A 57,671-nucleotide genomic window follows, 5' to 3' on the forward strand; every position below is an offset into this window, starting at 1 on the left:
AAAAAGTATGATGATGAAAAAGTATGATGATGGTCATCACTTCGCTCATCGTCATACGGCCAGGGCGTTGACGCTTGCGTGTACCATCGGTTAACAGCGTTTTTTCCCATTCTGGAATGAAAACAGCGCAAAAATCATCGACATCGCAAAACACTTCCACTAATTTATGCATAGGCCCTCCGGTGTGATGGGGTTTCTCTTGGTCGAAAGATCCGATCACTTGGAGGGCTATTAGTTCAACATTTCTTATCCCGAGTTCAGGTTACCTAACAAATTAATAAATTAGCTATTTAATATCCCTTCCTCACGACAACGGATTTTCCTCAAGGCTAAATGACTATGTGTCGTAAAGAGTGGATAAGCCAGAGGCCCGAGCACAAAACCCAGCAGCACCCAATGCTTAACAGTAAAACCTGCGGTAAATGCAGCTAAGCCGAAGTACCAAGCCGAGATTAATGCGATAAACATAACCAGCAAAACCACAAACCACCTCTTTAAAAACAACTAAATAAATCATAAAGGTAGAGAAATTAATTCCTCATCAAAATGCGGATGCTACTCGCGTAATCTTGGTGATTGATGCACATGTTAAATACGTCGTTTTAACAGCAGGATAAAAAGTTCTCCGCACTATGCATAAACGAGCAACACTCATTCATCGCTACGCTCTCAGTACAGAACACGTAACACCGAACTCTCGATAAAGGGCTCGGGTTATACAAGATCCACATCCCCAACATGAACATTTTTTAGGCAAAAACATGCCTTGTGGCAATAAAAAAGCGGCAACAAACTGCCGCTTTTTTGTTCAATTTTGATTAACTAAGACCTAGATTAACGATGACTTAGATTCACTGAAACTTAGAAAAAGTTCGCGTTTTCTTGAGCCATGGTTTTTAAGCGCTCACAAGGTTCGAATCTGTTACCGAATTGACTTTGATAACCTTCAAGGATCTTCACTAAGTTCGCGGCGCCTAAAGTGTCAATATAATGGAATGGGCCACCGAGGAATGGCGGGAAGCCAATACCAAAAATGGCGCCAATATCACCGTCTCTTGGCGATGCAATAATACCATCATCTAAACAACGCACCGCTTCATTGAGCATTTGTACGACACAACGCTCGGCAACCGCTTTTGCGTCTTTATTGGTGCCAGGCTTAATGCCTAACACGCCATAAACACTTTCATCGACGGCTTTAGCTTTCTTGCTCGATGCGCCGTATTGATAGAAACCTTTGCCATTTTTACGGCCTTTACGATCGTCACCTAAAAGCTTGTCAAATGCCGCTGGCGCTTTAAAACGTTCACCCAATTCTTTCTCAAGGATCGGTGAAATTTTTGCGCCCACGTCGATACCCACTTCGTCGAGTAAAGTAATCGGTCCCACAGGGAAACCAAACTTCACTAAGGCTTTATCCAGATGTTCAACACTTTGGCCTTCAAGTAATAATTGCGCAGCCTCGTTCATATACAGCGCCAGAATACGGTTCACGTAGAAACCCGCACCATCCTGCACCACTATCGGTGTTTTACCTTGCTTACGGGCAAATGCGACCGTGGTCGCAATGGTTTCTGGTGACGTTTTAGCATGGGCAATCACTTCCACCAGCGGCATTTTCTCTACTGGCGAGAAATAATGCAGACCAATCACGTTCTCGGGACGCGTTGCCGCCTCGGCGATTTGGCTAATAGGCAAAGATGAAGTATTTGACGCAAAAATAGTGTGCTCACCACACTCACGCTCTATGTCTTTCACCATTTGATGCTTAAGTGCTAAATCTTCAAATACCGCTTCCACAACGATATCGGCATCGTTAACGCCTTTATACTCAGTGGTTGTCGTCATCAGCGCCATTAAATTGTCACGGGCAGCAGGCGTCATATGGCGGCGCTTTACCCCTTTATCCAACAACTTATAAGCGTAGGCTAATGCATTGCTTAAACCTTTTTCGCTGATGTCTTTGACGCGAACGGGGATTTTAGCCTTAGTGGTAGTCACAGAGGCAATGCCTCCGCCCATTAAACCGCCACCTAAGATCACCGCTTTCTTCACTTTACGCGGCGTAGCACCCTCAGCGCCGGTTTCTTTCTTCATTTCTGTGGTGGCGAAGAAAATACTGCGCAGCGCTTCAGATTCTTTTGATACCACTAATTCGGCAAAGTGACTCGCTTCGACTTCTAGCCCTTTTTGCATCCCCTTCGCAATCCCTTGACGCACGCAGTCAATAATTTTGGCTGGTGCTGGATAATTACCTTGGGTTTTCTTTTCGACTTGTTTAGTCGCTTGATCGAAAATAATGTTACGGCCAAAGCTCGTGCCTTCAAGCACTTGATTAACGAGTGACTTTTTAACAGGTTTCGGTGCACGTTTACCAGCAAGCGCCATCTCAACTGCGGTTTGCAGCAAAATGGTCTGCGGTACAACATCATTCACTAAGCCCATTTTCAAGGCTTGTTTAGGACGGATTTGTTTACCTGTCAACATCATGTCTAAGGCGGTGGTAATGCCGACTAAACGAGGCAAACGTTGAGTCCCACCGCCGCCAGGTAATAAGCCAAGTTGAACTTCCGGTACGCCGAGCATGGTTTTACCATCGTCGCTACATACCCTTTGATGGCAGGCTAAGGCTAACTCTAAACCACCACCTAAACAGGCACCATGGATTGCCGCTACTACAGGAATTTTTAAGGCTTCTAACTCATTAAAAACCACATGCCCTTGCTGGGATAAGGCTTTGGCATCGCCCGCCGTTTTACAGGCATCGAGCATAGAAATGTCCGCGCCCGCGACGAAAGAATCTTTCTTGCCCGAGATCAGCACGAGCCCACGAATATGAGGATCGCTTTTAATCTCAGCCAGAATCTCACTGATTTCAGGGCCAAACTGTGCTTTTAGGGTGTTCATGGTTTCGCCAGGAACATCCATAGTCAAAATGGCAATGCCGTCGTCGCGGCGGGTTAAATTAAAGGTCTTTTCCATGCCGATTACTCCACTTCCACTATCATAGCCACACCCAAACCACCGGCCGCACAAGCCGTCGTTAAGCCAGTTCCACCACCACGGCGCTTAAGCTCACGACACACTTGGGTGATTAAACGGGTTCCCGTTGCCGCAAAAGGATGACCATAAGCGAGCGAGCCACCGAGCACGTTAAACTTGCTCATGTCGATTTCGCCAATCGCGCGGTTGCGGCCGAGTTTTTCTTCGGCAAATTTTTTCGAAGCAAACATCTGCATGTTCGCTAATGTCTGCGCAGCAAAGGCTTCGTGCATTTCAATCAGGGTAAGATCTTCTAATTCCATTCCAGCACGTTTTAACGCCAGTGGCGTCGCGTAGGATGGCCCCATCAGCATATCTTGCCACACATCAATGGCGCTAAAGGCGTAACTCTTAATGTAACCAATCGGTTGATAACCTAAGGCTTTGGCTCGACCTTCACTCATCAGGATAATCGCTGAGGCACCGTCCGTCAGTGGCGTACTATTGGCCGCCGTCACAGTACCGTGTTGTTTGTCGAATGCAGGGCGCAACTTAGCATATGACTCCAATACTGAGTTTTCGCGGATATTGTTATCGCGATCGATAAACTGCTTATACGGCGGTATATGCGCGACCATAACTTCGTCACGCAAATGGCCCGAAGCCCAAGTTTCGCTCGCTAAGGTATGTGAGCGGTGCGCTAAGGCATCTTGATCGGCACGACTAATATTGTAGGTTTTTGCCATCTGCTCGGCGGTTTGTCCCATAGACAAGCCCGTTGAGTACTCTGCCACAGCAGGCGGCACAGGTAATAAATCCTTTATGCCTAAACGGCGGAAAATTTGTAATTTTTGTCCAAAGCTACGGGCTTTATTCAAATCGACTAACGCATGGGCTAATTTTTTCGATACACCGATAGGCAATACAGAGGAAGAGTCGGCGCCGCCCGCAATACCGATTTCGATATTACCCGTCATGATAGATTCAGCCACGTTGACGGCAGATTGAAAGCTAGTTGCACAGGCGCGAGTGACACTATAGGCATCGGTCGACACATTCATGCCAGTACCGAGTACGATTTCACGGGCAATGTTAGGTGCAGCCGGCATTTGCACGACTTGTCCATACACTAATTGCTCAATCAGCTTAGGATCGAGTTCAGAGCGCGCCAATAATTCATTGACCACCATTTTGCCCATATCGAGCGCCGATACGCCGTGGAATGCCGTGGCTTGCTTTGCAAATGGCGTTCTTAAACCCGCTACAATGGCGATACGTTCACCCTTGGCGTTCGTAACCTGTTGTCTATCACTCATTTGTCACCCTCTTTATGTGCGCAATCGCTGAGAGATTTCAGGCGGCGCTAGCTATTTCCGTGTTTGACCCATTGTTTTACGGCGAAAAACGCCCAATAACAGGTCTGACCATTAAAGTGTGATCTGATTCTAACTTCTTGTCAGCAAGTTTTAAACACCTGTTTGTTTTTTTAACACTAGCCAAACCCTAAGGGAATTCTTTACCATAGCTGTTGTCTATAGCCCACACACGTATTTTCAACATAATAAAACGAGTAGCATCATGCCTTTGAGTCGCTTCCACGCATTACGCACTTACCTAAATAAGGTTGTTTTAGGGCAGCCAGTATTGACCGAAAATCTGCTCATTGCCTTAATTGCCAATGGCCACTTATTAGTTGAAGGACCTCCGGGACTGGCAAAGACCCGTGCCGTGAAAGCCTTATGTGACGGGGTTGAGGGCGATTTTCACCGCATTCAATTTACCCCAGATCTGCTGCCCGCCGACTTAACTGGCACAGATATCTATCGCTCGCAAACTGGCACCTTCGAATTTGAAGCCGGACCGATTTTCCACAATTTAATCCTGGCGGACGAAATTAACCGCGCCCCAGCCAAAGTACAATCGGCCTTATTAGAAGCCATGGCCGAAGGTCAAGTCACAGTTGGTAAGCACAGCTATAAGCTACCGCCGCTGTTTTTAGTGATGGCCACCCAAAATCCATTAGAGAACGAAGGCACTTACCCGCTGCCCGAAGCACAGCTTGACCGTTTTCTGATGCACTTAAACCTTGATTACCCGAGCGGCGAGACTGAAATCGAAATTCTGCGTCAATCCCGCAAAGAAGCGCTGACCCACGAATTGCCAACCACTGAGCCGATTGCACAAGCAGATGTGTTTGCCGCCCGTGACGAAGCCATGGAAATCTATCTCGCCGAACCGCTCGAAAAGTACATAGTCGAAATCGTGATGGCGACCCGTGAGCCTTTACGTTACAGCGAAGACTTAGCTAAGTGGCTTGAGTACGGCGTCAGCCCGCGCGCAACTATTTCATTAGAACGCTGCGCCCGCGCCCGTGCTTGGCTGCACGAGCGAGACTTTGTTTCACCGGAAGACATTCAAGCCGTCGCGCCAAATGTATTACGCCATAGACTCCTACTCAGCTACCAAGCACAGGCCGAAGGTGTCAGCCGCGATCACGTGATCAACCACATCTTAAGTCAAGTTGCAGTACCTTAACGGTGAAGATAAAGGTGAAATAAGATGAGTGACATAGCGCGACTCTCAGCCTCAGTCGATGGCTTGCCGCTTTTTGCCGATGGCTTGCATTTAACCGAGCAAGAGCTGCTGGCATGCCAAAATATCGCCCGAGCTATGCCAGAGCGTTATAGCCGTGCCCGCGCTAACTTAGCGGGCCATCGCAGCAGCTTAATCAAAGGCCGCGGAATGGAGTTTGCCGAGGTGCGCCACTACCAACAGGGCGACGATGTGCGCACCATTGATTGGCGCGTTACCGCTCGTACAGGCACAACTCACACTAAGTTATTTGTCGAAGAACGTGAGCGCCCTATTTTATTGTTAATCGACTTGAGCCAAAGCCTCTATTTTGGTTCGAGTTTATTGCTGCAATCGGTGCAAGCAGGACACCTTGCGACCACCTTAGGTTGGAATGCGATTAACCATGGCGATCGGCTCGGCGCCTTGATCGCATGCGAGTCTGAGCATTTAGAGCTCAAACCCCGCAGCCGTCGTCAGGGCATATTGCAATTGATCTCAGGCCTGCGCCGTGTGCACGAAAATCAGCTCAATCATGTTGGCACTGGCCAGCGCGATCCTGACCATATCCTGCGTGCCTGTCAGCGATTACAACGTATCGCCAAACCCGGCTCCTTAGTTTGGATAGTGACAGATGGCAGCCATTTTAGTCCCCAATGTATCGCGCCTCTCACCGAGCTTAAGCGTCATTGCGATGTGGGTGCCTATCTTATTACCGATCCACTGCGTCAAGGCACACTGCCGTTACCGCACAACTTTAATTTGCCGGTACGGGATGGGGATGAGGACTTAGTGCTTACCCGCCACAGTTATCAGGCTTGGCTCGACATTCAGTTGCGTCAACAAAACAACTTTATCGCCATGATGCAGCAACTGCGCGTACGTACCCAGCTCATAGATGCGGGTGCTCCCCTAGCCCATCAATTGGAATTATTGCGTTAACTATGGATCCAGCAACAGTGAATTCAGAAATAGCAAATCCACAGGCAACAGTACCTATGCCTTCTACGGCGTCAAACCCAGCCCTTGCACAACTGCAGGATATTATTCATCCCGATCCGATCGGCGCTTGGCCTTGGGCAATCGGTTATTGGCTGGTTTTAGCACTTGTGATTGCCCTCATCACACTCTTAGTTATCTGGCTAAGAAAACGCGCCCGTGACTTAGCGCCAAAAAAAGCCGCTAAACAGTTACTCAATCAGCTCGATAGACAAGCGACTTCCTATGCCTCTGACGTCAACAGCCTATTAAAGCGCACCGCCATGACTTACCTCAGCAGAGAAGCAATAGCCTCCTTAGATGGCGAAGCTTGGGCGGCTTGGTTAGACAGCTATTTACCCGAGCATAAACGCCAACATATCGGCCCTTTGCTAGCCAAACGCCATCAGGCTACGCCATTGACCTTAGCTGAAGCCAATGAATTGCATCAACTCACACAGGCTTGGTTGGCATCGAAAGCAAAACTGAGTGCGCCTGAGCCGACTCTTGTTTTAGCTAAGGGCTACGTTCAAGCTAGTGGCGACGCTCAAGCTAAAAGCCAAGCGCCAATCCAGCCAGCTGACACCAAACAACCGGAGGCACAATGTTAACAATTGCATGGCCTTGGCTATTGATATTACTGCCTTTACCTTTGATTTTTTGGCGCCAACACACAGTACAAGTGGATGGTGGCCGGCTGCAATTACCCGGAATAAGCCAAACAGGTAAACAAAGCTTAGCGGCCAACACGCGCCAGAGCCGCAAACGCTACTGGCTGATGTGGTGCCTGTTAGTGCTCGCTATTGCTCGTCCTCAATGGCTTGGTGAACCTATCGAACTGCCAAGCCAAGGCCGTGATTTGATGATGGCGGTGGATTTATCCGGCAGTATGCAGATTGAAGACATGGTAGTGAATGGCAAAACCGTCGACCGTTTTACCTTGATCCAACACGTGGTCAGTGACTTTATCGAGCGCCGCAAAGGCGACCGTATCGGTTTAATTCTCTTCGCCGATCACGCCTATTTACAGGCACCCCTCACCCAAGATAGACGTTCAGTGGCGCAATTTTTAAAAGAAGCACAAATTGGCTTAGTCGGTAAGCAAACCGCCATAGGTGAAGCTATCGCTCTAGCGGTAAAACGCTTCGATAAAATGGACGAGAGTAATAGAGTGTTGATTTTATTGACCGACGGCTCTAACAACGCTGGCAATATCGAACCAGAGCAAGCAGCGCAAATTGCCGCTAATCGTAAAGTTACTATTTATACGGTTGGTGTGGGCGCAGATGTAATGGAGCGCCGTACACTCTTTGGCCGCGAGCGGGTTAATCCTTCGATGGATCTGGATGAAAACCAACTTAAGCATATCGCCGACGTCACCCACGGCCGTTATTTTCGCGCCCGTAACAGCCAAGAGTTAGACCAGATTTACCAAGAAATCGATAAACTCGAACCCGTGAGTCGCGATCAATTAAGCTATCGTCCGCAGGCAGATCTGTTCTACTGGCCGCTGGCACTGGCATTACTGACGAGTCTGTGGATTGCCTTAGGTCAATTGCCACTCTTTGCAGCACGCCGCATTAAACCCTCTGTCGCAACCACTTCACAGGGGAACATCAAATAATGAGCCTACATTTTATTCGTCCCGAATGGCTACTCGCCCTAGTGCCGCTAGCCTTAGCCTTGTTGAGTTTATGGCGGCAACACGAGAGCCACAGCGCTTGGAATCGTTATATTGCGCCGCACTTAGCCAAGATATTGGTCACCCAAGGCAATAAGAAATCCCGCCGTCCGTTGCATTTATTAGCCTTAACTTGGTTGATTGCGACCTTGGCACTCGCCGGACCTGCCGTGAATAAACAATCCTTACCTGTGTTTGCCGCAGAGCAAGGCCGCGTACTGGTGATGGACATGTCCGTATCTATGTTCGCCACCGATCTTGCGCCGAATCGGTTAACCCAAGCCAAATTTAGGGCAACGGATCTCCTGCGTAATCTTAAAGAAGGTGAAACAGGTTTAGTCGCCTTTGCAGGCGATGCCTTTACTATCAGCCCATTAACCCGTGATACCGGCACATTACTCAATTTACTGCCGACTTTAAGTCCTGAGATTATGCCCGTTCGTGGTTCAAACTTAGCGGCAGGCTTGACCCAAGCCAAAACGCTACTGGCTCAGGGTGGCCATATTCGCGGTGATATTATCCTGATGACAGATGGCATCACAACAGCCCAGTTTGATGAGGCTAACTCGGCATTAAATGGCACGCAATATCGCCTCGCCGTCGTCACTTTTGGCACCAGCCAAGGCGCGCCAATCCGTCTACCCGATGGACAATTACAACGCGACAGCAGCAACGAAGTCGTTGTGGCCAGCACTGATTTCGCTCTGCTGCAAAAACTGGCCGCGAATAACAAAGGCGTTCTGATCCAGAATCGCACCGACGGTAATGATCTCGCCCAATTACAGCAATGGTTAAGCGATGCTGGCGATGCGAAAGCCACAGATCTTGATGGTGAAACTTGGCAGGATCTCGGTCCTTACCTCGCCTTATTATTACTGCTACCCGCCCTTTTCAGCTTTAGACAAGGAATCGTGGCCAGTGTTGGATTTGTCACTCTTGCTGGCAGCTTACTGCTCGCGGCTGTGCCTCAGCCAGCCCATGCCAGTGTGTGGGACAATGTGTGGAAAACCACAGATCAACAAGCGATGCAGGCCTATCAATCCCAAGATTACGCAAACGCCGCTAAGCAGTTTGAGTCGCCCCAATGGCGAGGCAGCGCCCAATACAAAGCCGGTGATTACCAGCAAGCACTAAAAACCTTCGAGCAAGATAGCTCAGCCCAAGGCCTCTACAATCAAGGCAATGCATTGATGCAACTCGGTAAACCCGATAAGGCCAAGGAGCGCTATCAAGCCGCACTTAGAAAACAAGCCGATTTCCCTGCGGCGAAGGCCAACCTTGAACTGGCTGAAAAGTTATTGCAAGAACAGCAACAACAGCAAGGTAAAAACGAGCAACAGGATAAGAACCAAGATCAACAAGGCGATCAGCAGTCTGGCGACCAACAATCCGGTGACCAAAAATCGCAGGATAAACAGCAATCTGACCAAGATAGCGCTCAGAAAGATAAGCAAGATCAAGCCGGACAAAAGTCTCAGGATCAACAGGACGATGCCGGCGCGGATCAAAGCCCTGAACAGCAAAAAACGGATGATCAACAGTCTGAGCAAGATAAGCAAAATGGCAATGCTCAGGACAAGCAGAATGAAGCTCAGCAGGAAAATGAGCCTGTAGACAATTCACCTGCAGACAATGAAGCTAAGATGCAAGCGCAGGCTAAAGCCGATGCTGAAGAGCAAAAGTCAGCTGAGCAAGAAAAGCAAAGCGTTGCCGCCAAAGAAGCTCCTGAGCAAAATGCGCAAGATAAACAAGAGGCTGCTATGAGTGAATCGGTAGAGGCACCGCCAACCAATAGCGAGCCACTGCCCGCAGAAATGCAGCGAGCACTGAGGGGCGTGAGTGAAGACCCGCAAGTGTTACTGCGCAACAAGATGCAGTTGGAATATCAAAAACGCCGTCAAAATGGCCAAATATCAAAGGATAACGAACAGTGGTGACGAGACAATTTTTTATCCTGCTACTCCTTGCCATCGGAGTGGCCCATCCCGCCTTTGCACTTAGCAAAATTGAGGCCTCGGTCGATCGCAACCCTGTGATGGAGGGCGAATACTTTGTGCTCAACATCAGTGTCGATGACGAAGTCGACACCGGAAAGCTTGACACATCCGCACTACTGAAAGATTTTATTGTCGGCCGTACTAGCGTGAGTCGCAGCACGCAAATCATGAACTTCGATGCGGTCAAAGAAACCCGCTGGCAAGTACTGCTCGCGCCAAAACAACAAGGCCAGTTAACCATTCCAGCCTTTAGTATTGACGGCGTCAGCTCATCGCCTATTCCACTCAAAGTGGTCGAAACTGGTAGCCAGCCCGCGCAAATGAACAATCTGTTCATTGACGCCAAAGTCTCGACCGACGAAGCCTATGTTGGGCAGCTCATTACCTACAAGGTGAAGCTCTATCTGGCGGTGGAATTACAAAGGGGCGTATTGAGTGCACCTGTGATAGAAGGCGCACAGATCAAACAAATCGGTGAAGATAGGGATGGTTCAGAGATAGTCGATGGCCGACGTTACCGCGTGATTGAACGCACCTATGGCATCATTCCCGATTTGCCCGGCCAAGTGAATATTAAAGGTGCAACCTTTGCTGGCGATGTGCTGGTAGAATCCCAACGCCGCGGCGGCATGTTTGGCTTTAATGAAAGCCGCCCAATGCAAGCAGGCGCGCCCTCACTGACAGTTCAAGTGAATCCCGCACCAACAAGCTTCCAAGGCCAATGGCTGGTTGCCGATTTAGTAGCGCTAAAAGAAAACTTCCCTGAGGATATTAAAAAGTTTACCGTCGGTAGCCCTATCACCCGCACTATTACACTGTTGGCTTCCAATGCCGATGAAAATAGTCTGCCTGATATAGTGCAAACTCTGCCCGATGAACTCAAGTCATACCCAGAAAAACCCCTGCGGCAGACCTTTGTGCGCGATGCACAAATTGTTTCGCAGTACAGTATTACTTCGGCAATCGTTCCCAGCAAAGCGGGCACCTTTACCTTGCCCGAAATCAAAGTGCCTTGGTGGAATCCGCGCCTTAAACGTCAAGAAACTGCAACGCTGCCCGCACGTACCATAATCGTTGAAGGTGGTGCTGTCAGTGATACGCCAGCTCAACCAACATGGGAAACCAACTCCGCGGCCGATAAGGGCTGGTCTTGGCTAACCACTGTTTTTGCTGCGCTATGGCTGGTCACTCTAGTCGCTTGGATTATCACCTTAGTCGCTTGGCGCCGCGCCTTAAAAAATCAAACGGCCGCCCCAATTGCAGTAAACTCTTCAATCAGTTCAGCACAATCAGTGACTGCCTCCGGCTTGAAAGGATTAGAGCAAGCCTGCGCCAGTGGCGATGTAAGCCGAATTATGTTGCAATTGCAGCGATCTTTCAGTGAGTTACAGCAAACGCCTATGACATTAGATAAGATTGCTGAGCAGTCACCACAACTGGCAGCAGCGATACAGCAACTGCAAATCAAAGCCTACAGTGCGAAGGCCGATAAGAGCCACCATACTGACAGTGCTAATACGAGCAGTGCGAATTCTAACAATACAAATAGCCACTTAAGCGCCGAATGTACCGCCTTACTTAACGCGGTTAAGGCCTGTGAGCATAAACATTCAAACCCAAAATCAGCGCCATTAAGCCCACTGAATCCTAAATAAATGATGGGGTTAATGACAAAGAAGCGAGTGCTACTATGCTAAATATTCCGCCAAAAAGCCCAAAGATAAAAAATGTTTGCTAACTGGCGCAAGAAATCCGTCGAGCCCGCGGTCTCTTCTGACATGCTAAGCAAACAACGACGATACAACAGCCTAGTCAAGGCGCTACATGCAGACATTTTCCGCTACGCCTATTGGTTATGCGGCGATAAGCACGTGGCTGAAGACATTACCCAAGAAACCTTCTTGCGGGCGTGGCGCTCTTTGGATTCCCTCAAGGATGATAAAGCGGCGAAAGCTTGGCTGATCACGATTCTTAGGCGTGAAAATGCGCGGCGTTTCGAGCGTAAACAGTTCGATTATTCCGACGTTGAGCAAGATACCTTAGAGGACAATATCTCCAATAGCAGTGAAGAGCAGACCGAGCAATATCTGATCCGTCGACAAATTGGCAAGCTGGATATCGAATACCGCGAACCACTCTTACTCCAGCTCATTGGTGGCTTTAGCGGTGATGAAATCGCCGAGCTGATGGAGCTCAATCGCAACACCGTAATGACGCGTTTATTTCGGGCGAGGAGCCAATTGAAAGAATTACTTGAGAAGAATGATGTGAGAGGTCAATCCAATGGATGAGCTTAAATTTAGACGTCAAGCTTATGAAGATCCTCATAATCAAGATGCTGACTTTCTGGCGCAGATCAATGCAAAGCCAGAAAACCAAGCCCTAATCAATGAGCTTAAAAACCTTGATGCCAAACTGAGCAACGCATTGAAAGTAGATGTGGCTGAGGATCTCGCCGACAAACTCATTTTGCGTCAGCAGTTACAACAGCACCATAAACAGCGCCGGCAAACGTTTTTTTTAGTGGCCATGGCAGCCTCGGTTGCGTTTGTGGTAGGGATCAGCTTCAGCCTATTACGCTTAGGGCCTATTGATTTGGCTGAACATGCACTGGCCCATGTCTACCATGAAGATATTGCCTTGCATGTCGATCAAAATGTCAATTTTAGTCAAGTCAATGCCCAGCTTGCGTCGATAAAAGACTTTGGCAATGCCAAATTTACCCAACAACCGGGCAAAGTGTATTACACCTCTTATTGCGATTTTCAAGGGGTAAAAAGCCTGCACTTAGTACTTCAGGGCGAACAAAGTAAGGTGACACTCTTTATCGTGCCACTCGAGAAACGTATGGTGTTGGATAAAACCTTCGCCGACGGTAAATATCAAGGAATGGGCTTTGAAACGCCCGATGCATTTATTTTGCTCATAGGTGAGGATCAAGCTGACCTTAGCTATATAAAAGACGAAATCAAGAATATATTTATTTAAGCTATTGTTATAACTTGCATTTAAAAATCAATCTCCGATATTTTCATGTTATCGGAGGTTAGATTTCAATCACACTTACATCTGCTAATGGGCGCACGTTCAAACATCTGGTAGCATGCTTGCCACTTTTAATAATAAAAAGATGGGAAAAGGCAAGATGACGATTGAAACCCCGATTTTAATCACATTTGTTGGTTACTTAGTATTGATGATGGGCATAGGTTTTTGGGCTTACCGTGCTACCGATACTGTTGATGATTATATTTTAGGCGGCCGCAAAATGGGCCCCGCAGTAACCGCGCTCAGCGTGGGTGCATCTGACATGTCAGGTTGGCTGTTACTGGGGTTACCCGGCGCAGTTTACTTAAGCGGCTTAGGTGCAGCCTGGATTGGCGTAGGATTAATTATTGGTGCTTGGCTAAACTGGTTATTTGTTGCCAAACGACTGCGCATTTATACCCAACTCGCCGATAACGCCCTCACTTTACCGGATTTTTTCGAGAAACGTTTCCACGATACCCAAGGCTATCTCAAACTGGTTTCCGCAATCACTATTCTGGTGTTTTTTACTTTCTATGCCTCCTCTGGCATGGTCGGTGGCGCGATTTTGTTTGAGAAGGTCTTTGGGCTTGATTACACCGCAGCCCTCGTGATTGGCTCGGCCATCATAGTCGGTTACACCTTTATTGGCGGTTTCTTTGCAGTGTGTTGGACTGACTTTTTCCAAGGCAGTTTAATGCTCATCGCCCTATTGATTGTCCCTTTCGCCGTTTTCGCTCACCCCGAAAGCCATGCAGGTATTGAAACGATCGATCCCGCGATGTTGGCATTGGTCAATGACAAAACCACTGCCATCGGCATGTTATCTTTGCTCGCATGGGGCCTAGGTTATTTTGGTCAGCCACATATTTTGTCGCGTTTTATGGCGATAGGCAGTGCCGATGCCCTGCCCTTGTCACGCCGTATTGCCATGAGCTGGATGGTGTTATCTCTCATTGGCGCATTAGCCACAGGTATCGCAGGCTCGCTCTATTTCGCCAAAGAGCCATTAGCCAATTCTGAAACAGTGTTTATCCATTTAGCTCAAGCGGCGTTTAACCCATGGATTGGTGGGCTATTAATCGCCGCTATTTTATCGGCAATCATGAGTACTATCGACTCACAACTCTTAGTCTGCTCAAGTGTCATTACCGAAGATTTCTACCGTAAATGGTTGCGCCCAAAGGCCGATGATCGCGAGCTAATGATGGTAGGTCGTTTAGGTGTACTCGCTATCGCTGTGATTGCAGGTGTGATAGCACTCAATCCTGAAAGTAGCGTACTCAGCCTAGTGAGTTATGCTTGGGCAGGCTTTGGTGCGGCCTTTGGTCCCGTAGTCTTGTTATCCCTGTTTTGGAAGCAATATAGCCGTAATGGCGCTATTGCCACTATTATTGTCGGTGCATTAACCGTGGTGATTTGGAAGCAACTCACTGGTGGCATTTTTGAAGTATACGAAATCCTTCCTGGGTTTATATTCGCGACTATTGCGGGTATTTTAGTCAGTAAATTCTCTGCTCCAAGTGAAAAAATAACGACAGAGTTCGAACAATTTAAGTCTGCACTCTAATCTAGATATGCTTCCATATGTTTAAAAGCGCACAAGTGTGCGCTTTTTACATTTTGTATCCTTTTAAATACCCTACACACCATTACAAACCGTTAACTTCAATTGAAACCCATAGCAGCACCCAAAGCCCTTCATATCAAGCATCTGGCCAGACCATTCAAGCATACTAAAGTATCACTCTTGTTTTAAAGACTTTTAATTAACTGAAAATTAACATACGTCACTTCTGGTCGGACTTGTTGAGGATACATTGAATCCATAAGATGCCGGAGACTAATAAATGGATTTAAATACTTTCGGCGGACTAGGACCGAATAAAAATCCAATACTTATAAAAAATAGAGAGAATAATAATGAAAACATTCAACAAGACACTCATTGCCGTTTCTGTCGCATTAGCAAGCACACAAACCTTAGCTTCAGGTTTTCAACTAAACAGCCAATCAGCAACGGGTATGGGCCGTGCATTTGCGGGTGATGCGGTTATTGCCGATAACGCTTCTGTGTTATCACGTAACCCTGCTGCTATGGCATTATTCGATAAAGATGCGATCTCCTTCGGCTTAACTTATGCCGATATTACTGTTGATGTTAAAGACGTTAACTTTGCCGGTGGTGCCGTTGACTTAGGCAGCATCGATGACGCGGGTAGCTCTAAAATTATCCCTAATATTTTCTACATCCACCCCATCGACGATAAGTTCGCCGTAGGTTTTGCCGCTTTCTCTAACTTTGGTACCGGTACCGATGCCAGCTCACTTTCAAAGAGTTTACCAGCAGGCTCACCAGCACCTTATGATCTGCTTGGCGAAACAGAAGTAACAACGGTTAATTTTAACACCAGCCTTTCATACCGTATTAATGACATGTTCAGTATCGGTGCTGGTATTGATGCCATTTACGGTGAAGGTCGTTTAACCCGTAACATGGGCGCGACACCTCTGGTTGACGTCGACGCTGACGGTTGGGCGTTTGGTGGTATTGTGGGTGCCACAATTGAGTTAGATAAAGACAATCGTTTCGGTATCAGCTACCGTTTCAGCCCAACAGTGAATGTTAAAGGTGATGTTAATACCATTACATCAACCAATATACCAAATGTTGGACAAGTGGCTGTTGCCACCAGTTTTGATAGTTTAGATGTACCGCTAGCGGATATCTTCCAAGTTGCAGGTTTTCATCAAATCACCCCTAAGTTTGCTCTGCACTATACAGCGCAGCACACCCAATGGGGTAATTTTGAACAAATCACAGCTAAAGATGGTGTTGCAACCATTCCTGCTGTTGGAGTGACTCAAGCCGTAGGTGATGTTGCGCTGAAAGAATACCAATGGAAAGATTCATGGTTATTCAGCCTAGGTGGTACTTATACTATCAACGAACAATTCACCGTTCGTGCAGGTTATATGCATGACCAAGGCGTTGTGGACGAAATTAGCTCTATTTCATTCCCAGACTCTGACCGTAACTGGTACACAGCGGGTATGAGCTACCATATCAACCTACAAAACACGGTTGACTTTGGTATCGCTTATATTAAAGGTGAAGAAGTTCACCTGATCGAAAACAGCGCAATCGCTGGCCCTGTTAATGCGATTACTGAATCGAGTGGTATGTACTACTCAGTTCAATACAGCTACCAGTTCTAAGATAAATTCCTAACACCAAAAGCCGCATTTTTTGCGGCTTTTTTGTATCTTAAGCATTTATTGCCTAAAGTTAATTCATACTCCTGTAAATGCAGCTACGGCTATGGCTAAAGTCATTGGACTCGGTGGAATTTTCTTTAAAAGTGTCGATCCCGTTGCCTTGGCAACTTGGTACAAAACCCATCTTCAAGTCCCTATTGAAAACTGGGGAGGCGCCGCGTTTTATCACACAGATAAATCAACTCTTGGCTACCATGTTTGGACTCCTTTCGCCCATAACACGGACTATTTCGCCCCCTCAGATAAAGGGTTTATGTTCAACTTTGTCGTTGACGATCTAGAGCAAGCCCTAGTACAAGTAGAGCAAGGTGGCGGTCAACCGATTGGTGGTATTGAAGATTCTGAATTTGGCCGCTTTGGCTGGTTTATTGACCCTGACGGCAATAAAGTCGAATTATGGCAGCCAAGCGCCATCCCTCCTGAAAAATAAAATGCTTTAAACAGATATTTCAAAACTCATCTCTCAACATAATCTCCTCTGCCTTAAGCGGCATCTATTCCGAATAAACCCAGTGCATGACTGAGGTTTATTCGGTATCGTAGACTGAGTTTATCTAATCAAGAGATTCTTTTTATGGAAAAAAGTAACATCCTTCCTGCCCTGCTGTTAGGTGGTTTCCTTTGCGCTGGACTTGTTTATGTAGGCCAGACAGCAAGCTCAGCACTATTGCAAATGAAAGCCATGGAACGCACGGTCACGGTAAAGGGCTTAGCGGAAAAAGAAGTCAAAGCCAATGTGGCAATTTGGCCAATCAATTTCACTGAGGTCGATAACAATCTGCCTAAACTCTACGAGACGGTTCAGCAAAAAACCGATCGTGTTGTGGCGTTTTTAAAGGAACAAGGCTTTAGCGACAGCGAAATTACTGTCTCTTTGCCTTCAATTGAAGATCGCCAAGCCCAAGGTTATGTCGATCCCAACGTCAGATACCGTTACTCGGCAAAAGTGAACCTATCAGTTTATACCCCACAAATTGATCTCATGCTGAACACCCGTAAGCAAATGATTAACTTAGTAAAAGAAGGTATAGCGATCGCTAGCCAAGATTATGATAATCGCACTGAGTTTCTGTTTACCGATCTCAACTCAGTCAAACCTGTCATGGTGCAAGAAGCGACTCAAAATGCCCGCGAAGTGGCTGAAAAATTTGCTAAGGATTCGGATTCTCGCCTCGGAAAAATTAAAAGTGCGAGTCAAGGCCAGTTCACCATTTCAGACCGCGACAGCAGCACGCCTTACATTAAACAAATTCGCATCGTTTCCACACTAACCTATTATTTAAATGACTAAATTTTAGGCTTAATTTGAAGATCTGAAGCACGAGGAATAAGGCGCTATAGGCCTTATTCCTTATTCCTAAATTAGGTAAAAACACTACATTAAATTTTTCTAATAAATATTGATTGCCTATTGAAAACAACTCCATTAGAATTTTCTCATAAATTACATCTGGGGTGATATAAGTTATGACATCAATTTCTCGTGCTTTTTTCTTACTGCTGGCACTTTCCAGTACGCAAGCTCAGGCAGCCTCAGTCGAAACCATCGAAGTCTTAAATAAACCCTATCCGAATTGGGTCACCTTAGACGCCACCATTGAAGCAGTAAAAGCAGCGACGGTATCGGCGCAAACCTCTGGTCGTATTGTCAAACTCAACTACGATGTTAACGATGTCGTCCCCGAAGGAGCCGCCCTACTGGAAATTACCAGTAAAGAGCAAGGCGCTGAACTGGCAAGCTTTGAGGCTGATCTAGCCAAAGCGAAGGCTTTAAATGTCGAAGCTCAGGCACAATACAAACGTTATAAAGAGCTATTTCCCCAAGGCGCGATTTCTAAGGGCGCGATGGATGAAGCCACCGCCAATGCTAAAGCAACAGAACAAGCCGTCAGTGCAGCACAAGCCCGTGTCATCAAAGCCAACGAACCCTTAAAATACACTGTCGTTTCAGCGCCTTTTAGTGGCATAGTCACTGAGCGTTTTGTCGAACTTGGCGAAACCGTAAGCCCAGGACAAGCACTACTTTCAGGGTTTTCCGCGAGTCAAATGCGCGCCATTACTCAAGTGCCACAGCGTTACATTAACCAACTTAAAAATTCCCCCGAATTTCTCGTCCGTTTAAGTGATGGGCGCGAGTTCACCTCAACCGACCTCACGATTTTCAGTTTCGCCGATCCCGTCAGCCACAGTTATCAAGTGCGAATTAATCTGCCAGAAAATGAAGCCAATCTTCAACCCGGTACTTGGGCAAAAGCTTCCTTTAAAAATGGCGATCGGGAAAAAATCCAACTGCCCACCTCTGCACTGCTCACAATGAACGAACTGAGCAGTGTTTACCTTAAACAAGGCGAAGCCTTTGTACTGACCCAAGTCCGTGTCACTGAGCCCTTAGATGGCGAAGTAGAAGTGCTTGCGGGCCTTAAGTCGGGTGACAAGGTGGCCGTTGATGCCTACCAAGTGTTGCTCAGCAAGAAGCAATAAATTCCCTAGCGACTTAAGCTTTGTCGAGGTTGTTTTATGAAACATGCTCCAGTACCACAAACCACACTTGGGATTTCCGGACGAATTGCCGCTGCCTTTCAAAATAGCGCCATCACGCCGCTATTAGCACTTCTCGGGCTCTTACTTGGCTTATTCGCCATTTTGGTGACACCAAAAGAAGAAGAGCCACAAATTGATGTCACCTTTGCCGATGTGTTTATCCCTTTTCCCGGTGCGACACCCACGGAAGTTGAAAACTTAGTCACCCTGCCAGCGGAACAAGTGATCTCCGAAATCAAAGGCATAGATACTCTGTACTCGTTCTCCCAACCCGATGGCGCGCTGATCATCGTCATCTTTAAGGTCGGCGTTGCGCGCAATGATGCCATCGTCAGCCTATACAACCAGATTTATTCCAATATGGATAAATTGCCAAGGGGCGCTGGCGTGGGCGATCCGCTAATTAAACCCCGCGGCATCGATGATGTGCCCATTGTCAGTTTGACCTTATGGTCAAAGGACAGGCAAGTGTCTGCTGAGCAGCTAACCCATGTCGCCCTTGGATTAGAAACCGAAATTAAGCGTATTCACGGCACTCGCGAAATCGATACCGTTGGCCAGCACGATATGGTGGCCAACATACGTATCGATCCCGCCAAGATGAACAGCTTTAATCTGACCTACGATAAGTTAAGACAAAGCCTGAATGACAATAATATGGTCTCTATGCCTGCATCCTTAGTGCAAGGCAATCAAGAGATAAAGGTCCAAGCTGGGCAGTTTTTACAATCCATCGACGATCTCAAGCAATTAGTCGTCAGTGTCTATCAAGATAAACAAGGCAAAAATATTCCGATTTATTTGGCGGATATTGCTGAAATCAGCTTAAAAAGTGATATCCCGAAACAGAGCGTTTGGCACGCAGATAAAACCGACATTTATCCCGCTGTCACAATCGCAATTGGTAAACAAGCAGGCCAAAATGCCGTCGATATCGCCGACAGTGTGATTGAGCGGATAGCTAAGGTCGACAATGTGTTGATCCCGGCAAATGTCGAAGTCACAGTGTCACGTAACTATGGCGAAACCGCGGCGGATAAATCTAATACCCTTATTTTAAAACTGATTTTTGCCACCAGCGCCGTAGTTGTACTGGTCTTTTTAACCATGGGCGCCCGCGAATCCTTAGTCGTGGGTGTGGCCATTATTATCACGCTAGCGATCACCCTTTTCGCCTCTTGGGCATGGGGATTTACCTTAAACCGCGTGTCCTTGTTCGCGTTAATCTTTTCCATCGGCATCTTGGTCGACGATGCCATAGTCGTAGTAGAAAACATCCACCGGCATATGGCGCTCGGCAAAAAGTCCTTTAGTGAGCTTATCCCAGTGGCGGTCGATGAAGTCGGCGGCCCGACGATTCTGGCGACATTTACAGTTATCGCTGCCTTGCTGCCGATGGCTTTTGTATCGGGCTTAATGGGGCCTTACATGAGCCCGATCCCCATCAACGCCAGTATGGGCATGTTAATTTCCCTCGTTGTGGCATTTGTGGTCACTCCTTGGCTCAGTCGTAAACTGCTGAAACATAATGACCAACACGATACTGCCCAAGCCTCGCACGAGGATGAAGCTGAAACTAAGATGGTGTGCCTCTTTACTCACTTAATTGGTCCTTTCCTGCTGGGTAAAAATGCCCGTAAGGCAAGAGTGGGACTGGCTGCTGGCGTATTTGTGTTGATCGGTATCGCTGTCGCGCTCCCCGTGGGTCAGCTCGTGGTACTGAAAATGCTGCCCTTCGATAATAAGTCCGAGTTTCAAGTGATGGTGGACATGCCAGAAGGCACTCCCGTAGAGCAAACACAAAGAGTATTGCAGGATTTGAGTCGCTACCTAACAACCGTCCCTGAAGTCGAGCATCTGCAATTGTATGCGGGCACTAACGCGCCAATGAACTTTAACGGCTTAGTGCGCCACTATTTCCTGCGTCACAGCCAAGAGCTTGGCGACATCCAAGTGAATCTAGTGGATAAGAAACACCGCAAGCGCGACAGCCACAGCATAGCGGTATCGGTGCGAGACGAACTGCAGCAAATTGGCGAGCAATATCAAGCCAATATCAAAGTGGTTGAAGTTCCACCTGGACCACCAGTGTGGTCGCCGCTGGTTGCAGAAGTGTATGGCCCAAGTCCCGCTATTCGCGAGCAAGCCGCATATGAGATGCAGGCGCTGTTCCATGAAACCAAAGATGTGGTCGATATCGATATTTTCTTGCCCGCCGCCCAGCAAAAATGGCAAGTGATGATCGACCGCAGTAAAGCCAGCCTGATGGCCGTGCCCTACAGCAATATTGTCGACTTGATTGCCACCTCAGTTGGCGGCAAAGATGTGAGCTATTTACATCAAGCCCAGCAAAAACAACCGATACCGATCCGCCTGCAATTAAACGAAGGCGCGAAAGTCGATTTAGAGCAAGTGCTGAATATGAAGTTACTGAGCCAAACGGGGCAATCTGTGCCTGTCTCTGAGCTGGTGACCATCAAACGCGGCAAAATCGATGCACCAATTATCCATAAGAATATGATCCCTATGATCATGGTCGTCGCCGATATGTCGGGACCACTGGACAGCCCGCTCTACGGTATGTTCGATATGGCGGGCAAAATTGATGGCACCGATGGCTTAGGGTTTGATCAGCATTATATTCACCAACCCACAGGGTTAGACTCAGTCGCCGTGCTCTGGGATGGCGAATGGAAGATCACCTACGAAACCTTTAGAGACATGGGTATCGCCTATGCGGTCGGTATGATTGCGATTTATTTATTGGTGGTCGCGCAGTTTAGATCGTATCTGGTGCCGCTTATCATCATGGCGCCAATTCCACTGACTGTGATTGGCGTAATGCCTGGACATGCCCTGCTCGGAGCGCAATTCACCGCGACGTCCATGATAGGCATGATAGCGCTGGCGGGGATTATTGTGCGTAACTCGATATTATTGGTCGATTTTATTAATCAAGAAACCGCATCCGGCGTGCCCTTTGAGCGGGCAGTGATCCACTCTGGCGCCGTGCGAGCTAAACCTATCATGCTGACTGCATTTGCAGCCATGATAGGGGCATTGTTTATTCTTGATGATCCGATTTTCAATGGCTTAGCGATCAGTCTGATCTTTGGTATTTTTATCTCGACCATACTGACGTTAGTTGTCATCCCTGTGCTGTACTACACGGCCATGAAAAACCGTATGAATACTGTTCAGATACAAACACAAAATTAACCACAACAAAGGCCATCACCAAGATGGCTTCAAGGAGTAAGGTATGTCATTAGAACGCAGTATTATGGCTTTTGCCGGATTTATGGTGTTACTGTCACTGGTGTTAACCGCCTATGTGCACCACAACTTTCTGTGGTTAACCGCATTTGTTGGCGCTAACCTATTCCAAAGTGCTTTTACCGGTTTTTGTCCTGCCGCCATGGTTTTACGCAAATTGGGTGTAAAATCAGAGGCTGAAATTGCTAAACAAAGCTAAGCCACATACAGTCACTACTTAAGAGTTAAGATAAGAGATAAGAGATAAGAGATAAGAGTTAGGTGAGCAAGTACACGCTTGGCTAATACAAGCGTGCCAAAAAGCCGTCAAGGAGAGATAAAGTGACCCACAACCTCGTAACCCGTGGCCAAAGCCTAATGCGCTTAGCCCTATTAAGCATTCAATCACTGGTTCTCATGCCACTGCTGCTAATGCCCATGATAGCCAGCGCCGCCGACCAAGATCCTGCAATCGCATGGGATAAAATTGCCGCAGGCGCTATGGTGCTCGATGTTAGAACGCCTGAAGAATTTGCCGAAGGTCATTTAGCGAATGCGGTCAATATTCCCTTTGAGCAAGTGACAGAGGAGTTTGCTAAGCGTGGCATCGCCAAAGATGCTCCCGTCGTCTTGTATTGCCGCAGCGGTCGTCGTAGCAGTATTGCGACCGAAGCCTTAGTCGCTGCCGGATACACCCAAACCTATAATGGTGGCGGCTATTCCACCTTAGTTGAAGCGCAAAAACGCCCGCTAAGTAATTAACAACCATCAAATTGGCTCTAGTGTGGGGAAGTAAGAATAAATCACTTTAGTACTCTCACCTCGCTCTAGCCATTCAAGGCTTAACGGCTAAAAGCGCCCTAGGGCGCTTTTTTATTGTCTAAGTAAAATATCGAAATTAAGCAGGGGGTGGATTAATAGGTTCTTACCAGATTCATTGTGGACGAAAGAACACAGGATTTTTTAGTAGTTCTATAAAATAAGTAACACCCGTATTCCCAAAAGCCTAAGTAAAGTCAATCCATTGGCAACTGCCACCCTATTGACAGCCTTTTGCAACAATTTCGCATAATCAATCACTTGAGAAAATATTATCATTATGATGAAAACTTAAAGTTTGTTTTTATTATTTTTAATTACAAAAAAATATATATATAAATTTCAATGCATTGATAACGGTAAAATCAATCAAAAACCCGTATATGAAGTCGTAAATTCGTATTCACTTATTCACGTTTATCACATAAAAAAACAAATATTTTAATAAAATTTGGTTACAAATCGTTACAACTTGAATTTATATGCACTATAAATGACTATTAAATCCAAACACTTACCAACCGCCATACCGTTAACAATTGATTTACAAATGACGTGGTCGCAGATAAATTCACTAACCGAGTAGCATCTGAGTCGTAGTTATTCTTATGAAACATAAAATAATAATGATTAACACTAAATTGACCATGGAAGAAGAACATGACAATCAACAGAACCACTAAAATAGCGTTAAGCCTTTCAAGCTTAGCTATTGCGATCTCAGCTGGTGTACAAGCAGCACCACAAGCCCCAGGTTTTGCCGTAGCATTACAAGCACAAACCTCCCCACTGCCAAAGCGTTACATTGTGAAGTTTAAAAACACTGATGCCGCGGCCATCATGTCAGCCAATAGTGTGCAATCAACGAGTGATCTGCAGTCACTCAATGACGCGACAACAGATACGCTACCAACCACAATGAATTATCAGCCACAAATGGCTGAAATCAGTGCCCAACATACCACATTAAATAAAGTACAAGCGAAGGAAATGAAGCGTATCGGCCGCAGTAACAGCTACTCGGTGAAACTCGATGCCAAAGGGATCAATGCATTAAAAACCCGTGCTGATGTGGAATATGTCGAAGAAGATATGCCACGCCGCTTTCTAAGTGAAAGTACGCCTTGGGGCCAAACTTTTGTGGGAGCAACCCAGCTAAGCGATAGCCAAGCGGGCAACCGCACTATTTGTATTATCGACTCAGGCTACGACCGTAGTCACAGCGACTTAGGTGGCAACAATGTCACAGGGACCAATAACTCAGGCACGGGTAACTGGTTTGAGCCGGGCAATAATAACGCCCACGGTACCCACGTTGCGGGGACGATTGCGGCGATTGCCAACAATGATGGCGTGATCGGCGTTATGCCAAATCAAAATGCCAATATTCATGTGATCAAAGTGTTTAATGAATCTGGCTGGGGCTACTCTTCATCCTTAGTCGCTGCCGTAGACACTTGTGTCACCAACGGCGCCAATGTTGTCACTATGAGTTTAGGTGGTTCAGGTTCTAGCACCACTGAGCGTAACGCTCTGGCCGCCCACTATAATAATGGTGTTCTCCTGATTGCTGCTGCGGGTAACGATGGGAATAGCACTCACAGCTACCCAGCATCCTACGATGGCGTCATGTCTGTCGCCTCTGTGGATAGCCATAAAGACCACTCAGCATTCTCCCAATACACCAACCAAGTGGAAATATCTGGCCCTGGTGAAGCCGTTCTATCGACTGTTACCCGTGGCGAAGGCCGTTTAGCCGATATCACTATCGGCAATCAGTCTTACTTTGACTCAGGTGTCGTACCGCACAATCGCCTGATACCTTCTGGTAGCAGCTATGTCCCCGCACCATTTAACGGTACCAGCACTGCAACTTTGGCAGAATGTACCGTTAGCGGCACAAGCTTCAACTGCGGCAACATGACCAATAAGATTTGTTTAGTGGAACGTGTTGGTAATCAAGGCACTAGCTACCCTGAAATTAACGCAGCTAAAGCCTGTAAGAATGCAGGTGCCAGTGCGACGATTGTTTACAGTAACGCGGCATTACCCGGCTTACAAAACCCCTTCCTTGTCGATGCTAACAACGAAATCAATATGGTTTCTGTATCTGTTGATCGTGCAACAGGTTTAGCACTGCGCAATCAACTGGGCGCGACAGTCACTGTCAGCAACCAAGGCAATAAAGATTACGAGTACTACAATGGTACATCAATGGCGACACCGCATGTGTCAGGTGTTGCGACCTTAGTGTGGAGCTACCACCCAGAATGTAGTGCGGCGCAAGTCCGTAACGCATTGAAAATGACTGCAGAAGATCTTGGTACTGCAGGTCGTGACAACTACTATGGCTATGGTTTAGTTAATGCAGTTGCAGCAAAAGCCTTCCTAGACGCATCTTGTACTGGTCCAACGGATCCTGTCGATCCAACCGAACCGGGCGATAGTGTTCTGGTGAACGGTGTGGCGAAAACAGGTTTAGCAGGCGCAACAGGTGAAGAATTACATTTTTCATTTGAGGTTCCAGCAGGTGCAACTAACCTAGGCTTTGTGATGAACGGTGGCACAGGTGATGCGGACTTGTATGTGCAATATGGCGCGGCGCCAACCACCACTAATTACGATTGCCGTCCGTATAAAAGTGGCAATAGTGAGTCTTGTCCAATCACCAACGTACAATCAGGCACTTACTATGCTATGGTGAAAGGCGATTCGGCTTTCACTGGTGTGTCGTTAACGGCGAACTACACAGCGTCTAATGGCGGCGGTACGCCAACGAGCTATACCAATGCTGATAACTATAATATTCCTGATAACAAAGCGGCGGGGATCACTAGCCCAATCACGGTTACTCGCACAGGTGATTCAGGTACTGTGACTGCAGTCGTGAACATAGTCCACCCTTACATTGGTGACTTAAAAGTGCAGCTGATCAGCCCTTCAGGAAAAACGGTTACCCTGCATAACAACACAGGTCTTGGTGCAGACAATATCAACAAGAGCTATACCGCAGATATGACAGGTGCGAATTCGAACGGCGTATGGAAGTTAAAAGCCGTAGACAGTGGCCGTGGTGATGCTGGCTATATCGATAGCTGGGAACTGAGCTTCAAATAAATCAAAATCGATACTCTTACTGATACTTAAAAGTGATAAACGGAAAGAGCCTGCAATTGCAGGCTCTTTTTTTACAAAACATGTTATTCAATATCTTTGAGAATTTCAGGCTCAATCAACACGCTGGTTTCATTATCCGATAACCAAATTTGGCCTTCACTAATCGAAACTTGCAATGCCATATTACGCCCAACAAAGGCTTCCATCGCCGTGACGGACTCTTCGGCAATATTCCACACTTTTAAATTCTGATAACGCTCTAACGCTTGCTGATTCTGTTTCCACCAAATCGGTACACTGCGACCACCATAGGTAAAGAGCTGCACGACTTTGGCACGGCCGCTGGCCTTTCGCAGCCATTTTTCATCGGCCTGACCAAACTCAACCCACAGATCAATTTCACCGGATAGGGTTTTGTCCCATAGCTCTGGCTCGTCATCGACGCACAGACCTTTACTAAAACTTAAGGTTTCGCTGGCATTCACAATAAACGCGAGTAAACGCACCATCATGCGGCCATCGGTTTCGGAAGGATGCTGTGCAAGCGTCAATTGATGGTCTTGGTAATAATTCCGATCCATATCGGCTATCTGTAAATTGACTTTAAACACGGTCGCCTTGAGGGCCATAGTCATCCTAAATGCAGAGTGAAATCCTGAAACAGCGAAATCCTAAAATAAGGCTGCCGAGTCTACCTGAGACTCGGCATTAGCTCAAACGAACAATAGAATACGCCCATGAAATCGAACATAAAGTGCAATCGAACAAAAGGTTAAATCGAACCCAAGGCTGAATCGGTAAGAAATTAAATCGCACCGGGTCGCAGATGTTTAGCCATGGGGAAATGGGCTTTCAACAAGCTGATTTTTTGCGTATCCGCTACCAGTAGCATGCGCGTACCCAGCTCATACTGTTGACTCAACTCACTGAAAGCGGGTAAAAAACCGCGATCTGCGTCGCGGCGAACAAGTTCAGCGAGTTCAACGCTTAAATCACCTTGGCTGTATATACAATCGAGGCGCTGCAATAGCGGCATGGCGGCGAGCGGCAGTAAGTCCACAGAGGTTGCATCATCCAACAAAAGGATTTCGCCGCGGCAGACTAAGTTATTAAACGCATTATGGTAATGCTCAGTGGTACGACTATCGAAACGGTCGCCATTGGTATCGAAAAAACGCTCCCAAAATAAGCGGCGTTTCGAGGTTGAATCGAGTTTATCTTGTACTTCGACGCGTCTATCGGCGACAAAATCGAATAACGGTTTGAGTGACTGCGGTAGGCTAGATTCTAAACGCGAGCGAATCGTGCGTGCAAATACTGGTGCAGCGCCCGCAGTGCTGATCGCGACCACTAAACGACCTCTATCCACAATAGAAGGAGTGATAAAGCGGCAAAAGGCGGGATTATCAACAGCATTAACCCAGATACCACGCGCAGTAGCTAAGGTCGCTAACTCGGCATTAAGACTGTCGTTTGCCGTAGCTAAATACACTAAATCATAATTTTGAATGTCGGCATGGACAACTTCACGCTGGGATAACAAAATGCGGCCAGCATCTGCATAACGTTGCACTTCAGGGTTCACCTCTGGCGCTACCACGTGGATATTGGCTTCAGTACGTGTCAGCAGTGCTAACTTACGGCTCGCCACATCGCCCGCCCCCACCAGTAGAACATTCAAATTAACCGTATCGACAAACAAGGGAAAATATTGCATTAGATGAGATCCTGAACGCTTAGTCCTGCACGACTGGCAGTTGACGCTGTACCCAGCCCTTATAGCCACCAATCATAGATGCAACGTGGGTGTAACCCATAAGTTGCAGATTATGGGCAGCCAAGGCGGAGCGCGCACCACCCGCGCAGTAGAGTAATATGGGTGTATTTTTATCGGGGAAACGCGCTTCGATATCACGCTCTAAAATACCCCGGCTTAAATGTTTCGCTTGGGGTAAATGATCTTGCAGCCACTCACGATCCTCACGCACATCAACAAGGTGCCAGCGGTCATCGGCCTGATAAGCTTCGATTGTCACTTCGGTGATATTAGGCAGAATAGCGTCAACAAGGGCGGAAAATGCATTGGGATGCTGCATCACTAACTCCTAGATAAGATATTGAATGACATGATGAATGTCCGCTTATCAGCAAAGTGTAATCTTCTCATCCTGCAGACGCAATCTTTCAGCCTCACCGCAAAGCTGAGAAGGTTGCCAGTGAAAGGCTAGTTGTGGCTTTCGCTGCGCTCTGAGCTACATTGCCAGCAAAGCTCAAAACTGCCTTCATTAGTCTCATGGCATTGCACACACTGCCATTGCGGACTTTCAACATCCAACGCATTCAATTGAACTTGTGCCGACGCGTATTGGGACTCACCTACCCATAACTCGACGTTTTGCATCCCAGTAGGGAGTTCACCAATGCCGCCTAATAACGCTTCACCTCTGAGTTCAACATGAATGCCACAGGCCTCCAATAAACCTTTCCATGTGTGGGCCTGCAATAAATTACCACCAGCAACTAACACTTTACGTTCTTCCATGCGACATCCTACGGCTACAACTCTCTAGAATATGGGTTGCCGACATCCTACTGCTAAATAGCCGAGGCTGTCGAGCGCTGATTTTTACATCAGTTGTTAAATAAATTAACATTCACCTTTTACAGCATAACTGACTATAACTTTGTGAGTTTGCTAGCAGAATGTCAGATATGCCTCAAAATTGATGCAAAAAAAAGCCACCTCATAGGTGGCTTTTTAACTCGAAATTAACCTTTAAGGCATCATAGGAGGTTGGTCTGCGCCTTCTTTCTCAATCTCAACTGGCATCATGTGTTCACGATTGATACCCAGTTTAACGGCCAAGAAGCTCGCCACATAGATAGAGGAATAAGTACCCACAAAAATCCCCAACAGCAATGCAGTCGCAAAGCCATGGATCATAGTGCCGCCCTTAAGGAACAAGGCCACAACAGTCACCAAAGTCGTGCCCGTTGTAATAATGGTACGGCTCATCGTTTGAGTGATTGAAATGTTAACTATTTCTTCAGGATCGCTCTTACGCATCTTAAGGAAGTTCTCACGGATACGGTCAAATACCACAATAGTATCGTTAAGTGAGTAACCCACCACCGTCAACAAGCCCGCCAATACGGTCAAGTCAAATTCCAATTGGAATAACGAAAACACCCCTAAGGTCACGATGACATCGTGCGCCAGTGCTGCTACAGAACCAAACGCTAAGCGCCATTCGAAACGAAACGACACATAGATCATGATACAAATCAGCGCAACTAATACCGCCAATGCACCTTGCTCTGCCAGTTCTTTACCCACTTGTGGGCCAACAAACTCAACACGCTTCTGCTGCACTTGTGGGTCAACTTTCTGCGCGGCTTCCATGACAGACTTAACCTGCACATCGCTCTTAACGCCTTCTTTCACCTGTAAACGTACAAGTACGTCACGGCTAGAACCGAAGTTTTGCACGATCGCACCTTCGGAATCTGGCGTCGTCAGTTGCACACGCAGCGCATTCAAATCAACCGGCTGAGTAAACTCCATTTCAACAACAGTACCGCCAGTGAAATCAAGACCCCAGTTAACACCATTAGTTGCGAGCGATACCAGCGAGCACAGCACTAACACTGCCGACATAATGCTAATAGGCAGTGCATGGCGGAGGAAGTTTACTGTATGTTTTAAGGATAAAACTTCAATCATTGTCACTTCCCCTTAGATAGACAGAGTCTTCACGCGCTTACCACCCCAAATCGCGTTAACGATTGAGCGAGTACCCACGATGGCGGTAAACATAGAAGTCGCAATACCTATCATTAAGGTCACAGCGAAGCCTTTAATCGCACCAGTACCTACGGCAAACAAAATGAGCGCAGTGATGAAGGTGGTGATGTTCGCATCGGCGATAGTTGAGAAAGCATTACCATAACCTTCATGGATTGCCTGCTGTACGCTACGTCCTGCACGAAGCTCTTCACGAATACGCTCATAAATCAGCACGTTGCCGTCAACCGCCATACCGACCGTCAACACCATACCGGCAATACCGGGTAGGGTTAACACAGCGCCAGGGATCATAGACATCACGCCCACAACCATGACTAAGTTTGCAGTTAAAGCCAGGTTAGCAATAAGCCCAAAGCTACGGTAGTAAACCAACATAAAGAGTAAGACAACTGCCATACCCCATACCATAGCTTGCACACCGCTTTGAATGTTTTCAGCACCTAAGCTTGGACCAATGGTACGTTCTTCAACAATTGATACAGGAGCAATCAAGGCACCCGCACGCAGTAATAGCGCAAGGTTTTGTGCTTCACCATGACTTAAGCCAGTGATCACAAAGTTACGGCCTAAACGGGCTTGAATAGTAGCAACCGAAATTACTTCTTCAATTTTCAGCATCTTAACGCTGCCATCGGCATTGCGATCACCACTGTCTTTATACTCGATGAACAAAGTCGCCATAGGCTTGCCTATGTTGTCTTTGGTCACGTCAGAGAAAATGGTACCACCTTTAGCGTCGAGGTTGATACTGACCTGAGGACGACTGTACTGGTCAAAGCTAGGTTGTGCGCCAGTGATATGATCACCCGTCAACATCACTTCTTTCTTCAATATCACAGTGCCACCTTCGCGGCGCTGATACACTTCAGAACCCGCAGGTACACGACCTGATTGCGCAGCATTCGGATCGGCTTTGTCATCCACCATGTGAAATTCAATTGATGCGGTTGCACCTAAGATTTCCTTAGCACGAGCCGTATCTTGCACACCTGGCAACTCAACGATAATGCGCTCGGCGCCTTGACGTTGTACTACAGGCTCAGCCACACCTAACTCATTAACACGGTTACGAATTGTGGTAATGTTTTGTTGCAGTGCTTCTTCTTTAATCTGCTTTAGATAAGCTTCACTCATCACAGCTTGCAGCGCGAAATCTTCGCCACGGCTAGCGTCGGTGAACACCATATCTTGATTGCGAGTCTTAAGAAAACGCTCGGCAGTCGCTAAGTTTTCAGCATCACGGAACTTGATTTCAATTCCAGTGGCATTAACACGAATACCAGCATAACGAATGGTTTCTTCACGTAATTGTGAACGGAAATCAGCGACTTTAGCTTCTTCCATCTTACGAATCGCTTCGCCCATGTCCACTTCCATGAGGAAATGCACACCACCGCGAAGGTCAAGACCAAGCTTCATTGGGCTACCACCCATGGACTCAAGCCACTTAGGCGTCGCAGGCGCTAAGTTAAGTGCCACAGTAAACTTGTCACCTAAACTGTCAGCAATGATTTCTTTCGCCAGTAGCTGTTGATCCGCATTTTGCAAACGGACTAACAACTGACCTTTTTCAAGCTCAGAGCGCTTTACCGCAATGCTCTTACTGGCTAACAGCTCGTTCACACTGGCTTGGGTAGATGCTGTTACTTCAGCACCTCGAGTCGCCACCACTTGCACCGCGTGATCTTCACCAAAAAGGTTAGGTACGGCATAGAAACAACCTATGGCGATGACGAGCATCACCATAATGTTTTTCCACATTGGGTATTTATTTAACACGCCTGAGCCCTCTTGGCTTACAACGACTGGATAGAGCCCTTAGGCAATACAGCTGCAATATAGTCTTTTTTGATCGTGATTTGTGTTGTGTCGTTCAAGCTCAGTAACACGTAATCGCTTTCGTCGCTGATTTTTGCAATCTTGCCTAAAATCCCACCACTGGTTAACACTTCATCGCCTTTGCCTAATGAAGACATCAGATTTTTGTGCTCTTTAACGCGTTTTGATTGCGGACGGAAAATCATGAAATAGAAAATCAGGCCGAAAATCGCCAGCATGAAAATCAGTTCCATCGTGCCGCCACCTTGTGGTGCGCCGGCAGCGCTTGCATATGCATTTGAAATAAACATAGTTTTTCTCTTCTTATTAGCAAAAAATCAATCGACTAACTCTGGTACTTCGCGACCTTGACTGGTATAGAAGTCCGCCACAAAGGCGTCTAATGTACCCGTCTCAATCGCACCGCGCAAACCTTCCATTAACATTTGATAGTATCTCAAGTTGTGAATGGTGTTTAAACGCGCACCCAGAATCTCATTACAACGATCTAAGTGGTAAAGATACGCCCGTGAATAATTTTTACAGGTATAACAATCACACTTAGTATCAAGTGGTGACGTGTCATCTCTATGACGCGCATTGCGTATTTTGATCACACCTTCACTCGTAAACAGATGACCGTTGCGGGCATTACGGGTTGGCATCACACAGTCAAACATGTCAACACCACGACGTACACCTTCAACTAAATCTTCTGGTTTACCGACCCCCATCAGATAGCGAGGTTTGTCTGCAGGAATTTGCGGGCAAATATGCTCAAGAATGCGATGCATATCTGCTTTAGGCTCACCTACGGCCAAACCACCGACGGCATAACCGTCGAAACCAATATCGACTAAGCCTTTTAAGCTTTCGTCGCGTAAATCTTCATACACACCGCCCTGAATAATACCGAAGAGTGAGTTAGGGTTCTCTAAACGGTCAAATTCATCACGCGAACGTCTCGCCCAACGCAAAGACATCTGCATTGACTTGCGCGCTTCATCTTCGGTGGCAGGATACGGGGTACATTCGTCAAAAATCATCACCACATCACTACCCAATGCATCTTGAATTTGCATTGATTTTTCAGGATCTAAGAAGATTTTTTCACCATTAATGGGCGAACGGAAATGTACACCTTCTTCGGTGATCTTACGGATATCGCCAAGACTAAACACTTGGAAACCGCCCGAGTCCGTTAAAATAGGACGCTGCCAGTTCATAAAGTCATGCAAGTCACCGTGCTTACGCATGATTTCTTCGCCTGGGCGCAACCATAAATGGAAAGTGTTACCGAGCAAAATATCCGCGCCAGTGGCACGTACTTCTTCCGGTGTCATGCCTTTCACTGTGCCGTAGGTTCCTACCGGCATAAAAGCGGGGGTTTCTACTGTGCCACGATCAAAAATTAACCGACCACGGCGCGCACGCCCGTCGGTAGTGTCTAATTCAAATTTCATAATTCACCTCGCCAGATAAACAGTCTGACTACATTTTTAATGGCTAATGCCATTTTGATTAACAATAGAGATGGGGACAGCGTTAAAAGGTTCAATCTTTTAACGAAAAAAATTGCCGCACAATCTCACTTTGGGCGGCTATTTTAAAACAAAATCTTGGTCTAGTGGGCTTTTTTCGTCACAAACATCGCATCGCCATAGCTAAAGAAGCGATATTTTTGCGTGATAGCATGTTGATACGCCGCCATAACATGATCAAAACCGGCAAAAGCACTCACTAACATGATCAAAGTTGATTCAGGTAGATGAAAATTTGTCACCATAGCATCGACCACTTGGAATTCATAACCTGGGTAAATAAAGATATCAGTATCGCCGCTAAAAGCTTTGAGTTCGCCAAGGCTTGCGCGTGCCGCACTTTCTAAGGAGCGCACTGACGTCGTCCCTACGGCCACCACACGTTTACCCGCAGCTTTGGTTTGCGCGATTAAATCAACCACTTCCTGCGGTACATTCGCCCACTCGGAATGCATCTTGTGTTCAAGAATGGTATCGACACGCACTGGCTGAAATGTTCCCGCGCCCACATGCAAGGTCACAAACGCGACATTCACGCCCTTGGCTTTTAATGCATCGAGCATGGCATCGTCAAAATGTAAACCCGCCGTTGGCGCGGCAACTGCACCAGGGTTTTGGTTATACACAGTTTGATAGCGCTCTTTGTCGGCATCTTCATCGGGTCTATCGATATAAGGAGGCAAAGGCATGTGCCCTACTGCTTCAAGCACTTCTAAGATGGTTAACTCGGATAACAACTCAAGTTCAAACAAAGTATCGTGACGGGCGACCATCTTCATCTGATAGCCACCGTCGAGATGAATTAACGAATCCACTTTAGGGGATTTAGAGCTACGAACGTGGGCGAGGATGCGCTTATCATCGAGCATACGCTCAACTAAAATTTCTAACTTACCGCCACTGGCCTTTTGACCAAACATGCGCGCGGGGATCACTCGGGTATTGTTGAACACCATTAAATCGCCGGGATTAATCATCCCCAGCAGATCGGTAAACTGTTTGTCGCCTAACGCACCAGAGTTGCCGTCTAAGGTTAACAGACGGGATGCATTACGCTGCGCCATAGGATAACGAGCGATCAGCTCATCGGGGAGATCGAAAGAAAAGTCTGCAACGCGCATATTGGCCTCTAGATAGCTTAGAACGGCGGCTAGTCTATGGTTAGAGGCCAATAAGATCAAGATTACTTATTGCCAGTGTCCACTTCTTGCTCGGGTTCCACTGGATTGATGCCATCTTGGGGCAGATTGTCATCGGTATCGAATTTTAGCCGCGAGCGACTAAAGTCATCCATGCTGAAACGGTGTTGTTCAAAGGGGATTTCTATTAGCACTTTTTTGCGCTTCTGCTGCTCGTCTTTACCGAGCATTTTGGTGAACCAGTTCCACATCATCCATGATCCTAAAAAAGGTTATTGATTTTATTTCACTTTTCCCTTATCGATTACTATGTCAACGTTGAAGTCAGCCATAATTATTTACGGCGAATCAAATGTCATTATCAATAAAAAGTGAAAAAATACTGCATTTTTAGCTTCGGCGCTTTCCTAAGCGCGCTTGTGCATGATACCGTGAACCGACGTGGTTAACCAAGCACAAATAATGAACTTTCTTACACACTTACATCTCGCCGACATCAGTAAAACCCACCTTGCTGCCAACGTAGCAGGTAACTATATTCAAGCGCCAATTGCACAAGCTCCAATTGAGTTACGCCAAGCTTTATGGCTAAACCAAGAGATTAATACCCTTTGCGCCAGCCATGAATTGACGATTGAATTAATGGAAGCTTTCCCTGCGCCCTTAAGAAGCATAGCAGCAGAACTCATGGCGGTGAGTTTCGATCACTATTTAGCTTACTATTGGGAAGAATATCACCACCAACCCTTGGATGAATTCAGTAGCAAGGCCTATGACGCGTTAGATTCTTTCGCCACGCAAGGCGTTGATCCATACCATCCAGAGGCATTATTTACACTCTTGCCCACAATGCGCAGCGCCGATTGGCTAGGCAGCTACACCACCGAAAAAGGATTACAACAAGCCTTAGCACAGGTGGCCAAACAGCATCCGCAAGCCGCACTGTTTAAAGATGCCCATAAAGTCGTCAATAAAATGCAGATAGAAATCGAAACCGCGTTCCGCACTTTTTATCCGCAGCTGATGGCTTATACCCGTATTTGGAGCCGTAAGACACCTACAGAATATTTGCCCTCCCCCCTCTAAGAATAAGCAAGCATGAGATTATGCTGTGTGCCAGCGTAAATTTTGCTAGTATTGCCGCGCAAAAATGAGGACAAGATGCAGATATTTGATTACCAGCCCCCAGCAGTTCCTTGGCTAGACATACGCTATAAAGATAGAGATCTGATTATCATCAATAAACCTTCGGGATTATTGTCTAATCCGGGTCGAGCGGCTCACACCTTCGATTGCGCGTTAACCCGCTTACAAGCCCTTTATCCAGAAACGATTTTAGTGCATAGGCTCGACTGCGCGACCTCGGGCATTATGGTGTTCGCCCGTAATAAAAAAGCGGAATCGCATTTAAAAACACAGTTTCAAGATAGACAGAGTAAGAAAGTCTATATTGCCGAAGTGATGGGACATGTGCTGCAAGAACAGGGGATTATTGACCTCGCGATAGTGCCAGACACTGAACATCCGCCCTATCAAAAAACGCTACAGGCGGGAGAGACTGGCGGCAAAAGCGCCCTCACTCACTACCGTGTATTAGAGCGCCGAGAAAACAGCACCTTAGTCGAGCTTTCGCCAGAAACAGGCCGCACCCATCAATTGCGTGTGCATATGCTTGCCCTAGGCCATGCGATTTTGGGTGATGAGTTTTATGGTGATGCCGAGGTTATCAAGGCCAGACCGCGTTTATGTTTACATGCACAAAGCTTAAGTTTGACCCATCCCTATTCGGGTAAACCGCTGTTTTTTAGCAGCAAACATCCATTTACTGAATAACTTAAGCCACTCGCTACAATTCCATAAAAGCAAAAGGTCGCGACTTAGCTCTTAGCTATCGTGCGACCTTAGTTATTTACGGATTCGACTGTCGTCGTTTAAGCGACACGTATACCTTGACCAAAATAGACATCAGCCGCTAATTTTTCTGCTTGGAAATAACAGCCCTGCTCATTACAAAATTGTAATTGCTGCGACGATGTCACGATAAAGAATTCACCAAAGAAATTGCCGCCAACATCTTCCAGCTTATGGCCCTCAGGAGTTTGCGTCATATAGACTTCATCTAAACTATGGCAGCCATCACTAAACCAAGTTTCTAAAAAATATTTATCGTCTTCTTTATAGAGGGTAATTTTGTCCCCCAATAAAGGACGCCCATCTAACCAACGACCTATAATTTCACGATTTTGCATATCTGTCTCCCGCCAATGAAGGCGACGGCGTTTTTCAATCCCAGACATCCTGATATCCTTATGCAATACCCAATCACCTAAAGTGAATGTCAGTTGTGGTAGTACATTAAGCATAGAACCCATTTAACTCTTTACTCCCCACAGCAGCAAATTACTTCAAATCGCCCGTCAAATGTAACTTTTTGGTTAATTTAAATTTGCTAAATGTTTAAAATATAAAAGATAAATACCTTTGACTAATTAATCGGCAGTGTAGCTCAATCTAAAAATAAAAACGCGATCTTTATCACTATTTACTTATCGCTAAAGTAAAGGCAGCTAAAAGACTTATCTAGCGAGCTGAATAAAAACACCGCGCTGTATAGACGTCGATAAAATGAGAACGGCAGCCAAACAGACCAACTGGCAATGTCAGCAAAAGTCCAATAAATCCCCTCTATATTACTAACTGCCCTCATAACATCCTTGCTAACCGTTATGCGTCAAGTTGAAGAGTTTGTATGGCACTTAGTCACAAGCGCCAATATATTTTCCATTGCCAACGAGTTTCGACTTGATTTTCATTGACTCTTCAGAGGTGGTCACTTCAAGCTTAGAAGTGAACGTTTTCCCATTGAAACGCATTTCACCCACTGTTTTAGATGCACCATCAGGGCTAGTGCATGATGTTTCAAACACCATCTTGTTAGCACTGATCCAATTGCTGTTGGTTTGGCATTCTTCGCCTTCATTTTCTTCAGGCTCTAAATCAAGTGCAGAGGCGATGTCATTTATGCATTCAGTTTCCGTGTAATCAGGCCTTTTGGCCATGCTCCGCATCATTTTCTCCATTTCAGGAGGTGCGTCTATTTCTACTATTTCGGATTTCCAAGTGGTTTCCCATAAACCCGGTTTGAAGTCATAGTTTTCAGCGTGAAGATGAGTTGATGCCACTATGAGTCCAGTTAACATCACTTTAGTAATTAGGTGGGTCATTTATTATTCCTTTAATTAATGAAAAACAAGTAAGGTTTTAGTGCCTAGCGCCCAAATTTAGCACGCAAAGTCGTGCTGCGGGTTGAGGTCGCAGCCAGCAATTTTGCTGGCTTTAACATTTGTTTTTAGGGGCGACAACCATCTTAATCGTCCGACCCACTATAAACATCTAAACTTAAAACAATTCTACGTTGACCAAGTGCCAGCATGATTTCAGGTGACAAGCTCAAACCATCATTCCAGTTGCCCATAAACAAGCCGCAGAACATGTCAACTTTGTAGCTTTGGTAAAGCTTTTCCCATATCGCTAAGTCACTTGTTAGCTGGGATAAAATTGCTCCAATCTGCGCGTTTAGGTCTTCTGGCTCTCTCTTTTTAGCCTGAAAATGCCAGCTACCCGTTTTGGCAATCCGCACTTTTCCACTGGTTTTGCTGACATCTTCATCACCTTTCTTTTTACTTTTAGTTGCTGTACCACCAAGTAAATTTGATACGTCTTCAGGTATCAAATCATCCCCGAAGATCCGAAGAGTGGCTTGTGAATATTCAAATGCACCCATAAAAGGCCCTAATGCTGAGCTAAAAAGCGCCAATGCAGCGTAGCGTTGGCGTCCATAGAAAAATAAAAACGCACACACTTAACTATTTGTATTAACTAGAAGTTATCAGCTTTCTACCGCTTTTCATATACAAGAATCCATCAGAAAGACACGCATGCGCGTTTTCCAGACCAATTATCCTAAAACGGTAGCCTGTAAGTGTTTAATTTTAAATATTTTTAGATTTAGATGTTTGAGATAACACGCACGTGTATTGACAGAAAGCACTCACAAACAAGCAATTTAGATACAATTGTATCTCTTCCAGTTTCTACGACTCTTGTTGAAGAGTTAAGCACAAGGGGGCTGTAGCGTTATTTCTACAAATCTAGAACTCAATCCTTTGGTATGAATATGCTCCATATATTGCCCACTTTCGTTTTTTAGTTTGGTTTGATCATATTGATGAACTCGCAACAAAAATAACTCAAGAAATTGTTTTTTTAAAATTTTTACATAACCCCGTAACGTACGCATTTCATATATCAAATGGACTTATAGGAGCTTGTTACATCTTTTATTGCCAATTTTAATAGGGTTTCTGATATAACCCATAAGTGAATTACCGCACAAATAAGACCAAGTGATATTTCAATATCCCTACAAAACAAAAATAAAGCAGGAAGCGCTATGCATAACATTCATCGTCGTCACTTTCTTAAAGCAGCGGGTGCCGCTACCGCCGGACTCGTCACAGCCAATATTGCCCTCAACGCCTACGCCAGTAGTGTCGCCCCTAAACCGCAAGCGGGTAAATCCGTTATCGGACTCATAGCACCCAAGATGGACGTGGTTCGAGTTGGCTTTATCGGTGTTGGCGAGCGGGGTTTTAGCCATGTCGAGCAATTCTGTCATTTAGAAGGCGTTGAACTTAAAGCCATTTGTGATACTCACACAGCGGTGCTGGACAGAGCCGTGGATCATATCGTTAAACAGAATCGGCCAAAACCGGCTGTCTATACTGGTAATGACCTGAGCTATCGCGATCTGTTGAGCCGCGATGATATTGATATTGTGATCATTTCTACTCCATGGGAATGGCACGCACCTATGGCGATAGAGACGATGGAAAGCGGTAAACATGCCTTTGTCGAAGTACCGTTAGCACTCACAGTAGAGGAATGCTGGCAAATTGTGGATACCGCCGAACGCACTCAGAAAAACTGCATGATGATGGAAAACGTCAACTACGGCCGTGAAGAACTTATGGTACTCAACATGGTGCGCCAAGGCGTGTTTGGTGAGTTGCTCCACGGTGAAGCCGCTTATATCCACGAGCTACGTTGGCAGATGAAGGAAATAGACCATAAGACGGGCTCATGGCGGACTTATTGGCATACCAAGCGCAACGGTAACTTGTACCCGACCCACGGTTTAGGACCAGTTTCCCAGTATATGAACATCAACCGCGGTGATAGATTTGATTATCTAACCTCGATGAGTTCGCCCGCTCTTGGCCGTGCGCTCTATGCTAAACGTGAATTCCCCGCCGATCATGAGCGTAATCAGCTCAAGTACATCAATGGGGATATCAATACCAGTCTGATTAAGACCGTTAAGGGCCGGACCATCATGGTGCAGCATGACACTACGAGCCCAAGACCTTACAGTCGCCACAATTTAATCCAAGGGACAAATGGCGTGTTTGCGGGTTTCCCGAATCGTATCGCCGTCGAAAATGGTGGCTTTGGTCAAAGTTACCACGAGTGGGATATGGACATGCAAAAGTGGTATGACAAATATGATCACCCTCTGTGGCAACGAATAGGCAAAGAAGCTGAGATTAACGGCGGCCACGGCGGCATGGATTTTGTGATGTTATGGCGCATGATTTATTGCCTGCGCAATGGCGAGGCCTTAGATCAGGATGTGTACGATGGCGCGTCTTGGTCGGTGGTGAATATCTTAAGTGAACATTCACTCAATGACCGCAGTAACTCAGTCACCTTCCCAGATTTTACCCGCGGCGCATGGCAAACGGCCAAACCCTTAGGGATTGTCGGCGCTTAAGCAGCGGCTTTCGCCAAACTCATCATTTTGATGGGTTCACCATAAGGATAAGTGCCTCGGCCTTATCCTTTTTCTTTTCTTAAATGAAGCTTAGAGATGCCCACACCATCAATAGCAATAAGGGACAAGCAATTAGGGGCAACAAACTCATGATAAGAAACCAACTATAAACGCTAATAGTAGCCAATTTCTTTGATTTTCAAAGAAAAATCACCACTCTGCTGGGCACCAATCACTAGCCCTAGACTACAGACTTGGCTTAAATCTATTGCCACTCGGGAAATCGGTTTACCCCGACATTGGGGCAAGAAGTCACTGAAGGGAATTTCTATCCGCTGCCAATTCAAGACTCTAGCGCCACTCACGCCAAACGTTTGATGACTGGGCGCGGGCATAGGCGCTTGATAAACCGTACTTTGGGGTGTGTCGACGTCCTTTAAATTCACTTTATAGTCTTTAGGTCGGTCGCCATCGAGTTCGACATAGATCCCAGTAAATCCACTGACATCTATAGGGCTAAACTCACAACGCACTGAAGCAAACCCGCCGCCATTTGCCAGCGACACATGGCCACTAAACTCACCATAGCCTAAAGGTGACACCGTCATCTTACTGCGGGACAAACCGCCCATCACAGTGTCATTTATTCCATACCAAGGCTTTGCTGCATCTAGCACTTTAAAATCAAAAAAGATCATAACGACTCCCATAAAAAAAGCAGCCACCTAAGTGACTGCTTCCATAATACTTTTCAATACGAATAACAGCCCTCGTTAACGCAGTTTAGCTTTATTATCAGCGGCTTCACAAGCCGCAGCGGTAAAGATAACGTCAGTAGAGCTGTTCAATGCGGTTTCGGCTGCATCTTGAACCACACCAATAATAAAGCCGACAGCGACTACTTGCATGGCGACATCATTAGAAATACCAAACAAGCTACAAGCCAGTGGGATCAACAGTAATGAACCACCCGCCACACCCGAGGCGCCGCAAGCCGAAATAGCGGCTACAACGCTCAATAACAATGCGGTGAGTAAATCGACTTGAATGCCCAAGGTATGCGCCGCAGCTAAGGTCAATACCGTAATAGTGATCGCCGCGCCGCCCATATTGATGGTGGCACCTAAGGGAATAGAGACTGAATAAGTGTCTTCATGCAGATTTAATTTTTCACACAGCGCCATATTCACCGGAATATTCGCCGCACTCGAGCGGGTAAAAAATGCAGTCACGCCACTTTCACGCAGACAACGAAATACCAACGGATAGGGATTACGTTTAATCTTCATGTAAACAATTAAAGGATTAACGATTAAGGCAATAATAGCCATCGCACCTAATAACACAGCCAATAACTGCGCATAACCCGCAATTGCGGCAAAACCGGTTTCAGCAAACGTCGCAGCAACTAAACCAAAAATACCAATAGGTGCTAAACGAATAATGAAATGCACCATTTGCGAAATGCCGTGGCTCATGTCGGCAAATACTTGCTTAGTAGAATCGCTAGCATGATGTAAGGCTAAACCTAAACCCACACCCCAAGCAAGAATACCAATATAGTTGCCCGTCATTAACGCATTCACTGGATTATCAACCAGTTTAAATAATAAGGTATGGATTACTTCACCAATACCTTGTGGAGGACTTGTGCCTTCCACACCAGCAACCAAAACTAAAGTCGTGGGGAAAATAGAGCTTAAAATCACAGCAGTTAACGCCGCGGCAAAGGTCCCCAATAAATACAGGATCACAATTGGGCGCATATTGGTTTGCGTATTTTTCTTTTGATTGGCAATCGATGATGCAACTAAGATAAATACCAGTATTGGAGCAATCGCTTTTAGTGCTCCAACGAATAAACTGCCTAAGAAGGCGATATCTTTTGCGCTATCGGGTGAAAAACTCGCTAACACCACACCAGCGATAATCCCTAATAAGATTTGTAATACGAGACTGCCATTAGCCAACTTAGCTAATAATGATGATTCTTGTTTCATGGTTTAACCTGTCGTTATTATATTTCGGTTGAGATCCCCAACGCGCACCTTCGGAAATGAGGCCAATAAGGTTTTTATAGGATGTGACTAGACTTGTCTAGTTTTGCGGGGAAATAAGCTAACTAAATTACCCTTGTCCCGCAAAAAGCATACAAAAAACTAACAAGCGCCTTATTGGCGCTGCTTCATGGCTAAATCGGCACCACGCAACATGGCATCAATCAACTCGTGGGCATCGAACTTAGTCAGCGCTTCATTTGCCCCCACTTGGTGAGCCTGACTCACGCTTATTTCGCTGGATAAAGACGTGTGTAAAATGATGTATGCCTTGGCGGTCAGTGGATTATCACGCACCTCAAACGCCAGTTCATAACCATCTAGTCCCGGCATCTCGATATCACTCACCAGAATATCTATGGGATGATGCTCTAGTGCCGCTTGTTCCATCATGACTAAGGCTTCTTTACCGTCGGCAGTCACTCGATAAGGGATGTTGATCATATCAAGGGCGTCGGATAACTGTTTACGTGCCACCTTAGAATCATCCACTAACAGGATATTCATGGGTTTGAGTTTCTCACGCTGCACATCGGTCAAGATTGCCCGATTTGCCTGTGGGTTATTCGGGAAAATTTTCGACAGCAATAACTCAACATCGAGTAATTGTACTAACTGGTCCTCAAAACGAGTCACGCCAGTCAAGTAAGCATTCTTACCCAAATTGGCAGAAGGCGCCTCAATATCGCGCCAATTACATTCAATAATCTTATCGATACCACGCACTAAAAAGCCAATGATCATCCGCTGACAGTCAGTGATGATGATGTAGCATTTTTCGCGCTCTTCAGGGGCTATCGGCCGATAACCAATCGCTGCCGCCATATCTATGATAGGGATCGTATGGCCACGAATCGTTGAAGCGCCAAGAATCGTCGGATGAGATTGGGGAATTTTGCTTAGCTGTGTGTACGGCACCAGCTCACGCACTTTCAACGTGCCTAAGGCAAACACTTGAGTCTGTGATAACCGAAACAGTAGTAATCCCTGTGACTGACTTGCCTTACTTTTCATAATTAGATAAATAACTCACTAAAAACAACCTTCGGATAGCTTAACCTTAACACAGTAAAATTTTGATGACTAAGGTCAAACGAATGAAACTATTATTACCTATTTATTAATAGGTTCGACGCCAATCGCCGACAAATGCTTAGTCTTGCAATGCATACAAGACATCAAAGGCGAATTGATCCCAACCTTCGGCAGTAAAAGCGATATCGCGAATATTACGAACTTGGCTCACCGCATGTAATGGCGCTGCACCATTGACCATCAAGTAATAGGCCATGATAAGACTGGTGCGATCCTTACCCGAGCGACAATGGATCACTACAGGCAGCTCATCGGCTTCACATTGCTGAATAAAAGCGAGTGCCTTGGGCAACTGAGCGACACAAATCGCCACATCCCCATCTTGGGGCGGCACATTGCGCGAAAAGGCAATACATTCGTAACGTAAATCAAGCTGCTTAAACGCACTCGGCTCGCAACCCTCGCCCCCATTGACCGACAGAATGGCACCAATACCGGCCTCTTTGAGCGCTTGTAAATCCCAAGGATCTTTATTAGGGCCACTGCGCCCTGCGACTTTACCTTCAACTAACCAGAATAAGTGTTGCATAAACCTTACCTACGACAAGTGAGATGACAAGGAACGCCAGAGATAAGCTAAGAATAGCTTGTTTCCAACGACTTAAGATTTTTTACCCCAAAATTCAGCATTGGCAGGCGGTAACTGTTTACGTTTTTTTTTACCCATACCTTCAGGCTTGGCGACAGGTTTAGCTTGTTCTAACAGTTCGGCTGGCATTTCATCATCGGCTTCAAAACCGACAATTTGCTCACGCACTAACTTAAGTTTGTTCTTTTTCTCTATCACGCCAAAGTGGTGATAATCCTCATGGGAAATCAAGGTCACGGCTAAGCCTGCTTCACCGGCGCGGCCACTACGGCCAATACGATGCATATAATCTGCAGGGCTCCTTGGTAAATCAAAGTTGATCACCACAGGCAGTTTATCGATATCGATACCACGGGCGGCAATATCGGTCGCAATTAACACACTGATCTCGCCATTTTTAAAGCCATCGAGCACCCGCGTACGCGCACCTTGGGCTTTATCGCCATGGAACACTTCGGCAGTGATCCCACGTTTAGACAGCTTTTGCGCTAAGTGATTACAGGTATTTTTGGCACTCACGAAGATCAACGCCTGTGACCACTGATGTTCTTTAATCAGATGCGCCAATAATGCGGTTTTCATCGGACGATTAACCGTAATCACCCGTTGATGAATCGTGCTTTCTTGCTCACTTTGCAATTGATATTCAAGTGGATTATTAAGCAGTTTTGCCGTTAACTCACGGACTTCTTCAGGGAATGTCGCAGAGAATAATAAGGTTTGTTTCTTGACGGGCAAAGCGTCGAGCACTTGGGCTAATTCTTCTGTAAAACCAAGGCTTAACATGCGGTCGGCTTCATCGAGCACTAAGGCGCTGACACGATTGAGTTTGATGGCATTACTGGACAACAGATCTAACAAACGACCCGGCGTTGCTACTAGGACGTCGGCGCCAGAGCGTAGACTCTGCATTTGCGCATTCACCGACACACCGCCAAACGCAGCGACAATTTTTAGCTTGCCATTAAGATGTGAGGCATAGGATAAAAAGCTGTCGGCGACTTGTTGTGCTAATTCACGGGTTGGGACTAAGACCAAACAACGAACATAAGCGCCTGTCTTATCCTCTGTTTTTGCGTCAACAAGTTGTTGCAACAGCGGCACGGCAAAGGCTGCCGTTTTACCCGAGCCCGTATTAGCACCGGCTAACACATCGCGCCCCGCAAGCACAGCGGGGATCGTCGCCGCCTGTACTGGTGTGGGCGAAACATACGCTAATTCGGTTAGTCGATTTAGCAGAGGTGCAATAATGCCGAGTTGGGCAAAGCTTGCCGCAGAGGAAGAAGCCTGAGTCATAGAAAGTTTAACTGCTCACCAATATCTTAATAGGCGGCTATTCTAGCTTAAATATCGAGGCAATGCTTGGCAGTTTCCAGCGTTAATAACTGCTGTTTCATCGCAAGCCCATAGGCGTAACCCGTTAACTTGCCGTTTTTGCCTATCACTCTATGGCAAGGCACGATAATCGCAATGGGATTGGCACCATTGGCCGCGCCCACGGCGCGCACCGCCTTAGGCCGACCAATTTGCTCGGCAATCTGCCCATAGCTGCAGCTCTGGCCATAATCTACATTGAGCAAAGCTTGCCAAACTTCACGCTGAAATTCAGTGCCTTTAGGTGCGAGCTTTAAATTAAATTCAATCAGTTCACCTGCAAAATAACGCGCGAGCTGCACTTGAGTTTCACTAATATGCGCCTTAGCTTGATTGAGGGCATCCTCACTCACCTTAGCAAGCGCAATCTCAGTGCGATCCGAGCCGACAACCGTTAAATGACTCAGCCCATAGGCATTGGCATTTAACTGTAATATTCCGGCAGGACTCATAAAAGTATCTACGGCACAGGGCTGATACGCAGCAATACTCGGCGCTTGGCTCAATTGACGAATCGCATGTTTCATAATCTGTCTCTTTGTTTGCTCTAAATTTGGTTCTAAATTGGCTCTTAACTTAACGCTAAATCATCTTTTTAAACTAGCAGTTAAATGTGAGGCGGCTTGATGGTTATTGATGCCAAAGCTGAAAAGTTAAATAACTGCCCCAAGGCGCGATTTCTTGACTCAGTTGCTGACACAGCTTCGGGTAGTTGACGGCACCCGCAGCAGCTTCTTCTAGCCTATGGGTCTTGCCATACAAGGCCAGCAAATGCTTTTTAACAATCAAATCGGTATGCAAAAACACATTGGGATCGCCCAAACCGCGGAGCTTAGCATACGCGATTGTCCAAGGACCTATGCCCTTAACGCTGAGCCAATCATCGACACTCGCCTCAGGATGATCACAGATAAACGCCGCGAGCGCATTGAGGGCTAATTTACGAGCGCCGGGCATTTTTAGCTCTGTTAGACTCGCCTCACGAATGGCCTCGGGTATAGGAAATAAACGATACTCGCAACCATTGAGACTAAAGCGCTCGCCATAGGCTTCAACCAATTGATTAAGTAGCTTAGTCGCCTGCACTACCGTCACTTGCTGGCCTAAAATCGCACGGCAGGCCGCCTCAAATAAGGAGCCAGCACCGGGAATCCGTAATCCCGAAAACGGTGTTAATCCTAAACTTGGTAGCGCACTTAAGCCTTGTTCAATCAGCAGCATATCCGCATCGAGATCTAAAATGCGTCGTACTTCAGTGACCAGCAATTGCAGCTCATCGACAGGAGAGTCTTCGGTCAACATTATCGCGAGTTTGAAGCGATTTAGCTTAGGCTCATGGATAATGTGCACTGTGCCGCGCATCTTACCTAGGGCAAAACAGCGACCATATTCGAGCCCATTATCGCCAACTTTGGCCTCATCTACCACGGACGCCTCATCGCCAACGACATCGATCGCTTGTGGATGACTCATCTGCGGTGTGAACCATTCCATCCCTGTTACCGCACGTAATCGATAAAACGCCAGCTGTGATGTCCAATCCAATGGCGGACGATAATACTGATACAAGGTTAATCCATAGTGCGGCACAAATTCACCCATAGTATCAATCTCACCTAATCCTGTTAGTGGCTCAATCATGGACTCCTTTGCCGCTTTGGTTAATGCACTCTTTCTTAACTGGGTCGGCGTCAATTGCAAGGTTTGCTTAAACGCCTCATTGAAACGGCGAATACTGTTGAAACCCGCCGCCATCGCGACTTGAGTGATAGGTAATTGGGTTTGGTGCAATAATTGTTTAGCAAACAGTAATTGCCGATATAAGGCGTATTGTTTTGGCGAAGTGCCAAAGCCTTCGGTAAAGAGCTTATTGAGATAACGACTGCTGATCCCTAATCGGTCAGCCAATTGTGTTATTGTCGAAGCTGGCTCTCCCGATGATTTTCCCGCTAAGGCGCCCGCTTCGATTAAGCTAATGGCCCTCGCTAACGTTGTGCCAGTCCCCTTCCAAGGATTCGATCCCGGCGCACTGTCGGGCCGACAACGCAAACACGGGCGTAATCCTGCCTGTGCAGCTTTCACGGCCGAATCAAAATAACGCACATTTTGCTCTTTTGGCGCGACGGCGGGACACACAGTTCGGCAATAAATGCCCGTCGTTAATACGCCCACAAAAAACTTACCATCAAACCGCGGATCGCGGCTCATCCTCGCCTCACGGCAAATGGACGCAGAAAGTAGCCCCGCACTGGACTCCAGTGAATGCACCGAATCTATTTCATCACGCTTAATCGCACTCTTAGACACTCTATCTGCACTCATTTTTCACCACGCCCGACAATATTCGCTCACAATTAATTTCTTGTTCATTACTTTACGTAAAACTAGCATGTAGCACTAGCGGAAAACGGAACTCAATCATTTCAATGCTTTTAGGGCATGAAATCTTATATACCCAAGCTACCTGAAGATACGAGTTTCAGAGCGTCTAGGGTGCTTCAATTCAAGGCGCATCAATGACAGAATGTCGGCCACCTTTTGAATTGGTGCGACACGGAAGTGGAGTGCCCTAGACGCTCCGTCCCGGCGGGTTTTAACGCACTTTATGCCGTGTTGGTTATTTTTAACTTAGTCCACTAGGTCTGCAAATAACCGCCTTGCCTAAAGTGCGTTAAATTCCCGCTGAATCCTGCATCTTCAGGTTGTTTGGGTATATGCTAGAGCCGACTATTTTTTATCTCACCATAGAGTTAATTCATGTTTAAACGATTTGAATCCTGGGTTGAAGCCCTACCCGATGATGAACCCACTAAACCACCCACAGGGGTTTATGCTTTTTGTCGCCACTACACTAAGGGCTACGAACTGCCGCTGATCTTAATGTCAGTGCTGACAGCCATGCTGGCCATGCTTGAAGTGTCACTGTTCGGATTCATGGGCCAATTAGTGGATTGGCTGGTGAAAAAAAATCCCGAAACCTTATTCCAAGACGAAGGCACGACCTTAATGCTGATGGGAGGTATGGTGATAATTGTGATGCCAATATTGGTATTACTGCATGCGCTTATCATGCATCAAACCTTGCTCGGCAATTATCCTATGTCGATCCGCTGGCTTGCACACCGTTATTTGCTAAAACAAAGTGTATCGTTTTATCAAGATGATTTTGCTGGCAGAATCGCCACGAAAGTGATGCAAACCTCCTTAGCCGTGCGCGAAACTGTGATGAAATTACTCGATGTGTTGGTATACATTTTAGTGTATTTCACCTCAATGCTAGTGATGATTGCCAGCGCTGATCTGCGCTTAGTCATACCTATGCTAGTCTGGCTTGCACTGTATGTTGGTCTGCAATGGTACTTTGTGCCTAGACTAAAAAGTGTCTCTACCGAGCAAGCCGATGCGCGCTCAACCATGACAGGCCGTATCGTCGACAGCTATACCAACATCACCACAGTGAAGCTATTCGCCCACACACAGAAAGAAGCCGAATACGCCAAATCCAGTATGCGGATATTTTTAGACACGGTTTATCGCCAAATGCGCTTAGTGACGGGCATCAGCGTAAGCGTGCAAATCATCAACTATCTGTTGGCCTTTAGTATTGCAGCAGTATCGATAGCCCTATGGACCGATAGCGCAATCACGGTCGGCGCCATCGCCATTGCGGTCAGTTTAGCACTGCGCTTAAACGGCATGTCACAGTGGATAATGTGGGAAATCAGTTCGTTATTCGAAAATATCGGCACGGTTACCGATGGAATGAACACCTTATCGAAAACAACGATCATCCAAGATGAGCCAAACGCCAAGGCGCTGGTCGTCAATCATGGCAAGATTGATTTCAACCAAGTGTGTTTCCATTACGGTGAGCAGACTGGCGTGATTGAAGATCTGAATTTGAATATTAAAGCAGGTGAAAAAGTTGGCTTAGTGGGGCGTTCTGGCGCAGGTAAATCGACCCTAGTGAATCTACTAATGCGATTCTACGATGTTGAAAAAGGTCAGATTAATATCGATGATCAAGACATCAAGATGGTTATGCAAGATTCACTGCGTTCGCAAATTGGCATGGTGACCCAAGATACCTCCCTCTTGCACCGCACCATTCGCGAGAATATTCTTTACGGCAATCCCAGTGCCAGTGAAGAGCAACTTGATCGCGCGATTAAACAAGCTCAAGCCTATGACTTTATTCAGGAACTCAGTGATCCTAACGGTAATCATGGCTTAGATGCCCAAGTGGGTGAACGCGGCGTAAAACTCTCTGGTGGCCAAAGACAGCGTATCGCCATCGCGCGGGTTTTATTGAAAAATGCGCCCATTTTACTGCTTGATGAAGCCACATCTGCGCTAGATTCCGAAGTCGAAGCTGCAATCCAAGAAAGTTTGTATGAATTAATGCAAGGCAAGACAGTGATCGCGATTGCCCATCGACTTTCTACTATTGCCGCGATGGACAGGTTAATTGTATTAGATCAAGGCCGAGTCGTTGAGCAAGGCACGCACCATGAACTCATCGCCGCAGGCGGTATTTATGCTCAATTATGGGCCCACCAAACCGGTGGATTCTTAGGTGTAGACTAAGCCAAAGGTAAGATGACGAAAGGCGACACTCAGCAGTGAGTGTCGCCTTTTTTATCTCAAATAAGTTTCCGCCTACTTCTGCCCTCTTCCCACAAAGCTTCACTCTTACACTCGCCCGCATATTCACCGCAACGATACGCTATTCAGCTATTACAATAGCTACCGTAAGAACAGTTCACTTCAAACTTTACTCGTTGAACGATTGGAAACAAGAGATAAACCGCGCTTAACGGCTCAACTTATCAGCATTGAAAGTAGCAGCATTCAAAGTACCAACACACTGAACAATCCGAAAGGTGAGTTTGGGCCATGGGTTAGCGCAAGGTTAAGCAGGAAAACGCTTCGATAATCTTTATCACACGATTGAACAGAATGACTTCACCACACTAAGTAAGCCTCTCGAAGCATCATTTATTTAGGTGGTTTGAATTGGTGGGTAAATTAGGCAAATAACTCGGAGCGTATGACTCGTAAATGAATCGGGGAGATCTCGATTTAATATTCAAAATTCAGACACAAAAAAACCACCTTGAGGTGGCTTATTGTCTTTAACCAAAGTTTCGATAAACCTTGATTAAAATTGGTATCCCCTAGGGGATTCGAACCCCTGTTACCGCCGTGAAAGGGCGGTGTCCTAGGCCTCTAGACGAAGGGGACCCGGACTTATGATTTAACTCGTAACCGAGCTTTGTAACACATTCACTTCAGTAGGCTAGGAAGCAAATGCCTTGTTCTTACCAAACAACACGTTAGTTGTTTGCTAGGAACCACTCTCTATAAAATATAGATGGTATCCCCTAGGGGATTCGAACCCCTGTTACCGCCGTGAAAGGGCGGTGTCCTAGGCCTCTAGACGAAGGGGACCCGGACTTATGATTTAACTCGTAACCGAGYTTTGTAACACATTCACTTCAGTAGGCTAGGAAGCAAATGYCTYGTTCTTACCAAACAACTCGTTAGTTATTTGCTAGGAACCACTCTCTATAAAATATAGATGGTATCCCCTAGGGGATTCGAACCCCTGTTACCGCCGTGAAAGGGCGGTGTCCTAGGCCTCTAGACGAAGGGGACCCGGACTTATGTTTTAACTCGTAACCGAGCTTTGTAACACATTCRCTTCAGTAGGCTAGGAAGYAAATGCCTTGTTCTTACCAAACAACACGTTAGTTATTTGCTAGGAACCAAAATGTGGTATCCCCTAGGGGATTCGAACCCCTGTTACCGCCGTGAAAGGGCGGTGTCCTAGGCCTCTAGACGAAGGGGACCCGGACATATTAATTTGAACTTAACGTTCCCGTTTAACATCTACGGTCTCATAGGCACTCTTCTAAGTAGCGAAGTGTGCCTTGGGTGTATTAATTTAAACTTTCGTTTCTGCTTAATAAGGCAGTAAATTGGTGGAGCTACACGGGATCGAACCGTGGACCTCTTGCATGCCATGCAAGCGCTCTCCCAGCTGAGCTATAGCCCCAAATTTTTGTCAACACAGCTAACTTTAGCAGTATATGTATCAGCAGAAATTTAGACTTTGTTCTTACCAAACAACACGTTAGTTATTTGCTAGGAACCAATATTTGGTATCCCCTAGGGGATTCGAACCCCTGTTACCGCCGTGAAAGGGCGGTGTCCTAGGCCTCTAGACGAAGGGGACCCCGGACATATTAATTTGAACTTTTCACTAGAAAAGGTTCCCGTTTAACATCTACGGTAAGTTTGGTGGAGCTACACGGGATCGAACCGTGGACCTCTTGCATGCCATGCAAGCGCTCTCCCAGCTGAGCTATAACCCCAAACCTATCGAACTACATTTAAGTGCACTGCAAGCATTTGCTCGACTGTGTCTCAACTGCGTGGCGCATTCTATGCAGCGCACCTAAAAGTGTCAACTCGTTTTTTTAGGAATTTATTCTATCTGCTACAAATTCAATCGCTTTGGATATTCTTTGCTCAGAACGGCTTCTTCCAATTAAAAATAGTGTGATATCTAAGCCTGGAGACTGCCCTGCCCCTGTTACTGCAACACGTAAAGGCATACCGACCTTACCCATACCCACATCTAATTCAGTCGCAGTATCTTCAATTGCCTGATGAATAGCTTCAGCTGTCCACTCAGTTAATGCCGATAATTTCTGTTGCACCAGTTGCAATGGCTCTAACGCAACACCGCGTAAATGCTTTTTCGCCTGTGCTTCATCAAACTCAGCAAAGTCTTCATAGAAATAGCGGCTAGATGCAGCTAACTCTTTTAGAGTCTTAGCGCGCTCAGCTAATGCAGTGACCACTTCAGCTAATGCTGGGCCATTTGACAGATCAATTTTTTGATCGTCCATGTGCCATTGTAAGTGTGTTGCCACATATTCTGGATCTAGGCTCTTTATATAGTGTTGGTTCAACCACACCAGTTTATCGGTATTAAAAGCAGAAGCGGCTTTGTTGATGTCACTCAACTTAAAGAATTGCTTCATTTCTTCTAATGAGAAAATCTCTTGGTCGCCATGTGACCAACCTAAACGCACTAAATAGTTCAGCAGTGCTTCTGGTAAATAGCCATCGTCACGGTACTGCATTACGCTAACAGCGCCATGGCGCTTGGACAACTTAGCGCCGTCATCACCTAGAATCATAGATACGTGTGCATATTCTGGGATCGGCGCCCCTAATGCTTTAAGAATGTTGATTTGACGCGGGGTATTGTTGATATGATCTTCACCACGCACCACACAAGTGATCCCCATATCCCAATCGTCAACCACCACACAGAAGTTATAAGTTGGCACGCCGTCGGTACGGGCGATGATCAAGTCATCTAATGCATCGTTAGAAAATTCAATCCGACCACGAACATGGTCATCAAATACCACTGAACCACCGATTGGATTTTTAAAACGCACCACAAATGGTTCATCAGTCTCGCGAGCGGGTAAGTCGCGACAGCAACCATCATACTTTTGTGCTTCACCGTTAGCGGCCTGTGATTCTCTTAAGGCATCGATTCGCTCACGTGAACAGTAACATTTATACGCTGTGCCCTTTTCTAACATTTGAGCAATGATTTCGTTATAACGGTCAAAACGCTTAGTTTGGTAATATGGGCCCTCGTCCCATGTCAAACCTAGCCAGTTCATGCCTTCTAAAATCGCATCGCAAGCGGCTTGAGTCGAACGCTCAATATCAGTGTCTTCAATACGTAATACAAACTCACCGTTATTTGCACGGGCTTGTAACCAAGAATAAAGTGCAGTACGGGCACCACCAACATGCAAGAAACCGGTAGGACTAGGGGCAAAACGCGTCTTAGTTGTCATAATGGGACACTAACCTATATAAAGTCGTCTAGATAAAGACAATCACGATAAAAAAAGTGGGCTTATTCTAACAGTCAAAGCAGGCGCTGCAAATGGGACAAGCTTCACAGTATCACTTATCTGGTTAAATCGTGTCGCGAATCCCTCCCTTTTATAGGGAAGCCAATATAAAGCGATATATAAAGGTGGCACTATTGCTATCGCCACCATTGATGAATGCTAACACTTGAGATGATTTTTCAGGCTTTATATTCCAACCCCTAAATCTCTACACCTATATTCCTTCGACTATAAATATCTGCGCCATCGAACACGCGCATCTATACACTATCAATGCACTCATACTATTAGTGCGTAGTGCGCTAATTTTTATAAATCACTCACTTCCTCAGCACTTTTACCACAAAAAAGTCCGGTGAATGGGATGAGTTCAACTCGTATTTAATCGCGAGCGTCCAAATTACGTACCATTGACTGGCGAATTAAATAACACTTTGATCGGCGGCGTGATTAGCATTAAGCCAATGTGGACAAAAATAGCGCGACCAATGCTTTTTTCACTAAAAAGCGTTGACACTAGATCGAACCTCCCTATAATACGGCTCCACACAGCGAGGTCGATTAGCTCAGCTGGGAGAGCACCTCCCTTACAAGGAGGGGGTCACTGGTTCGAGCCCAGTATCGACCACCATATTTTCTACAAAGAAATTATGGCATACAAAATGTTATATCCCAGGTCGCTTAGCTCAGCTGGGAGAGCACCTCCCTTACAAGGAGGGGGTCACTGGTTCGAGCCCAGTAGCGACCACCATATAACTTGATGTATTAATGTGTAAAAGTCATTCCCAGGTCGCTTAGCTCAGCTGGGAGAGCACCTCCCTTACAAGGAGGGGGTCACTGGTTCGAGCCCAGTAGCGACCACCATTATTTAGTGAAAAATGACTTAAAAATTGTGTAGTTTAAGAATGCCCAGGTCGCTTAGCTCAGCTGGGAGAGCACCTCCCTTACAAGGAGGGGGTCACTGGTTCGAGCCCAGTAGCGACCACCACATTCTGCAATACACATGTTATATCCCAGGTCGCTTAGCTCAGCTGGGAGAGCACCTCCCTTACAAGGAGGGGGTCACTGGTTCGAGCCCAGTAGCGACCACCATATTATGCAATACACACGTTATATCCCAGGTCGCTTAGCTCAGCTGGGAGAGCACCTCCCTTACAAGGAGGGGGTCACTGGTTCGAGCCCAGTAGCGACCACCATAAATCTCCCCAATAAACTTTACCCACGTGCTTACTCAACTATGCTTGATCTCAATCAGCGAGTGATAAGTTATGCTATTCGGCATTTTATATTTCGTTAAATACTAAGCACTATCGACACTCAGCCTGATTTCATTCTGCTTTAGCATTTTTGGAGATCAACATTATGGCCAGCGTCAGTCAATCCGCTTCTCTTGCCAATATTGCCACTTATTTAAAGCATACCCATGCCTGCGATGAGCAAACAGCTCTAAAAGAGGCGCGGGAAGTCATGCATAATCTCGTCAGCATGCGCCAAAAAGGCTTTATTACCGGTTGGTACTTTGATGAACAGGGCCATTTAGCCTTGTTACCTAGCGATGCTATCCTTAAACGTATTCTTTTAGAGGATGACTAACAGCATCAAATGAATTGTGTCTTGATTGACTACGATAGCTATCGACTTAACCTCTATAGACTTCACATCTCACCTACACTTCTTCTCCTAAAGCAGCCCACCACAGTATTTGTCGTTATATCGCATACTTTTACGGCTTTTTTTGATCTAAAAATAACTAAGTTTGTTTAATTTATCTGCAACGACAAAAGCCGTCAATTTGGGGCCGATCTTCACTATGGGTGGGTTTCCACCCAAACACAAAATCACTGTGAGCGAGATCTCACCCACCAAACTAAAAGTGTGACAAACATCAAATGAACTACACTTTAGTAACCAAACACTTACAGAAGCCAGTGTAAGTTGGCGTGGTATTTGCCTTTAGTAAGACAGACCTCAGGGAAATCAAGGCTGTATTCCTACTCAAACTTGGTAACAAACTAACCAAGACTGAGGACAAATCCTAACAACAGAAAAAGGAACTCAAGATGATATTGAATCAACAAACTGGATTGACCCGTCCACTCAAAACCTTAGTCAAAATGCTCGCTGTTGCCTCCGTATTTGCGACCAGTTTTAACGTATTTGCAGAACCGATTGAAATTAAGTTTTCACACGTAGTGGCAGAAAACACACCTAAAGGCCAAATGGCACTTAAATTTAAAGAACTCGTTGAACAACGTTTACCAGGTGAATACAAAGTCAGTGTATTTCCTAGCTCACAGTTATTTGGGGATAACAACGAATTAGCGGCACTGCTGTTAAACGACGTACAATTTGTCGCGCCTTCACTCTCAAAGTTTGAGCGTTACACTAAACGTCTACAAATATTCGATTTACCTTTCCTATTCAATGATATGGATGCCGTGAACCGTTTCCAACAAGGTGAAGCTGGTCAAACATTACTGAACTCCATGAGCCGTAAAGGAATTGTCGGTCTGGGTTATTTACACAATGGTATGAAACAGTTCTCCTCTAACACACCACTTAAAAATCCTGCTGATGCAAAAGGCTTGAAATTCCGCGTTATGGCATCTGATGTTCTAGCAGCCCAGTTTGATGCTGTTGGTGCAATCCCTGTGAAAAAACCTTTCTCTGAAGTATTTACTCTACTTCAAACCCGCGCTATCGATGGTCAAGAAAACACTTGGTCAAATACTTATTCACAAAAGTTCTATGAAGTGCAAAGCCAAATCACTGAAAGTAATCACGGTGTTCTCGACTATATGGTCGTGACCTCTGACACTTTCTGGAAAGGTCTACCTGCTGACAAACGTAAGATCATCAAAGAAGCTTTAGACGAATCTATCGCATTAGGTAACAAGATTGCTGCTGAAAAAGACAATGAAGACAAACAGTTAATCCTTGATTCTAAACGTTCACAGTTAGTGACTCTGTCTCCTGCTGAACGTCAAAAATGGGTTGAGGTAATGAAACCTGTTTGGGCTAAGTTTGAAGATCAAATCGGTAAAGATGTGATTGATGCTGCTGTAGCTGCAAATAAATAATAATGATGATAGTCGCCTAAGCTCAACCGAGCTTAGGCGGCCATTTCAGCGAGGGGATTATGGCTGTGATATCGCGAATATTTGGTTATGTTGAAGAAGGTGTGCTCAATTTATTGATCACTCTGATGACGCTGTTAGTGTTTTCAGAAGTCGTCGCTCGCTTCTTCTTCAACACGGGTTTTCTTTGGATCCAAGAACTTACATTAACCTTTTGCGGTTGGTTTGTGTTATTTGGTATGTCCTATGGGGTTAAAGTCGGTGCCCATATTGGTGTCGATGCGTTTGTTAAAAATTTAGCGCCAAAGGCTAAAAAGATAGTATCTCTTATTACCGCCTTTGTTTGTATCGTCTACTGCGGACTCTTTTTAAAAGGCAGTTGGGATTACTTAAGCCAGATGTATCAAATCGGTTTGCCTATGGAAGACATACATTTCCCACAATTTATATTAAAAAGCCTCGATCCAGATTTTGCTTGGAACACTTTAAAAATCGATATTGAAGATGGCGCAATACCGATTTGGTTATCTCAAAGTATTTTAATCATTGGCTTTTTTATGTTGACTTGGCGTTTCGTCGAACTCTTTATCGCCATTCTGCGTGACCAAGTCTCAGGCTTCCAATTTGCCGATGAAGCGAAAGAAAGTATGCATTTAATCGATGAGAGCGCTAAAAACGCTAAAGTAGATCCAGTCTCTGACCAAAAGGAGGCTAAATAATGGCTATTGCAACCCTATTTACCGCCCTATTCGTATGTATGTTTCTCGGTATGCCTATCGCTATCGCATTAGGTTTTTCCAGCATGCTGACGATTTTATTGTTCTCGAATGACTCCTTAGCTTCAGTTGCACTCAAGCTGTATGAGTCTTCATCAGAGCATTACACTTTACTCGCAATCCCCTTCTTTATTCTGTCATCCGCCTTCCTATCAACGGGTGGTGTTGCTAGACGGATTATCGATTTTGCCATGGACAGTATTGGACATGTCCGTGGTGGATTAGCAATGGCATCCGTTATGGCATGTATGCTGTTTGCTGCAGTTTCTGGATCATCTCCTGCGACTGTTGCGGCAATTGGTTCTATCGTCATAGTCGGCATGGTAAAAGCAGGTTATCCCGAAAAATTTGCTGCAGGCGTGATC

General features: G+C 46.1%; 49 protein-coding genes, 13 tRNA genes and 1 pseudogene (1 of these 63 running past the window's edge). 31 read left to right on the top strand and 32 right to left on the bottom strand.

Translation table 11 applies throughout. The annotated features are described in order from the left end of the window. The 4 genes and pseudogenes from L5M11_RS00005 to fadI form a co-directional block, all read right to left on the bottom strand. Positions 1–172 (bottom strand): annotated as a pseudogene (locus L5M11_RS00005) (IS982 family transposase); the annotation flags it as partial. Between the two features lie 110 nt (positions 173–282). Further along, positions 283–483, bottom strand: coding sequence for a hypothetical protein (locus L5M11_RS00010; protein ID WP_263146193.1), 201 nt, complete (start codon positions 481–483; stop codon positions 283–285). A 378-nt stretch (positions 484–861) separates the two neighbouring features. Next, positions 862–2,982, bottom strand: a complete 2,121-nt coding sequence (fadJ, locus tag L5M11_RS00015) for a fatty acid oxidation complex subunit alpha FadJ (RefSeq protein WP_263190929.1) — start codon at positions 2,980–2,982, stop codon at positions 862–864. Positions 2,983–2,987: 5 nt separating this feature from the next. Then, entirely contained in the window at positions 2,988–4,298 is a 1,311-nt protein-coding gene (fadI, locus tag L5M11_RS00020) for an acetyl-CoA C-acyltransferase FadI (protein WP_028761050.1), read from the bottom strand. Between the two features lie 262 nt (positions 4,299–4,560). On the opposite strand from fadI, the gene L5M11_RS00025 reads away from it, so the two are divergent. The 17 genes from L5M11_RS00025 (at position 4,561) to L5M11_RS00105 (ending at position 26,247) form a co-directional block, all read left to right on the top strand. Next, positions 4,561–5,517, top strand: a complete 957-nt coding sequence (locus L5M11_RS00025) for an AAA family ATPase (RefSeq protein WP_028761051.1) — start codon at positions 4,561–4,563, stop codon at positions 5,515–5,517. 24 nt (positions 5,518–5,541) lie between these two features. Continuing rightward, complete coding sequence (locus L5M11_RS00030) at positions 5,542–6,495, top strand: DUF58 domain-containing protein (protein WP_263190931.1); 954 nt, start codon at positions 5,542–5,544, stop codon at positions 6,493–6,495. 2 nt (positions 6,496–6,497) lie between these two features. Next, positions 6,498–7,142: a DUF4381 domain-containing protein gene (locus L5M11_RS00035; protein WP_263190933.1), complete on the top strand. Its 645-nt coding sequence runs from the start codon at positions 6,498–6,500 to the stop codon at positions 7,140–7,142. Further along, positions 7,136–8,155 carry a vWA domain-containing protein gene (locus L5M11_RS00040; RefSeq protein ID WP_263190934.1) on the top strand — a complete coding sequence of 340 codons (1,020 nt, stop codon included), beginning with the start codon at positions 7,136–7,138 and terminating at the stop codon, positions 8,153–8,155. The genes L5M11_RS00035 and L5M11_RS00040 overlap by 7 nt, the downstream gene beginning before the upstream one ends. Further along, entirely contained in the window at positions 8,155–10,149 is a 1,995-nt protein-coding gene (locus L5M11_RS00045; protein ID WP_263190935.1) for a VWA domain-containing protein, read from the top strand. Before L5M11_RS00040 ends, L5M11_RS00045 begins: the two co-directional genes overlap by 1 nt. Continuing rightward, positions 10,143–11,864, top strand: coding sequence for a BatD family protein (locus L5M11_RS00050; RefSeq protein WP_263190937.1), 1,722 nt, complete (start codon positions 10,143–10,145; stop codon positions 11,862–11,864). The genes L5M11_RS00045 and L5M11_RS00050 overlap by 7 nt, the downstream gene beginning before the upstream one ends. 72 nt (positions 11,865–11,936) lie before the next feature. Then, positions 11,937–12,500: a sigma-70 family RNA polymerase sigma factor gene (locus L5M11_RS00055; RefSeq protein ID WP_006085483.1), complete on the top strand. Its 564-nt coding sequence runs from the start codon at positions 11,937–11,939 to the stop codon at positions 12,498–12,500. Then, a complete protein-coding gene (locus tag L5M11_RS00060; RefSeq protein WP_131525286.1) occupies positions 12,493–13,197 on the top strand; it encodes a DUF3379 domain-containing protein in 705 nt (234 codons plus the stop codon). Before L5M11_RS00055 ends, L5M11_RS00060 begins: the two co-directional genes overlap by 8 nt. Before the next feature lie 157 nt (positions 13,198–13,354). After that, entirely contained in the window at positions 13,355–14,806 is a 1,452-nt protein-coding gene (gene putP / locus L5M11_RS00065; RefSeq protein ID WP_263139137.1) for a sodium/proline symporter PutP, read from the top strand. Between the two features lie 353 nt (positions 14,807–15,159). Then, complete coding sequence (locus L5M11_RS00070) at positions 15,160–16,455, top strand: OmpP1/FadL family transporter (protein WP_263190938.1); 1,296 nt, start codon at positions 15,160–15,162, stop codon at positions 16,453–16,455. Between the two features lie 103 nt (positions 16,456–16,558). Further along, complete coding sequence (locus L5M11_RS00075; protein ID WP_263190939.1) at positions 16,559–16,945, top strand: VOC family protein; 387 nt, start codon at positions 16,559–16,561, stop codon at positions 16,943–16,945. Between the two features lie 144 nt (positions 16,946–17,089). Beyond that, the gene (locus tag L5M11_RS00080; RefSeq protein ID WP_113940700.1) at positions 17,090–17,806 is read left to right on the top strand and encodes an SIMPL domain-containing protein; all 717 of its coding nucleotides are present in this window, start codon (positions 17,090–17,092) and stop codon (positions 17,804–17,806) included. Positions 17,807–17,982: 176 nt separating this feature from the next. Then, complete coding sequence (locus L5M11_RS00085; protein WP_263190940.1) at positions 17,983–18,996, top strand: efflux RND transporter periplasmic adaptor subunit; 1,014 nt, start codon at positions 17,983–17,985, stop codon at positions 18,994–18,996. A 36-nt stretch (positions 18,997–19,032) separates the two neighbouring features. Continuing rightward, positions 19,033–22,275, top strand: a complete 3,243-nt coding sequence (locus L5M11_RS00090; protein ID WP_263190942.1) for an efflux RND transporter permease subunit — start codon at positions 19,033–19,035, stop codon at positions 22,273–22,275. A gap of 43 nt (positions 22,276–22,318) precedes the next feature. Further along, a complete protein-coding gene (locus L5M11_RS00095; protein ID WP_006082265.1) occupies positions 22,319–22,531 on the top strand; it encodes a DUF2892 domain-containing protein in 213 nt (70 codons plus the stop codon). A 122-nt stretch (positions 22,532–22,653) separates the two neighbouring features. After that, a complete protein-coding gene (locus L5M11_RS00100) occupies positions 22,654–23,073 on the top strand; it encodes a rhodanese-like domain-containing protein (RefSeq protein WP_263190943.1) in 420 nt (139 codons plus the stop codon). Positions 23,074–23,790: 717 nt separating this feature from the next. Beyond that, the gene (locus L5M11_RS00105; RefSeq protein WP_263163436.1) at positions 23,791–26,247 is read left to right on the top strand and encodes a S8 family serine peptidase; all 2,457 of its coding nucleotides are present in this window, start codon (positions 23,791–23,793) and stop codon (positions 26,245–26,247) included. 83 nt (positions 26,248–26,330) lie between these two features. Here L5M11_RS00105 and L5M11_RS00110 read toward each other — a convergent pair whose 3' ends face one another. From L5M11_RS00110 to L5M11_RS00155, 10 genes are all read right to left on the bottom strand, one after another. Then, a complete protein-coding gene (locus L5M11_RS00110; RefSeq protein ID WP_113941666.1) occupies positions 26,331–26,876 on the bottom strand; it encodes a YaeQ family protein in 546 nt (181 codons plus the stop codon). 176 nt (positions 26,877–27,052) lie between these two features. Next, positions 27,053–27,964: a bifunctional precorrin-2 dehydrogenase/sirohydrochlorin ferrochelatase gene (locus tag L5M11_RS00115; RefSeq protein WP_263190944.1), complete on the bottom strand. Its 912-nt coding sequence runs from the start codon at positions 27,962–27,964 to the stop codon at positions 27,053–27,055. 19 nt (positions 27,965–27,983) lie between these two features. Further along, positions 27,984–28,343 carry a rhodanese-like domain-containing protein gene (locus L5M11_RS00120; protein ID WP_131523169.1) on the bottom strand — a complete coding sequence of 120 codons (360 nt, stop codon included), beginning with the start codon at positions 28,341–28,343 and terminating at the stop codon, positions 27,984–27,986. Positions 28,344–28,471: 128 nt separating this feature from the next. Beyond that, positions 28,472–28,789 (bottom strand): DUF2007 domain-containing protein, encoded by a 318-nt coding sequence (locus L5M11_RS00125; RefSeq protein ID WP_028761071.1) that lies wholly within the window; start codon positions 28,787–28,789, stop codon positions 28,472–28,474. Positions 28,790–29,023: 234 nt separating this feature from the next. After that, entirely contained in the window at positions 29,024–29,971 is a 948-nt protein-coding gene (gene secF, locus L5M11_RS00130; protein WP_263163440.1) for a protein translocase subunit SecF, read from the bottom strand. Between the two features lie 12 nt (positions 29,972–29,983). Further along, a complete protein-coding gene (secD, locus tag L5M11_RS00135; RefSeq protein WP_263190945.1) occupies positions 29,984–31,834 on the bottom strand; it encodes a protein translocase subunit SecD in 1,851 nt (616 codons plus the stop codon). 17 nt (positions 31,835–31,851) lie between these two features. Next, on the bottom strand, positions 31,852–32,184 hold the full coding sequence (gene yajC / locus L5M11_RS00140; protein ID WP_007649452.1) for a preprotein translocase subunit YajC: 333 nt from the start codon (positions 32,182–32,184) through the stop codon (positions 31,852–31,854). A 27-nt stretch (positions 32,185–32,211) separates the two neighbouring features. After that, positions 32,212–33,336 carry a tRNA guanosine(34) transglycosylase Tgt gene (gene tgt / locus L5M11_RS00145; RefSeq protein WP_006082277.1) on the bottom strand — a complete coding sequence of 375 codons (1,125 nt, stop codon included), beginning with the start codon at positions 33,334–33,336 and terminating at the stop codon, positions 32,212–32,214. Between the two features lie 161 nt (positions 33,337–33,497). Further along, positions 33,498–34,535 (bottom strand): tRNA preQ1(34) S-adenosylmethionine ribosyltransferase-isomerase QueA, encoded by a 1,038-nt coding sequence (queA, locus tag L5M11_RS00150; RefSeq protein WP_263163443.1) that lies wholly within the window; start codon positions 34,533–34,535, stop codon positions 33,498–33,500. Positions 34,536–34,597: 62 nt separating this feature from the next. After that, positions 34,598–34,807 (bottom strand): hypothetical protein, encoded by a 210-nt coding sequence (locus tag L5M11_RS00155; protein ID WP_263163444.1) that lies wholly within the window; start codon positions 34,805–34,807, stop codon positions 34,598–34,600. Between the two features lie 208 nt (positions 34,808–35,015). On the opposite strand from L5M11_RS00155, the gene L5M11_RS00160 reads away from it, so the two are divergent. Both L5M11_RS00160 and L5M11_RS00165 read left to right on the top strand, forming a co-directional pair. Next, positions 35,016–35,639: an acyl carrier protein phosphodiesterase gene (locus tag L5M11_RS00160; protein ID WP_263190946.1), complete on the top strand. Its 624-nt coding sequence runs from the start codon at positions 35,016–35,018 to the stop codon at positions 35,637–35,639. A gap of 75 nt (positions 35,640–35,714) precedes the next feature. Then, entirely contained in the window at positions 35,715–36,386 is a 672-nt protein-coding gene (locus L5M11_RS00165) for an RluA family pseudouridine synthase (protein WP_263190947.1), read from the top strand. Between the two features lie 98 nt (positions 36,387–36,484). Here L5M11_RS00165 and L5M11_RS00170 read toward each other — a convergent pair whose 3' ends face one another. From L5M11_RS00170 to L5M11_RS00180, 3 genes are all read right to left on the bottom strand, one after another. Then, on the bottom strand, positions 36,485–36,925 hold the full coding sequence (locus L5M11_RS00170) for a hypothetical protein (protein ID WP_263190949.1): 441 nt from the start codon (positions 36,923–36,925) through the stop codon (positions 36,485–36,487). A gap of 384 nt (positions 36,926–37,309) precedes the next feature. After that, a complete protein-coding gene (locus L5M11_RS00175; protein ID WP_263190951.1) occupies positions 37,310–37,777 on the bottom strand; it encodes a DUF3617 domain-containing protein in 468 nt (155 codons plus the stop codon). A 143-nt stretch (positions 37,778–37,920) separates the two neighbouring features. Continuing rightward, complete coding sequence (locus L5M11_RS00180) at positions 37,921–38,337, bottom strand: DUF4279 domain-containing protein (RefSeq protein ID WP_263177990.1); 417 nt, start codon at positions 38,335–38,337, stop codon at positions 37,921–37,923. Between the two features lie 669 nt (positions 38,338–39,006). Here L5M11_RS00180 and L5M11_RS00185 point away from each other — a divergent pair. After that, on the top strand, positions 39,007–40,386 hold the full coding sequence (locus tag L5M11_RS00185) for a Gfo/Idh/MocA family oxidoreductase (RefSeq protein ID WP_263190953.1): 1,380 nt from the start codon (positions 39,007–39,009) through the stop codon (positions 40,384–40,386). A gap of 173 nt (positions 40,387–40,559) precedes the next feature. On the opposite strand, the gene L5M11_RS00190 is transcribed toward L5M11_RS00185, so the two are convergent. The 7 genes from L5M11_RS00190 to L5M11_RS00220 all read right to left on the bottom strand — a co-directional run bounded on the left by L5M11_RS00190 (position 40,560) and on the right by L5M11_RS00220 (position 47,823). Next, positions 40,560–41,084, bottom strand: coding sequence for a CIA30 family protein (locus L5M11_RS00190; protein WP_263166662.1), 525 nt, complete (start codon positions 41,082–41,084; stop codon positions 40,560–40,562). 75 nt (positions 41,085–41,159) lie between these two features. Then, positions 41,160–42,386 (bottom strand): serine/threonine transporter SstT, encoded by a 1,227-nt coding sequence (gene sstT / locus L5M11_RS00195; RefSeq protein WP_263190954.1) that lies wholly within the window; start codon positions 42,384–42,386, stop codon positions 41,160–41,162. Between the two features lie 171 nt (positions 42,387–42,557). After that, positions 42,558–43,457 carry a chemotaxis protein CheV gene (locus L5M11_RS00200; protein WP_028761082.1) on the bottom strand — a complete coding sequence of 300 codons (900 nt, stop codon included), beginning with the start codon at positions 43,455–43,457 and terminating at the stop codon, positions 42,558–42,560. A gap of 139 nt (positions 43,458–43,596) precedes the next feature. Next, positions 43,597–44,067 carry a dual specificity protein phosphatase family protein gene (locus tag L5M11_RS00205; protein ID WP_263190955.1) on the bottom strand — a complete coding sequence of 157 codons (471 nt, stop codon included), beginning with the start codon at positions 44,065–44,067 and terminating at the stop codon, positions 43,597–43,599. A gap of 72 nt (positions 44,068–44,139) precedes the next feature. After that, the gene (locus L5M11_RS00210) at positions 44,140–45,423 is read right to left on the bottom strand and encodes a DEAD/DEAH box helicase (protein ID WP_173243985.1); all 1,284 of its coding nucleotides are present in this window, start codon (positions 45,421–45,423) and stop codon (positions 44,140–44,142) included. Between the two features lie 47 nt (positions 45,424–45,470). Beyond that, positions 45,471–46,028 carry a methylated-DNA--[protein]-cysteine S-methyltransferase gene (locus L5M11_RS00215; RefSeq protein ID WP_263190956.1) on the bottom strand — a complete coding sequence of 186 codons (558 nt, stop codon included), beginning with the start codon at positions 46,026–46,028 and terminating at the stop codon, positions 45,471–45,473. A 103-nt stretch (positions 46,029–46,131) separates the two neighbouring features. Then, entirely contained in the window at positions 46,132–47,823 is a 1,692-nt protein-coding gene (locus L5M11_RS00220) for a DNA-3-methyladenine glycosylase 2 family protein (protein ID WP_263190958.1), read from the bottom strand. Positions 47,824–48,258: 435 nt separating this feature from the next. Between L5M11_RS00220 and L5M11_RS00225 the strand changes: the two genes are divergently transcribed. Then, positions 48,259–50,088, top strand: coding sequence for an ABC transporter ATP-binding protein (locus L5M11_RS00225; RefSeq protein WP_113941006.1), 1,830 nt, complete (start codon positions 48,259–48,261; stop codon positions 50,086–50,088). 581 nt (positions 50,089–50,669) lie between these two features. Here L5M11_RS00225 and L5M11_RS00230 read toward each other — a convergent pair. The 8 genes from L5M11_RS00230 to gltX form a co-directional block, all read right to left on the bottom strand. Further along, positions 50,670–50,745, bottom strand: a tRNA-Glu gene (locus L5M11_RS00230). Between the two features lie 131 nt (positions 50,746–50,876). Then, a tRNA-Glu gene (locus L5M11_RS00235) sits at positions 50,877–50,952 on the bottom strand. 131 nt (positions 50,953–51,083) lie between these two features. Beyond that, positions 51,084–51,159 (bottom strand) — tRNA-Glu (locus tag L5M11_RS00240). A 118-nt stretch (positions 51,160–51,277) separates the two neighbouring features. After that, positions 51,278–51,353 (bottom strand) — tRNA-Glu (locus tag L5M11_RS00245). A gap of 130 nt (positions 51,354–51,483) precedes the next feature. After that, positions 51,484–51,559: transfer RNA gene (locus L5M11_RS00250), tRNA-Ala, on the bottom strand. A 104-nt stretch (positions 51,560–51,663) separates the two neighbouring features. After that, positions 51,664–51,739, bottom strand: a tRNA-Glu gene (locus tag L5M11_RS00255). A gap of 63 nt (positions 51,740–51,802) precedes the next feature. Further along, positions 51,803–51,878: transfer RNA gene (locus L5M11_RS00260), tRNA-Ala, on the bottom strand. Between the two features lie 105 nt (positions 51,879–51,983). Further along, the gene (gltX, locus tag L5M11_RS00265) at positions 51,984–53,393 is read right to left on the bottom strand and encodes a glutamate--tRNA ligase (protein ID WP_105252064.1); all 1,410 of its coding nucleotides are present in this window, start codon (positions 53,391–53,393) and stop codon (positions 51,984–51,986) included. A 615-nt stretch (positions 53,394–54,008) separates the two neighbouring features. Here gltX and L5M11_RS00270 point away from each other — a divergent pair. From L5M11_RS00270 to L5M11_RS00315, 10 genes are all read left to right on the top strand, one after another. After that, positions 54,009–54,084: transfer RNA gene (locus L5M11_RS00270), tRNA-Val, on the top strand. Positions 54,085–54,128: 44 nt separating this feature from the next. Then, positions 54,129–54,204: transfer RNA gene (locus L5M11_RS00275), tRNA-Val, on the top strand. Positions 54,205–54,241: 37 nt separating this feature from the next. Beyond that, a tRNA-Val gene (locus tag L5M11_RS00280) sits at positions 54,242–54,317 on the top strand. A 48-nt stretch (positions 54,318–54,365) separates the two neighbouring features. Continuing rightward, a tRNA-Val gene (locus L5M11_RS00285) sits at positions 54,366–54,441 on the top strand. Between the two features lie 28 nt (positions 54,442–54,469). Then, positions 54,470–54,545 (top strand) — tRNA-Val (locus L5M11_RS00290). 28 nt (positions 54,546–54,573) lie between these two features. Then, positions 54,574–54,649: transfer RNA gene (locus L5M11_RS00295), tRNA-Val, on the top strand. Positions 54,650–54,815: 166 nt separating this feature from the next. Further along, positions 54,816–55,046: a hypothetical protein gene (locus L5M11_RS00300; RefSeq protein WP_105252063.1), complete on the top strand. Its 231-nt coding sequence runs from the start codon at positions 54,816–54,818 to the stop codon at positions 55,044–55,046. Between the two features lie 467 nt (positions 55,047–55,513). Further along, entirely contained in the window at positions 55,514–56,533 is a 1,020-nt protein-coding gene (locus L5M11_RS00305) for a TRAP transporter substrate-binding protein (protein ID WP_113941003.1), read from the top strand. A 59-nt stretch (positions 56,534–56,592) separates the two neighbouring features. Continuing rightward, positions 56,593–57,249 carry a TRAP transporter small permease gene (locus tag L5M11_RS00310; protein ID WP_181800891.1) on the top strand — a complete coding sequence of 219 codons (657 nt, stop codon included), beginning with the start codon at positions 56,593–56,595 and terminating at the stop codon, positions 57,247–57,249. Then, on the top strand, positions 57,249–57,671 hold the beginning of the coding sequence (locus L5M11_RS00315; RefSeq protein ID WP_028761090.1) for a TRAP transporter large permease. It continues 975 nt past the right edge of the window; only the first 423 of its 1,398 coding nucleotides appear in the window; the start codon lies at positions 57,249–57,251; the stop codon falls past the right edge of the window. The genes L5M11_RS00310 and L5M11_RS00315 overlap by 1 nt, the downstream gene beginning before the upstream one ends.

This window comes from Shewanella sp. SM87 (assembly GCF_025653705.1).
In the GTDB taxonomy this organism is placed as follows: Bacteria; Pseudomonadota; Gammaproteobacteria; order Enterobacterales; family Shewanellaceae; genus Shewanella; species Shewanella oncorhynchi.

Bases quoted from the DNA above. Each gene is read 5' to 3' on its own strand.
- putP (WP_263139137.1), top strand. From the start codon at position 13,355: ATGACGATTGAAACCCCGATTTTAATCACATTTGTTGGTTACTTAGTA.
- queA (WP_263163443.1), bottom strand. From the start codon at position 34,535: ATGCGCGTTGCAGACTTTTCTTTCGATCTCCCCGATGAGCTGATCGCT.
- L5M11_RS00310 (WP_181800891.1), top strand. From the start codon at position 56,593: ATGGCTGTGATATCGCGAATATTTGGTTATGTTGAAGAAGGTGTGCTC.
- L5M11_RS00105 (WP_263163436.1), top strand. From the start codon at position 23,791: ATGACAATCAACAGAACCACTAAAATAGCGTTAAGCCTTTCAAGCTTA.
- yajC (WP_007649452.1), bottom strand. From the start codon at position 32,184: ATGTTTATTTCAAATGCATATGCAAGCGCTGCCGGCGCACCACAAGGT.
- L5M11_RS00160 (WP_263190946.1), top strand. From the start codon at position 35,016: ATGAACTTTCTTACACACTTACATCTCGCCGACATCAGTAAAACCCAC.
- L5M11_RS00110 (WP_113941666.1), bottom strand. From the start codon at position 26,876: ATGGCCCTCAAGGCGACCGTGTTTAAAGTCAATTTACAGATAGCCGAT.
- L5M11_RS00220 (WP_263190958.1), bottom strand. From the start codon at position 47,823: ATGAGTGCAGATAGAGTGTCTAAGAGTGCGATTAAGCGTGATGAAATA.
- fadJ (WP_263190929.1), bottom strand. From the start codon at position 2,982: ATGGAAAAGACCTTTAATTTAACCCGCCGCGACGACGGCATTGCCATT.
- L5M11_RS00045 (WP_263190935.1), top strand. From the start codon at position 8,155: ATGAGCCTACATTTTATTCGTCCCGAATGGCTACTCGCCCTAGTGCCG.
- L5M11_RS00075 (WP_263190939.1), top strand. From the start codon at position 16,559: ATGGCTAAAGTCATTGGACTCGGTGGAATTTTCTTTAAAAGTGTCGAT.
- L5M11_RS00185 (WP_263190953.1), top strand. From the start codon at position 39,007: ATGCATAACATTCATCGTCGTCACTTTCTTAAAGCAGCGGGTGCCGCT.
- L5M11_RS00090 (WP_263190942.1), top strand. From the start codon at position 19,033: ATGAAACATGCTCCAGTACCACAAACCACACTTGGGATTTCCGGACGA.
- L5M11_RS00175 (WP_263190951.1), bottom strand. From the start codon at position 37,777: ATGACCCACCTAATTACTAAAGTGATGTTAACTGGACTCATAGTGGCA.
- L5M11_RS00205 (WP_263190955.1), bottom strand. From the start codon at position 44,067: ATGCAACACTTATTCTGGTTAGTTGAAGGTAAAGTCGCAGGGCGCAGT.
- L5M11_RS00170 (WP_263190949.1), bottom strand. From the start codon at position 36,925: ATGGGTTCTATGCTTAATGTACTACCACAACTGACATTCACTTTAGGT.
- tgt (WP_006082277.1), bottom strand. From the start codon at position 33,336: ATGAAATTTGAATTAGACACTACCGACGGGCGTGCGCGCCGTGGTCGG.
- L5M11_RS00165 (WP_263190947.1), top strand. From the start codon at position 35,715: ATGCAGATATTTGATTACCAGCCCCCAGCAGTTCCTTGGCTAGACATA.
- sstT (WP_263190954.1), bottom strand. From the start codon at position 42,386: ATGAAACAAGAATCATCATTATTAGCTAAGTTGGCTAATGGCAGTCTC.
- L5M11_RS00180 (WP_263177990.1), bottom strand. From the start codon at position 38,337: ATGGGTGCATTTGAATATTCACAAGCCACTCTTCGGATCTTCGGGGAT.
- L5M11_RS00070 (WP_263190938.1), top strand. From the start codon at position 15,160: ATGAAAACATTCAACAAGACACTCATTGCCGTTTCTGTCGCATTAGCA.
- L5M11_RS00305 (WP_113941003.1), top strand. From the start codon at position 55,514: ATGATATTGAATCAACAAACTGGATTGACCCGTCCACTCAAAACCTTA.
- L5M11_RS00030 (WP_263190931.1), top strand. From the start codon at position 5,542: ATGAGTGACATAGCGCGACTCTCAGCCTCAGTCGATGGCTTGCCGCTT.
- L5M11_RS00200 (WP_028761082.1), bottom strand. From the start codon at position 43,457: ATGAAAAGTAAGGCAAGTCAGTCACAGGGATTACTACTGTTTCGGTTA.
- L5M11_RS00035 (WP_263190933.1), top strand. From the start codon at position 6,498: ATGGATCCAGCAACAGTGAATTCAGAAATAGCAAATCCACAGGCAACA.
- L5M11_RS00210 (WP_173243985.1), bottom strand. From the start codon at position 45,423: ATGACTCAGGCTTCTTCCTCTGCGGCAAGCTTTGCCCAACTCGGCATT.
- L5M11_RS00095 (WP_006082265.1), top strand. From the start codon at position 22,319: ATGTCATTAGAACGCAGTATTATGGCTTTTGCCGGATTTATGGTGTTA.
- secF (WP_263163440.1), bottom strand. From the start codon at position 29,971: ATGATTGAAGTTTTATCCTTAAAACATACAGTAAACTTCCTCCGCCAT.
- L5M11_RS00190 (WP_263166662.1), bottom strand. From the start codon at position 41,084: ATGATCTTTTTTGATTTTAAAGTGCTAGATGCAGCAAAGCCTTGGTAT.
- L5M11_RS00155 (WP_263163444.1), bottom strand. From the start codon at position 34,807: ATGATGTGGAACTGGTTCACCAAAATGCTCGGTAAAGACGAGCAGCAG.
- L5M11_RS00085 (WP_263190940.1), top strand. From the start codon at position 17,983: ATGACATCAATTTCTCGTGCTTTTTTCTTACTGCTGGCACTTTCCAGT.
- L5M11_RS00055 (WP_006085483.1), top strand. From the start codon at position 11,937: ATGTTTGCTAACTGGCGCAAGAAATCCGTCGAGCCCGCGGTCTCTTCT.
- L5M11_RS00115 (WP_263190944.1), bottom strand. From the start codon at position 27,964: ATGCAATATTTTCCCTTGTTTGTCGATACGGTTAATTTGAATGTTCTA.
- L5M11_RS00040 (WP_263190934.1), top strand. From the start codon at position 7,136: ATGTTAACAATTGCATGGCCTTGGCTATTGATATTACTGCCTTTACCT.
- fadI (WP_028761050.1), bottom strand. From the start codon at position 4,298: ATGAGTGATAGACAACAGGTTACGAACGCCAAGGGTGAACGTATCGCC.
- gltX (WP_105252064.1), bottom strand. From the start codon at position 53,393: ATGACAACTAAGACGCGTTTTGCCCCTAGTCCTACCGGTTTCTTGCAT.
- L5M11_RS00215 (WP_263190956.1), bottom strand. From the start codon at position 46,028: ATGAAACATGCGATTCGTCAATTGAGCCAAGCGCCGAGTATTGCTGCG.
- L5M11_RS00125 (WP_028761071.1), bottom strand. From the start codon at position 28,789: ATGGAAGAACGTAAAGTGTTAGTTGCTGGTGGTAATTTATTGCAGGCC.
- L5M11_RS00225 (WP_113941006.1), top strand. From the start codon at position 48,259: ATGTTTAAACGATTTGAATCCTGGGTTGAAGCCCTACCCGATGATGAA.
- L5M11_RS00060 (WP_131525286.1), top strand. From the start codon at position 12,493: ATGGATGAGCTTAAATTTAGACGTCAAGCTTATGAAGATCCTCATAAT.
- L5M11_RS00025 (WP_028761051.1), top strand. From the start codon at position 4,561: ATGCCTTTGAGTCGCTTCCACGCATTACGCACTTACCTAAATAAGGTT.
- L5M11_RS00300 (WP_105252063.1), top strand. From the start codon at position 54,816: ATGGCCAGCGTCAGTCAATCCGCTTCTCTTGCCAATATTGCCACTTAT.
- L5M11_RS00080 (WP_113940700.1), top strand. From the start codon at position 17,090: ATGGAAAAAAGTAACATCCTTCCTGCCCTGCTGTTAGGTGGTTTCCTT.
- L5M11_RS00120 (WP_131523169.1), bottom strand. From the start codon at position 28,343: ATGCAGCATCCCAATGCATTTTCCGCCCTTGTTGACGCTATTCTGCCT.